The organism is Streptomyces beigongshangae (assembly GCF_019710745.1).
Lineage (GTDB): Bacteria > Actinomycetota > Actinomycetes > Streptomycetales > Streptomycetaceae > Streptomyces > Streptomyces beigongshangae.
The window spans coordinates 1-57,671 of the sequence record NZ_JAHKJW010000051.1 but is presented as its reverse complement, the minus strand read 5'-3'; the positions used below and the strand labels follow the sequence as shown (position 1 = coordinate 57,671).

At 72.8% G+C, this 57,671-nt stretch carries 51 protein-coding genes (1 of these 51 running past the window's edge); 28 read left to right on the top strand and 23 right to left on the bottom strand.

Annotation, left to right across the window (positions count from 1 at the left end):
• The 17 genes from KM933_RS30415 to KM933_RS30335 form a co-directional block, all read left to right on the top strand.
• Window positions 1-149: the final stretch of a TauD/TfdA family dioxygenase gene (locus KM933_RS30415; RefSeq protein WP_221358150.1), read on the top strand. The gene continues 892 nt to the left of window position 1, outside the view; only the last 149 of its 1,041 coding nucleotides appear in the window; its start codon lies off the left edge, out of view; its stop codon occupies window positions 147-149.
• The gene (sbnB, locus tag KM933_RS30410; RefSeq protein WP_221358146.1) at window positions 146-1,210 is read left to right on the top strand and encodes a 2,3-diaminopropionate biosynthesis protein SbnB; all 1,065 of its coding nucleotides are present in this window, start codon (window positions 146-148) and stop codon (window positions 1,208-1,210) included. Before KM933_RS30415 ends, sbnB begins: the two co-directional genes overlap by 4 nt.
• A 71-nt stretch (window positions 1,211-1,281) precedes the next feature.
• Entirely contained in the window at window positions 1,282-2,271 is a 990-nt protein-coding gene (gene sbnA / locus KM933_RS30405; protein ID WP_221358145.1) for a 2,3-diaminopropionate biosynthesis protein SbnA, read from the top strand.
• 88 nt (window positions 2,272-2,359) lie between these two features.
• Window positions 2,360-4,006, top strand: coding sequence for an acyl-CoA dehydrogenase family protein (locus tag KM933_RS30400; RefSeq protein WP_221358142.1), 1,647 nt, complete (start codon window positions 2,360-2,362; stop codon window positions 4,004-4,006).
• 487 nt (window positions 4,007-4,493) lie between these two features.
• The gene (locus KM933_RS30395; RefSeq protein ID WP_308013594.1) at window positions 4,494-5,666 is read left to right on the top strand and encodes a hypothetical protein; all 1,173 of its coding nucleotides are present in this window, start codon (window positions 4,494-4,496) and stop codon (window positions 5,664-5,666) included.
• 61 nt (window positions 5,667-5,727) lie between these two features.
• Window positions 5,728-6,297: a GNAT family N-acetyltransferase gene (locus KM933_RS30390; protein ID WP_221358140.1), complete on the top strand. Its 570-nt coding sequence runs from the start codon at window positions 5,728-5,730 to the stop codon at window positions 6,295-6,297.
• 133 nt (window positions 6,298-6,430) lie between these two features.
• Complete coding sequence (locus tag KM933_RS40730; protein WP_349817346.1) at window positions 6,431-6,514, top strand: putative leader peptide; 84 nt, start codon at window positions 6,431-6,433, stop codon at window positions 6,512-6,514.
• A 144-nt stretch (window positions 6,515-6,658) separates the two neighbouring features.
• Entirely contained in the window at window positions 6,659-8,356 is a 1,698-nt protein-coding gene (locus KM933_RS30385; RefSeq protein ID WP_221358131.1) for a nitrite/sulfite reductase, read from the top strand.
• Entirely contained in the window at window positions 8,353-8,532 is a 180-nt protein-coding gene (locus KM933_RS30380; protein ID WP_221358129.1) for a hypothetical protein, read from the top strand. Before KM933_RS30385 ends, KM933_RS30380 begins: the two co-directional genes overlap by 4 nt.
• On the top strand, window positions 8,529-9,242 hold the full coding sequence (locus KM933_RS30375; RefSeq protein ID WP_221358123.1) for a phosphoadenylyl-sulfate reductase: 714 nt from the start codon (window positions 8,529-8,531) through the stop codon (window positions 9,240-9,242). Before KM933_RS30380 ends, KM933_RS30375 begins: the two co-directional genes overlap by 4 nt.
• 2 nt (window positions 9,243-9,244) lie before the next feature.
• Window positions 9,245-9,865, top strand: coding sequence for an adenylyl-sulfate kinase (cysC, locus tag KM933_RS30370; RefSeq protein ID WP_221358115.1), 621 nt, complete (start codon window positions 9,245-9,247; stop codon window positions 9,863-9,865).
• On the top strand, window positions 9,862-10,803 hold the full coding sequence (gene cysD / locus KM933_RS30365) for a sulfate adenylyltransferase subunit CysD (RefSeq protein ID WP_221358114.1): 942 nt from the start codon (window positions 9,862-9,864) through the stop codon (window positions 10,801-10,803). The genes cysC and cysD overlap by 4 nt, the downstream gene beginning before the upstream one ends.
• A 2-nt stretch (window positions 10,804-10,805) precedes the next feature.
• On the top strand, window positions 10,806-12,170 hold the full coding sequence (locus KM933_RS30360; RefSeq protein WP_221358113.1) for a sulfate adenylyltransferase subunit 1: 1,365 nt from the start codon (window positions 10,806-10,808) through the stop codon (window positions 12,168-12,170).
• A gap of 233 nt (window positions 12,171-12,403) precedes the next feature.
• Complete coding sequence (locus KM933_RS30350; protein ID WP_221358110.1) at window positions 12,404-13,510, top strand: ABC transporter substrate-binding protein; 1,107 nt, start codon at window positions 12,404-12,406, stop codon at window positions 13,508-13,510.
• Window positions 13,511-13,576: 66 nt separating this feature from the next.
• On the top strand, window positions 13,577-14,371 hold the full coding sequence (locus tag KM933_RS30345) for an ABC transporter ATP-binding protein (protein ID WP_221358109.1): 795 nt from the start codon (window positions 13,577-13,579) through the stop codon (window positions 14,369-14,371).
• Entirely contained in the window at window positions 14,358-15,278 is a 921-nt protein-coding gene (locus KM933_RS30340; protein WP_221358108.1) for an ABC transporter permease, read from the top strand. The genes KM933_RS30345 and KM933_RS30340 overlap by 14 nt, the downstream gene beginning before the upstream one ends.
• A 23-nt stretch (window positions 15,279-15,301) precedes the next feature.
• The gene (locus KM933_RS30335; RefSeq protein ID WP_221358107.1) at window positions 15,302-16,039 is read left to right on the top strand and encodes a sirohydrochlorin chelatase; all 738 of its coding nucleotides are present in this window, start codon (window positions 15,302-15,304) and stop codon (window positions 16,037-16,039) included.
• A gap of 103 nt (window positions 16,040-16,142) precedes the next feature.
• Here KM933_RS30335 and KM933_RS30330 read toward each other — a convergent pair whose 3' ends face one another.
• From KM933_RS30330 to KM933_RS30320, 3 genes are read right to left on the bottom strand one after another with little or no spacing between them, the layout of a single operon-like run.
• The gene (locus tag KM933_RS30330) at window positions 16,143-17,162 is read right to left on the bottom strand and encodes a ketopantoate reductase family protein (protein WP_221358105.1); all 1,020 of its coding nucleotides are present in this window, start codon (window positions 17,160-17,162) and stop codon (window positions 16,143-16,145) included.
• A gap of 43 nt (window positions 17,163-17,205) precedes the next feature.
• Window positions 17,206-17,583 carry a nuclear transport factor 2 family protein gene (locus KM933_RS30325; protein WP_221358103.1) on the bottom strand — a complete coding sequence of 126 codons (378 nt, stop codon included), beginning with the start codon at window positions 17,581-17,583 and terminating at the stop codon, window positions 17,206-17,208.
• Window positions 17,576-18,127: a DUF1697 domain-containing protein gene (locus KM933_RS30320; protein ID WP_221358101.1), complete on the bottom strand. Its 552-nt coding sequence runs from the start codon at window positions 18,125-18,127 to the stop codon at window positions 17,576-17,578. The genes KM933_RS30325 and KM933_RS30320 overlap by 8 nt, the downstream gene beginning before the upstream one ends.
• A gap of 334 nt (window positions 18,128-18,461) precedes the next feature.
• On the opposite strand from KM933_RS30320, the gene KM933_RS30315 reads away from it, so the two are divergent.
• Window positions 18,462-20,747 (top strand): MMPL family transporter, encoded by a 2,286-nt coding sequence (locus tag KM933_RS30315; RefSeq protein WP_221358100.1) that lies wholly within the window; start codon window positions 18,462-18,464, stop codon window positions 20,745-20,747.
• Window positions 20,748-20,816: 69 nt separating this feature from the next.
• Here the strand turns inward: KM933_RS30315 and KM933_RS30310 are convergent, their stop codons facing one another.
• From KM933_RS30310 to KM933_RS30290, 5 genes are all read right to left on the bottom strand, one after another.
• The gene (locus KM933_RS30310; RefSeq protein WP_221358099.1) at window positions 20,817-21,920 is read right to left on the bottom strand and encodes a CDP-alcohol phosphatidyltransferase family protein; all 1,104 of its coding nucleotides are present in this window, start codon (window positions 21,918-21,920) and stop codon (window positions 20,817-20,819) included.
• 163 nt (window positions 21,921-22,083) lie between these two features.
• On the bottom strand, window positions 22,084-23,307 hold the full coding sequence (gene mgt / locus KM933_RS30305) for a macrolide-inactivating glycosyltransferase (RefSeq protein WP_260334384.1): 1,224 nt from the start codon (window positions 23,305-23,307) through the stop codon (window positions 22,084-22,086).
• Between the two features lie 169 nt (window positions 23,308-23,476).
• On the bottom strand, window positions 23,477-24,796 hold the full coding sequence (locus KM933_RS30300) for an ABC transporter substrate-binding protein (RefSeq protein WP_221358097.1): 1,320 nt from the start codon (window positions 24,794-24,796) through the stop codon (window positions 23,477-23,479).
• Window positions 24,796-25,629 carry a carbohydrate ABC transporter permease gene (locus KM933_RS30295; protein WP_221358096.1) on the bottom strand — a complete coding sequence of 278 codons (834 nt, stop codon included), beginning with the start codon at window positions 25,627-25,629 and terminating at the stop codon, window positions 24,796-24,798. The genes KM933_RS30300 and KM933_RS30295 overlap by 1 nt, the downstream gene beginning before the upstream one ends.
• Window positions 25,626-26,561, bottom strand: coding sequence for a carbohydrate ABC transporter permease (locus KM933_RS30290; protein WP_221358095.1), 936 nt, complete (start codon window positions 26,559-26,561; stop codon window positions 25,626-25,628). Before KM933_RS30290 ends, KM933_RS30295 begins: the two co-directional genes overlap by 4 nt.
• A 256-nt stretch (window positions 26,562-26,817) precedes the next feature.
• Here KM933_RS30290 and KM933_RS30285 point away from each other — a divergent pair, with 256 nt between their 5' ends.
• Window positions 26,818-27,687 (top strand): phosphotransferase enzyme family protein, encoded by an 870-nt coding sequence (locus tag KM933_RS30285; protein WP_221358094.1) that lies wholly within the window; start codon window positions 26,818-26,820, stop codon window positions 27,685-27,687.
• Window positions 27,688-27,895: 208 nt separating this feature from the next.
• Here the strand turns inward: KM933_RS30285 and KM933_RS30280 are convergent, their stop codons facing one another.
• The gene (locus tag KM933_RS30280; RefSeq protein WP_221358093.1) at window positions 27,896-28,792 is read right to left on the bottom strand and encodes a LysR family transcriptional regulator; all 897 of its coding nucleotides are present in this window, start codon (window positions 28,790-28,792) and stop codon (window positions 27,896-27,898) included.
• 92 nt (window positions 28,793-28,884) lie between these two features.
• Here KM933_RS30280 and KM933_RS30275 point away from each other — a divergent pair, with 92 nt between their 5' ends.
• Window positions 28,885-29,856, top strand: a complete 972-nt coding sequence (locus KM933_RS30275) for a DMT family transporter (protein ID WP_221358092.1) — start codon at window positions 28,885-28,887, stop codon at window positions 29,854-29,856.
• A gap of 7 nt (window positions 29,857-29,863) precedes the next feature.
• Here KM933_RS30275 and KM933_RS30270 read toward each other — a convergent pair whose 3' ends face one another.
• From KM933_RS30270 to KM933_RS30255, 4 genes are all read right to left on the bottom strand, one after another.
• On the bottom strand, window positions 29,864-30,586 hold the full coding sequence (locus KM933_RS30270) for a 3'-5' exonuclease (protein ID WP_221358091.1): 723 nt from the start codon (window positions 30,584-30,586) through the stop codon (window positions 29,864-29,866).
• Between the two features lie 181 nt (window positions 30,587-30,767).
• Entirely contained in the window at window positions 30,768-32,000 is a 1,233-nt protein-coding gene (locus KM933_RS30265; protein WP_221358148.1) for a DUF5919 domain-containing protein, read from the bottom strand.
• Window positions 32,001-32,114: 114 nt separating this feature from the next.
• On the bottom strand, window positions 32,115-33,425 hold the full coding sequence (locus KM933_RS30260; protein WP_221358090.1) for a copper amine oxidase: 1,311 nt from the start codon (window positions 33,423-33,425) through the stop codon (window positions 32,115-32,117).
• A 92-nt stretch (window positions 33,426-33,517) separates the two neighbouring features.
• Complete coding sequence (locus tag KM933_RS30255; protein ID WP_221358089.1) at window positions 33,518-34,363, bottom strand: Tat pathway signal sequence domain protein; 846 nt, start codon at window positions 34,361-34,363, stop codon at window positions 33,518-33,520.
• Window positions 34,364-34,543: 180 nt separating this feature from the next.
• On the opposite strand from KM933_RS30255, the gene glgX reads away from it, so the two are divergent.
• Window positions 34,544-36,655, top strand: a complete 2,112-nt coding sequence (gene glgX / locus KM933_RS30250; RefSeq protein ID WP_221358088.1) for a glycogen debranching protein GlgX — start codon at window positions 34,544-34,546, stop codon at window positions 36,653-36,655.
• Window positions 36,656-36,802: 147 nt separating this feature from the next.
• Complete coding sequence (gene treY / locus KM933_RS30245) at window positions 36,803-39,190, top strand: malto-oligosyltrehalose synthase (protein ID WP_221358087.1); 2,388 nt, start codon at window positions 36,803-36,805, stop codon at window positions 39,188-39,190.
• 72 nt (window positions 39,191-39,262) lie between these two features.
• Here the strand turns inward: treY and KM933_RS30240 are convergent, their stop codons facing one another.
• On the bottom strand, window positions 39,263-39,697 hold the full coding sequence (locus KM933_RS30240) for an SSI family serine proteinase inhibitor (protein ID WP_221358086.1): 435 nt from the start codon (window positions 39,695-39,697) through the stop codon (window positions 39,263-39,265).
• 140 nt (window positions 39,698-39,837) lie between these two features.
• Window positions 39,838-40,395 carry a DUF1707 and FHA domain-containing protein gene (locus KM933_RS30235; protein WP_221358085.1) on the bottom strand — a complete coding sequence of 186 codons (558 nt, stop codon included), beginning with the start codon at window positions 40,393-40,395 and terminating at the stop codon, window positions 39,838-39,840.
• Between the two features lie 182 nt (window positions 40,396-40,577).
• Here KM933_RS30235 and treZ point away from each other — a divergent pair, with 182 nt between their 5' ends.
• A complete protein-coding gene (treZ, locus tag KM933_RS30230; RefSeq protein ID WP_221358084.1) occupies window positions 40,578-42,323 on the top strand; it encodes a malto-oligosyltrehalose trehalohydrolase in 1,746 nt (581 codons plus the stop codon).
• 112 nt (window positions 42,324-42,435) lie between these two features.
• On the opposite strand, the gene KM933_RS30225 is transcribed toward treZ, so the two are convergent.
• The 4 genes from KM933_RS30225 to KM933_RS30210 all read right to left on the bottom strand — a co-directional run bounded on the left by KM933_RS30225 (window position 42,436) and on the right by KM933_RS30210 (window position 47,445).
• On the bottom strand, window positions 42,436-43,365 hold the full coding sequence (locus KM933_RS30225; protein ID WP_221358083.1) for an aminoglycoside phosphotransferase family protein: 930 nt from the start codon (window positions 43,363-43,365) through the stop codon (window positions 42,436-42,438).
• A 66-nt stretch (window positions 43,366-43,431) separates the two neighbouring features.
• A complete protein-coding gene (locus tag KM933_RS30220; protein WP_221358082.1) occupies window positions 43,432-44,556 on the bottom strand; it encodes an aminopeptidase P family protein in 1,125 nt (374 codons plus the stop codon).
• 144 nt (window positions 44,557-44,700) lie between these two features.
• Window positions 44,701-46,887 carry a germacradienol/geosmin synthase Cyc2 gene (cyc2, locus tag KM933_RS30215; RefSeq protein ID WP_221358081.1) on the bottom strand — a complete coding sequence of 729 codons (2,187 nt, stop codon included), beginning with the start codon at window positions 46,885-46,887 and terminating at the stop codon, window positions 44,701-44,703.
• 192 nt (window positions 46,888-47,079) lie between these two features.
• Entirely contained in the window at window positions 47,080-47,445 is a 366-nt protein-coding gene (locus KM933_RS30210; protein ID WP_221358080.1) for a hypothetical protein, read from the bottom strand.
• 15 nt (window positions 47,446-47,460) lie between these two features.
• Between KM933_RS30210 and KM933_RS30205 the strand changes: the two genes are divergently transcribed.
• The gene (locus tag KM933_RS30205) at window positions 47,461-47,733 is read left to right on the top strand and encodes a hypothetical protein (protein ID WP_221358079.1); all 273 of its coding nucleotides are present in this window, start codon (window positions 47,461-47,463) and stop codon (window positions 47,731-47,733) included.
• A gap of 83 nt (window positions 47,734-47,816) precedes the next feature.
• Here KM933_RS30205 and KM933_RS30200 read toward each other — a convergent pair whose 3' ends face one another.
• From KM933_RS30200 to KM933_RS39825, 4 genes are all read right to left on the bottom strand, one after another.
• The gene (locus tag KM933_RS30200) at window positions 47,817-48,494 is read right to left on the bottom strand and encodes an AIM24 family protein (RefSeq protein ID WP_221358078.1); all 678 of its coding nucleotides are present in this window, start codon (window positions 48,492-48,494) and stop codon (window positions 47,817-47,819) included.
• Window positions 48,491-50,323 (bottom strand): ABC transporter ATP-binding protein, encoded by a 1,833-nt coding sequence (locus KM933_RS30195; RefSeq protein WP_221358077.1) that lies wholly within the window; start codon window positions 50,321-50,323, stop codon window positions 48,491-48,493. The genes KM933_RS30200 and KM933_RS30195 overlap by 4 nt, the downstream gene beginning before the upstream one ends.
• A 133-nt stretch (window positions 50,324-50,456) precedes the next feature.
• The gene (locus KM933_RS30190; protein ID WP_221358076.1) at window positions 50,457-50,912 is read right to left on the bottom strand and encodes a hypothetical protein; all 456 of its coding nucleotides are present in this window, start codon (window positions 50,910-50,912) and stop codon (window positions 50,457-50,459) included.
• Complete coding sequence (locus tag KM933_RS39825; protein WP_260334379.1) at window positions 50,890-51,615, bottom strand: ATP-binding protein; 726 nt, start codon at window positions 51,613-51,615, stop codon at window positions 50,890-50,892. Before KM933_RS39825 ends, KM933_RS30190 begins: the two co-directional genes overlap by 23 nt.
• 308 nt (window positions 51,616-51,923) lie before the next feature.
• Between KM933_RS39825 and KM933_RS30180 the strand changes: the two genes are divergently transcribed.
• From KM933_RS30180 to KM933_RS30165, 4 genes are all read left to right on the top strand, one after another.
• Window positions 51,924-52,799 (top strand): helix-turn-helix domain-containing protein, encoded by an 876-nt coding sequence (locus tag KM933_RS30180; protein ID WP_221358074.1) that lies wholly within the window; start codon window positions 51,924-51,926, stop codon window positions 52,797-52,799.
• A gap of 101 nt (window positions 52,800-52,900) precedes the next feature.
• On the top strand, window positions 52,901-53,716 hold the full coding sequence (locus KM933_RS30175; protein ID WP_221358073.1) for an SAM-dependent methyltransferase: 816 nt from the start codon (window positions 52,901-52,903) through the stop codon (window positions 53,714-53,716).
• A gap of 529 nt (window positions 53,717-54,245) precedes the next feature.
• Complete coding sequence (locus KM933_RS30170; RefSeq protein ID WP_221358069.1) at window positions 54,246-55,259, top strand: substrate-binding domain-containing protein; 1,014 nt, start codon at window positions 54,246-54,248, stop codon at window positions 55,257-55,259.
• 231 nt (window positions 55,260-55,490) lie between these two features.
• Window positions 55,491-57,671, top strand: a 2,181-nt coding sequence (locus tag KM933_RS30165; RefSeq protein ID WP_221358067.1) for a sensor histidine kinase, incomplete at its 3' end; no start/stop codon positions are given.

The window sequence follows — 57,671 nt, the reverse complement described above, 5'->3', positions numbered from 1 at the left end:
GGCGCTCCGGCGACCTGATGCTCGTCGACAACATCCGCACCGCGCACGGCAGGGAGCCCTTCGAGGGCCCGCGCGAGGTGCTCGCCGCGCTGGCCGACCCGGTCCGGCTCACCGGCAGCGCACAGACGACCGAAGCGAGGACCGCATGACCGGCACGGACCGCACGGCACAGCCGGCGCCGGGGGCTCTCACCCCTCCCCCGTTCACCGTGATCTCCGGGACCCAGGTGCAGCAGGCGCTGGAAGGGCAGGAGGCCCGTATCGCGGACCTCGTCGAGGAGGTGTACCGGCTGCACGGGGCGGGCGACTCGGTGAACCCGCCGTCGTACTTCCTGCGCTTCCCGGACCGCCCCTCGTCCCGGATCATCGCGCTGCCGGCCTCGATCGGCGGCCCGGTCCGGGTGGACGGCCTGAAGTGGATCTCCAGTTTCCCCGGGAACACGGCGGCCGGGCTGCCGCGTGCCTCGGCCGTGCTGATCCTCAACGACCACGACACGGGCTACCCGTTCGCCTGCCTGGAGAGCTCGATCATCAGCGCCACCCGGACGGCGGCCTCCGCCGCCCTCGCGGCCGACCGGCTCAGCCGCGGCCGGGCCCGCCCGGCCCGCGTCGGCTTCGTCGGCACGGGCCTGATCGCCCGCTACGTCCACAGCCATCTGACGGCCACCGGCTGGTCGTTCGAGGAGACCGGGGTGTTCGACCTGTCCGCGGACAGCGCGGCCGGCTTCGGCGGCTATCTGGAACGCTCGGGCGCCAAGGGCCGGATCACCGTGCACGGCGGTGCCGAGTCGCTGATCCGCTCCAGCGACCTGGTGGTCTTCGCCACCGTGGCGGGCGAGCCGCACGTCCACGACCCCGGCTGGTTCCGCCACGCCCCGGTGGTGCTGCACGTGTCGCTGCGCGACCTGGCACCCGAGGTCCTGCTCGCCTCGGCCAACTTCGTGGACGACGTCGAGCACTGCCTGAAGGCGGAGACCTCGCCGCACCTGACCGAACGCCTCACCGGGGGCCGGGACTTCCTCGACGGCACGCTGGACGACGTGCTGTGCGGACGCGTGGACGTACCGGCCGACCGGACGGTGGTCTTCTCGCCCTTCGGCCTCGGGGTCCTGGACCTCGCGGTCGGCAGGTTCGTCCACGACGAGGTGGCCCGGCGGGGCGAGCCGCACGTCGTGGACGGGTTCTTCCACGAACTGCGCCGGTACGGCTGACCGGCGGGGCGCCGTGCCGCACGGGACGCGGGCACGGCGCCGCACGAAGGCCGCATGAGGAGGGGGACATCATGCCCGTCATATCCGATCCTTCGGAGTTCAACGAGGACGAGCTCTACGTCGACCTGCGGGCGACGCTGGGGCTCGCGCTCTTCCTGAAGTGCGAGGGGTTCAACTTCGCCGGGTCGATCAAGATGAAGGCGGCCACCGAGATGGTGGACGCCGCCGAGCGCGGCGGCGTCCTGCGACCGGGGTCCGTCCTGGTCGAGTCGTCGTCCGGGAACCTGGGCGTGGCGCTGAGCGTGCTCGCCGCGAGCCGCGGCTACGGGTTCCTGTGCGTGACCGACGCGCGCTGCAACCCGGCCACCCGGCGGATGATGGAGGCCCTGGGCAGCGCGGTCCACCTCGTGGACGAGCCCGCCCTGCACGGCGGCCTCCTGGGCGCCCGGATCGCGTACGTGCGCGCGCTGTGCGCCGCGGACGACCGGTACGTCTGGCTCAACCAGTACGCCAACCAGGGCAACTGGCGGGCGCACTACCGCACCACGGCGCCCTCGATCGCCCGCCGCTTCCCGGACCTGGACGTGCTGTTCGTCGGGGCCGGCACGACCGGCACCCTGATGGGGTGCGCGCGCTGGTTCTGGCAGTGGCGGCGCCGGGTGCGGATCGTCGCGGTGGACAGCGTCGGCTCGGTGACCTTCGGCGGGCCCGCGCGCCCCCGGGTGATCCCCGGCCTGGGCATGGGCGTCCGTCCGCCGCTGCTCGACAGGTCGTACGTCGACGACGTGGTGCACGTGGAGGAGGCGGACACCGTCCGCGTCTGCCGCCGGCTGGCCGCGCGGGGGTTCCTCTTCGGCGGCTCCACCGGCACGGTGGTGAGCGGGGCGTCCGCCTGGCTGGAGCGGCACGGGGACCGGGACCTCACCTCGGTGGCCATCGCCCCCGACCTCGGCGAGCGCTACCTGGACACGGTCCACAGCCCCACCTGGTCCGCGAGCCCGCACCAGGCCGGGGACACGCTCGGCTCCGGCGACCTGGCCGCCCTCTCGCGCCCGGCCTGAGGCGGACGGCGGCGCACCGGCGTACGGCGCGCGGGGGGTGCGGCGGGAGTTTGGTGACGATCGCCGCACCGCGGGTAGGTTCGCAGACATGGCAGCCAGCACCCACACCGTGACCAACCAGGCTCCGCCGCTGGTCGCGTACGACCTCTACAACGCCGACCGGGCCCTGGTGGAGGCGGTCGAGCGGCACCTCGATCCCGCGCTGCTCGACGGGGCGCGCGACGAACTCACCTCCCTCGGGCACACCTCCGGCTCCGCGCAGGTGCAGAAGTGGGGGGAACTGGCCAACGAGAACCCGCCGAAGCTGCGCACCCACGACCGCTACGGCGAGCGCCTGGACGAGGTCGAGTTCCACCCGTCCTGGCACCGGCTGCTGGGCAAGGGCGTGTCGGCGGGGCTGACGGCCGCCTGGTCGCGGCCCGGCGGGCACGTGCGGCGCGCGGCCGGCTTCCTGGTGTGGAGCCAGGTCGAGGCGGGCAACGGCTGTCCGCTGTCGATGACGCACGCGGCGGTGCCCGCGCTGCGCGCCGACCCGGCGCTGGCGGCCGAGTGGGAGCCCCGGCTGACCTCCACGGTCTACGACCAGGACCCGCGGCCGGCCGCCCGGAAGGCGGGCGTGCTCTTCGGGATGGGCATGACGGAGAAGCAGGGCGGCAGCGACGTCCGCGCGAACACGACGGTCGCGCGGCCGCTCGCCGAGGACGGGACGTACGAGCTGACGGGCCACAAGTGGTTCTGCTCGGCCCCGATGTCGGACGGTTTCCTGGTGCTGGCGCAGGCGGGCCCGGCCGGGCAGGAGGGCCCGACCTGCTTCCTGGTGCCGCGCGTGCTGGCGGACGGCACCCGCAACGTCTTCAGGATCCAGCGGCTCAAGGACAAGCTGGGCAACCGGTCGAACGCCTCCGCGGAGGTCGAGTTCGACGGGACCTGGGCGCGCCGGGTCGGCGACGAGGGGCGCGGGGTGCGCACCATCATCGGGATGGTCGCGGCGACCCGGCTCGACTGCGTGCTCGGCTCGGCGGCGCTGATGCGGCAGGCCGTCGCACAGGCCGTGCACCACTGCACGTACCGCGAGGCGTTCGGCGGCAGGCTGCTCGACAAGCCGCTGATGCGGAACGTGCTGGCGGACCTGGCCCTGGAGTCCGAGGCGGCGACGACCCTCGGACTGCGCCTCGCCGCCGCGTACGACGACGGCGGCGAGCGGGAGCGGGCCTTCCTGCGACTCGCGGTGCCGGCGGCGAAGTACTGGGTGACCAAGCGGTGCACACCGGTCGTGGCGGAGGCGCTGGAGTGCCTGGGCGGCAACGGGTACGTGGAGGAGTCCGGCATGCCGCGGCTGCTGCGCGAGTCGCCGCTCAACTCCATCTGGGAGGGCGCGGGCAACGTCCAGGCCCTCGACGTGCTGCGGGCCCTGCAACGGGAGCCGGCCGCGCTGGACGCGTACCTCCGGGAGGTCGGCCTGGCGCGCGGTGCCGACCACCGGCTGGACGGCGCGATCAAGGACCTGCTGACCGACCTCGCCGACCTGGGCGGCGTCGAGGGGCGCGCCCGGCGGCTGGCCGAGCGGATCGCGGTGGTGCTCCAGGGCTCGCTGCTGGTCCGCTTCGCGCCGCCGGAGGTCGCCGACGCGTTCTGCGCCTCGCGCCTCGGCGGGGACTGGGGGACGTCCCTGGGGACGCTGCCGCACACCCTCGACCTGGCGTCGGTGGTGGAGCGGGCACGGCCGGTGTCCTGACGTCCGCCGGCGCGGGAGGCGGTCGGTGCCGCGGTGGCGCGGCACCGTGCCCCGCGCGCCGGTTCGCGACCTATTACGGGGTTTCGGCCTGGCTCGCCACCCTCTGCCGTACCATCCTTCTCACGGCCCCCCACATCCGTCTCCTCCGGCCCAACCGTCGGATCGAGGGAGGCAGTTGGCCGCCGACGGGAGGACGCATGACGTATCGGGGCAGACACCGCCGCCGGAAGAAGGGGCGTGTCCTGCGGGGCGCCCTGTCCGCAGCCGCCCTCGGCCTCACCGCCGCCGCCACCATCATCACCACCTCGCAGGCCGCGGGCAGCGACAACCCCGGCCCGCTGACACCGCTCACCTCGGCGTCCGAGACGGACAAACTGCGACTGCGCGAGAACCTGGTCGCCGGGTCGACGCTGGACACGCTGGAGAGCGGCATGGGCGGGGCCGTCGGCGTGGACGAGGTCCTCNGCTGGACACGCTGGAGAGCGGCATGGGCGGGGCCGTCGGCGTGGACGAGGTCCTCCGCAGCGCCGACCACCCGATGCGCAACAGGGCCGACTGCGCCGCCACCGAGTCGGCCGCCCTGCCCGTCGAGCCGGCCGCCACGCGCGCGTACTGCTGGGACGCCGAGGACGCCACGACGCAGAAGTGGCTGCCGCGGTCCGTCACCACCTCCGGGGACGCCGACGCCGACGGCAGATGGGGCTCCGACCGGGTGATCCTGGCCGGCTGGACCCACAACGACCGGCGGGCCGGCGGGCCGGCGGGCGACAAGGGGCTGGCCAAGGTCGCCTTCATCGACGCGAACGACCCGGAGAACCTGAAGTACCGCTGGGTCCTGCTGGTCGCCCCGCTCGCCGGCGGCAAGGACTTCGGCGCCGTCCGCTCCCACGTCGGCGGCATGGTCTGGTACCAGGACAAGCTGATCGTGACCGCGAGGAACGGCGCCGCCCACAACAGCGCCCTGTTCGTCTTCGACATGAACCGCATCCTGCGGGCCGACGTGGACGGCGCCGAGGTGGGGAAGGTCGACGGCGGCTGGTCGGCGCGCGGCCACCGGTACGTGCTGCCGGCCGTCGGCTCGTACCACCTCGCCGGCGGGGCGTGCAGCGCGGGCGACGACAACGGCCGGCCCTGTTTCGCCTCGGTCTCCCTGGACCGCACCTCGACCCCGGACAGCCTGGTCGCGAACGAGTGGTTCAGCCCCGGCGGCTCCGAACCGGCCCGGGTCTGGCGCTACCACTACAGCACCGCGAGCGACCGCACGGGCCTGCTCGCCGGGGACGCCCGGGGGGTCGTGGACGCGGACGAGGCGTACGAGACCGAGGCCGTCGGGCTCCGGGGCGTCCTCTCCCACAAGCCGGACGGGGCGGACGAGGCCGACTGGTACACGGGCCACGCCCCGGGCGGCCGCGACCGGCACGGCACGCTCTGGCGCCAGGACGGGAGCGCCGCCAAGGCCGCGCAGTGCGGATCGGGCGGAACGTCGTACGCCTGCTGGGGGCGGCGCACCGAGTCGCTGTCGTACTGGCGGGAGACCGGCGAGCTGTGGACGCTCACCGACGGGGCGGCGGACAAGGACGGCGCGTGGAAGCCGCCGGCGGCCCCGGAGCGGGTGCTGTACGCGGTCCCGCTGTCGGCGGTCGACGACTCGGTGCAGTGACCGCCGTCCGGGGGCCGGCCCGCTTTGGGTGAAGGCCCGCCCCCGTGGTTCGCTGAGCCGTATGAGCATCGCTGTGACCACCTGGTCCCTGGAGCAGACCTCCCCGGACGACCTGCTGCCGGCCGCCGCGCCCGACGGCGACGTCCGGATCATCCGCGCCGAGGTGCCGTCCCCCGAGTTCAGCCGCTTCCTGTACGCCTCCGTCGGCGGGGACATCCGCTGGACGGACCGGCTCGGCTGGACGTACGCGCGGTGGCAGGAGGACCTGCTGCGGCCGGGCGTGGAGACCTGGGTGGCCTACGACCGCGGGACCCCCGCCGGGTACGTCCAGCTGGAGGCGCAGGACGAGGGCGTCGTGGAGATCGTCTACTTCGGGCTGGTCCCGGCCTTCCGCGGCCGCCGCATCGGCGGTCACCTCCTCTCGTACGGTGCCGCGCGGGCCTGGGACCTGGCCGGGCGGTGGCCGGGCCGGGTGCCGACGAAGCGCGTCTGGCTGCACACGTGCAGCAAGGACGGGGAGCACGCGATGGACAACTACCTGCGCCGGGGCTTCAAGCTCTTCGGCACCGAGGTGCGGGAGGAGCCGGAGGTGGCCGCGCCCGGACCGTGGCCCGGAGCACTGGCCGGCTGAGCCGGACCGCGTGCCCCTCCACCTCCTCCCCATCTCCTTACCTCTCCACCTCCTTGTCCACACTTCGGGACAATGATGTCCGTATCGTGGATGATGCTGGACTGCGTCCAGAACGCCGTGACACGCTTCCGCCATGTCCGGAACCGGGATCGCCTTGGTGAGTCGACGCCACGTCGACCTCGGCCGCATGTCCAGCGCCATCTGTCCGGTCCGCTGACCCGTCGCGCCGGAGGCCCCGCCCCGCGCCCGGCACCGCCGACATTTCCCTGTCTCGACCTGCGCAATGACGCGCACGTATGCCCGTATGCGCCCACAGGCGCAGGTCAGAGCCGCATCCGCCGGTCCCGAAGGACGTAGAACCATGGCCGCCACGCCTCAAGATCCCGCTGCCGCCGCGCCCCGCCGCAAGGTGAGCCGTCACCGCGGCGAGGGTCAGTGGGCCGTGGGTCACTTCACCCCGCTCAACGGGAACGAGCAGTTCAAGAAGGACGACGACGGTCTCAACGTGCGGACACGCATTGAGACGATCTACTCCAAGCGGGGCTTCGACTCGATCGACCCCAACGACCTGCGCGGCCGTATGCGCTGGTGGGGCCTCTACACCCAGCGCAAGCCCGGGATCGACGGCGGCAAGACCGCGGTCCTGGAGCCGGAGGAGCTGGACGACAGGTACTTCATGCTGCGGGTGCGGATCGACGGCGGACGCCTCACCACCCGGCAGCTGCGCGTCATCGGCGAGGTCTCGCAGGAGTTCGCGCGCGGCACCGCCGACATCACGGACCGCCAGAACATCCAGCTGCACTGGATCCGCATCGAGGACGTGCCGGAGATCTGGAACCGGCTGGAGGCCGTCGGGCTGTCCACGACCGAGGCGTGCGGTGACACGCCCCGTGTCATCCTCGGCTCGCCCGTCGCCGGCATCGCCGAGGACGAGATCATCGACGGCACCCCCGCCGTCGACGAGATCCAGCGCCGGTACATCGGCAGCAAGGAATTCTCCAACCTGCCCCGCAAGTTCAAGACGGCGATCTCCGGCTCGCCGCTCCTGGACGTCGCGCACGAGATCAACGACGTCGCGTTCGTCGGGGTCGAGCACCCCGAGCACGGTCCCGGCTTCGACCTGTGGGTCGGCGGCGGGCTGTCCACCAACCCGAAGATCGGCGTCCGCCTCGGCGCCTGGGTGCCGCTGGACGAGGTGCCCGAGGTCTGGGCGGGTGTGATCGGCATCTTCCGCGACTACGGCTACCGGCGGCTGCGCAACAGGGCCCGTCTGAAGTTCCTGGTCGCCGACTGGGGTCCGGAGAAGTTCCGCCAGGTCCTCCAGGACGAGTACCTCGAGCGGGGACTGGTCGACGGACCGGCGCCGGCCCAGCCCTCGCAGCGCTGGCGCGACCACATCGGTGTGCACCGGCAGCGGGACGGCCTCCACTACGTCGGCTTCGCCCCGCGCGTGGGCCGCGTGGACGGCACCACGCTCACGAAGGTCGCCGAACTCGCCGAGGCGCACGGCTCGGGCCGGATCCGTACCACCGTCGAGCAGAAGATGATCGTGCTCGACGTGGCGGGGGAGCGGATCGACTCCCTGGTCGAGGGCCTTGAGGCGCTCGGTCTGCAGGCCAGGCCGTCCGCCTTCCGGCGCGGCACGATGGCCTGCACCGGCATCGAGTACTGCAAGCTCGCCATCGTCGAGACCAAGGCGCGCGGCGCCGCACTGATCGACGAACTGGAGCGCCGCATCCCCGGCTTCGACGAGCCGATCACCATCAACATCAACGGCTGCCCGAACGCCTGCGCCCGTATCCAGGTCGCGGACATCGGTCTCAAGGGCCAGCTGATGCTGGACGACAAGGGCGAACAGGTCGAGGGCTACCAGGTGCACCTGGGCGGCGCGCTCGGCCTCGAAGCCGGGTTCGGCCGCAAGGTCCGCGGCCTGAAGGTCACCGCGGAGGAGCTGCCCGACTACGTCGAGCGGGTCCTCAAGCGCTTCGAGGAGCAGCGCGAGGACGGCGAGCGCTTCGCGGCCTGGGCGACCCGCGCCTCCGAGGAGTCCCTGACATGAGTGAGCGTGCGGCGCCCTTCCACTGCCCCTACTGCGGTGACGAGGATCTCCGTCCGGGGGAGCAGGGGCACGGGGCGTGGGAATGCGCGGCGTGCAATCGGGCCTTCCAGCTGAAGTTCCTCGGGCTGCTGGCCCGGGGGGTTCAGCGCAACGACGGCGGAGGGGACGAGATATGACGACCGTTCAGGCCGGTACCGGTACGGACGCACAGCTCCGGGCGCTCGCCGAGCAGGCGGGCCGCGACCTGGAGGACGCCTCCGCCCTGGAGATCCTGCGGTGGGCCGCCGACACCTTCGGCAGGCGGTTCTGCGTGACGTCCTCGATGGAGGACGCGGTGGTCGCCCACCTCGCGTCCCGCGCCCTGCCCGGCGTGGACGTCGTGTTCCTCGACACGGGCTACCACTTCCCCGAGACCATCGGCACCCGGGACGCGGTCGAGGCCGTGATGGACGTCAACGTCATCACGCTCACCCCGCGGCAGACCGTGGCCGAACAGGACGCGGAGCACGGGCCCGGGCTGCACGACCGCAACCCCGACCTGTGCTGCGCGCTGCGCAAGGTCGCCCCGCTGGAACAGGGACTCACCCGGTACCGCGCCTGGGCCACGGGCCTGCGCCGCGACGAGTCGCCGACCCGGGCGAACACCCCGGTCGTCGGCTGGGACGAGAAGCGCCGCAAGGTCAAGATCTCGCCGATCGCCCGCTGGACGCAGGACGACGTGGACGCGTACGTCGCCGAGCACGGTGTCCTCACCAACCCGCTGCTGACGGACGGCTACCCGTCCGTCGGCTGCGCCCCCTGCACCCGCCGCGTGCTGGAGGGCGAGGACGCCCGCGCCGGCCGCTGGGCGGGCAGCGCGAAGACCGAGTGCGGACTGCACGGCTGACCATGACCGCGACGACCACGACGACCACGACGACTGCGACGACCGCGCCGCCCGCGACCGCTCCGACTTCGACGAACCAGGAGAACCACGTGACCGGAGCCACCGTCTGGCTCACGGGTCTGCCGAGCGCCGGCAAGACCACCATCGCGTACGAGCTGGCCGGCCGGCTGCGCGAGGAGGGCCACCGCGTCGAGGTGCTCGACGGCGACGAGATCCGTACGTTCCTGACGGCGGACCTCGGCTTCAGCCGCGAGGACCGGCACACCAACGTCCAGCGCGTCGGCTTCCTCGCCGACCTGCTCTCCCGCAACGGCGTCAAGACGCTGGTACCGGTCATCGCCCCGTACGCCGACAGCCGCGAGGCCGTGCGCAAGCGCCACCGGGCGAGCGGCGCCGCGTATCTGGAGGTGCACGTCGCGACACCGGTCGAGGTGTGCAGCGAGCGGGACGTGAAGGGCCTGTACGCCAAGCAGGCGGCGGGCGAGATCTCCGGGCTCACCGGGGTCGACGACCCGTACGAGGAGCCCGAGTCGCCGGACCTGCGCATCGAGTCGCACACCCAGTCCGTGCAGGAGTCCGCGGCGGCGCTGTACGCGCTGCTCGCCGAGAGGGGTCTCGCGTGACGACGACCGTCGCCCATGTCTGCGCGGAGGGGACCGGCAGCCCGTACGCGCTGTCGCATCTGGACGCGCTGGAGTCCGAGGCGGTGCACATCTTCCGCGAGGTGGCGGGGGAGTTCGAGCGGCCGGTGGTCCTCTTCTCCGGCGGCAAGGACTCCATCGTCATGCTGCACCTCGCGCTGAAGGCTTTCGCCCCCGCCGCGGTGCCCTTCTCGCTGCTGCACGTGGACACCGGGCACAACTTCCCCGAGGTCCTGGAGTACCGCGACCGCACGGTCGGGAAGCACGGTCTGCGCCTGCACGTGGCCTCGGTGCAGGACTACATCGACCGCGGTGTCCTCAAGGAGCGCCCCGACGGCACCCGCAACCCGCTGCAGACCCTGCCGCTGACGGAGAAGATCCAGGCCGAGCGGTTCGACGCGGTCTTCGGCGGCGGACGCCGCGACGAGGAGAAGGCCCGCGCCAAGGAGCGCGTGTTCTCCCTGCGCGACGAGTTCTCCCAGTGGGACCCACGGCGCCAGCGTCCCGAGCTGTGGAACCTCTACAACGGCCGCCACGCCCCCGGCGAGCACGTACGCGTCTTCCCGCTGTCCAACTGGACCGAGCTGGACGTGTGGCAGTACATCGCCCGCGAGGGCATCGAGCTGCCGCAGATCTACTTCGCCCACCGGCGCGAGGTCTTCAAGCGCGCCGGCATGTGGCTCACCGCCGGTGAGTGGGGCGGGCCCAAGGACGGCGAGAGCACCGAGACCCGCCTGGTGCGCTACCGGACGGTCGGCGACATGTCCTGCACGGGTGCCGTGGACTCCGACGCCACCACCCTGGACGCCGTGATCGCCGAGATCGCCGCCTCCCGGCTCACCGAGCGGGGCGCCACCCGCGCCGACGACAAGATGTCCGAGGCCGCGATGGAAGACCGCAAGCGCGAGGGGTACTTCTGACCATGACCAGCACCATCGAGCCCGCCGGGCCCACCGAGCCGCTGTCGGTCGAGCAGCTGTCCGAAACGACACTGCTGCGCTTCGCGACCGCCGGGTCGGTCGACGACGGCAAGTCCACCCTCGTCGGCCGCCTCCTGCACGACTCCAAGTCGGTCCTCACCGACCAGCTCGAAGCCGTCGAGCACGCCTCGCGCAACCGCGGCCAGGAGACCCCCGACCTGGCCCTGCTCACCGACGGCCTGCGCGCCGAACGCGAACAGGGCATCACCATCGACGTGGCCTACCGCTACTTCGCCACGGCCAGGCGGCGGTTCATCCTCGCCGACACCCCGGGGCACGTGCAGTACACCCGCAACATGGTCACCGGCGCCTCCACCGCCGACCTGACCGTGGTCCTCGTCGACGCCCGCAACGGCGTCGTCGAGCAGACCCGCCGCCACGCCGCGATCGCCGCCCTCCTGCGCGTCCCCCACGTCGTCCTCGCCGTCAACAAGATGGACCTCGTCGACCACCGGGAGCCCGTCTTCGCCGCCATCGCCGAGGAGTTCACGGCGTACGCGTCCGAACTGGGCGTTCCCGAGATCACCGCGATCCCCATCTCCGCGCTGGCCGGGGACAACGTGGTGGAGCCCTCCGCGAACATGGACTGGTACGGCGGGCCCACCTTCCTGGAGCACCTGGAGACCCTCCCGGTCAGCCACGACCTGGCGACCTGCCACGCGCGGCTGCCCGTGCAGTACGTGATCCGCCCGCAGACCGCCGAGCACCCGGACTACCGCGGGTACGCGGGCCAGATCGCGGCCGGCGCGTTCCGGGTGGGCGAGCGGGTCACCGTACTGCCCTCGGGGCGTACCTCGCGGATCGCCTCCATCGACCTGCTGGGCGAGCCGGTCGACGTGGCCTGGACGACGCAGTCGGTGACGGTCCTCCTGGAGGACGACATCGACGTCTCGCGCGGCGACCTGATCGTGCCGGCCCAGGACGCGCCCGCGATCACGCAGGACGTCGAGGCGACGGTCTGCCACGTGGCCGACGCGCCGCTGACCGTCGGCCACCGCGTGCTGCTCAAGCACGGCACCCGCACGGTCAAGGCGATCGTCAAGGACATCCCGTCGCGGCTGACCCTCGACGACCTCTCCCTGCACCCGCACCCGGGCCGGCTGGTCGCCAACGACATCGGCCGCGTCAAGATCCGCACCGCCGAGCCGCTGCCGGTGGACTCCTACGCCGACTCCCGGCGCACCGGTTCGTTCATCCTGATCGACCCCGCCGACGGCACCACGCTCACCGCGGGCATGGTCGGCGAGTCCTTCGCCTCGCCGGAGCCGGTCAGGGCCGGGGCGGACGACGACGGGTGGGACTTCTGACCATGAACACCACCGATGTCTACTCCACGTTCGCGAAGGAGGGCGGCCGCGTCGGCAGCGGTGCCCTCGGCGCCGGGCAGGGCGGAGTCGCGCGATGTGCGTGAAGACGTACGCGCACCGCCTGCGCGCCCTGTCCCCCCGCCCGCCGTCGCGGATACGACGAAGACCTGCCGACCTCCCGGCCACGACCTGAAGAACCGTGACCGCCGGGCCGACGAGAGGACACCCCTCCCGTGCCTGCCAAGGGCTCCACACTGCTTCGCCGCGGCCTCGCCGTGGCCGCCGCGCTCCCCCTCCTCACCCTCGCCGCCTGCGGTTACGGTTCCGACTCGGAGGACGACGACACCTCGAAGGTCGCCGCCGAGGGCGAGAAGCTCTCCGCAGACACCGTCCGGATCGGCTACTTCCCCAACCTGACCCACTCCACCGCGCTCGTGGGTGACCAGGAAGGGCTGCTGCAGAAGGAGCTCGGGGGTACGAAGGTCTCGTACTCGCAGTTCAACGCGGGTCCCTCCGAGATCGAGGCGCTCAACTCCGGTTCGATCGACATCGGCTGGATCGGCCCCTCCCCCGCCATCAACGGCTACAGCACGACGGACGGCAAGGGCCTGCGGATCATCGGCGGCTCCGCGTCGGGCGGGGTGAAGCTCGTCGTGAACCCGAAGAAGGTCACGTCCCTGAAGGACGTCGAGGGCAAGAAGATCGCGACCCCGCAGCTGGGCAACACGCAGGACGTGGCGTTCCTCAACTGGATCGCCGAGCAGGGCTGGAAGGTCGACGCCCAGAGCGGCAAGGGTGACGTCTCCGTGGTCCGCACGGACAACAAGATCACGCCGGACGCCTACAGGGCGGGCTCCGTCGACGGCGCGTGGGTGCCGGAGCCGACCGCGTCCAAGCTGGTCGCCGAGGGCGCGAAGGTGCTGCTCGACGAGGCCGACCTGTGGCCGGACAAGAAGTTCGTGATCACGAACATCATCGTGTCGCAGAAGTTCCTCGAGGCGCACCCGGACGTCGTGGAGGCCGTGCTGCGCGGTTCGGTGAAGACCAACAAGTGGATCAACGCCAACCCGGACGAGGCGAAGGCCGCCGCCAACGCCAAGCTCAAGGAGCTGTCCGGCAAGGAGCTGCCCGCCGAGGTCATCGACCCGGCGTGGAAGTCGATCCGCTTCACCGACGACCCGCTGGCCTCGACCCTCGACGCCCAGGCCGAGCACGCGGTGAAGGCCGGTCTGCTGGAGAAGCCGAAGCTCGACGGCATCTACGACCTCGCCCCGCTGAACAAGGTGCTGAAGGCCGAGGGCGCGGAAGCGGTCGACGACGCCGGTCTCGGCGTCGAGTAGCCCCGCAGAGCCCCGGAAACGCACGAGCAGACCCGTACACCCATGAGTTCCCAGGAGGTGACGACCATGGCAACCGCCCTCGCCGGGACCGCCGGTGCCGGCACCGGTACGTCGGTGGAGCACGCCGCCCGTATCGAGCACGTCTCGAAGTCCTTCGCCGGCCCCGCCGGGCAGCAGCTCGTCCTGGACGACATCACGCTCGATGTCGCGCCCGGCGAGTTCGTCACCCTCCTGGGAGCCTCCGGGTGCGGCAAGTCGACGCTGCTGAACCTGGTCGCCGGGCTCGACGAGCCGTCCGCGGGCTCCATCGGCACCGACGGCCGTCCGGCCCTGATGTTCCAGGAGCACGCCCTCTTCCCGTGGCTGACCGCGGGCAGGAACATCGAACTGGCCCTGAGGCTGCGGGGCCTGCCCAAGGCGGAGCGCCGCGACAGGACGGAGGAGCTCCTGGAGCTCGTCCGGCTGAAGGGCGCGTACGGCAAGCGGGTGCACGAGCTGTCGGGCGGTATGCGCCAGCGGGTCGCGCTGGCCCGCGCGCTCGCCCAGGACAGCCGGCTGCTGCTGATGGACGAGCCGTTCGCGGCCCTCGACGCCATCACCCGGGACGTGCTGCACGACGAGCTGACCCGTATCTGGCGCGAGACGAACCTGTCGGTGCTGTTCGTCACGCACAACGTGCGCGAGGCGGTGCGGCTCGCCGAGCGCGTGGTGCTGCTGTCCTCGCGCCCGGGGCGGATCGCCCGGGAGTGGACGGTCGACATCCCGCAGCCGCGCCGTATCGAGGACCCCCAGGTCGCGGAACTGTCCGTCGAGATCACCGAACAACTGCGTGGGGAGATCCGGCGTCATGGCCAGCACTGAGACGGGCACCGTCAAGGACGGCGGCGCCCCCGCGGAGCAGGACGGCGCGGGTGACCTCGCCGGCCTCGAAGCGGGTCTCGACGCGCTGGAGACGACGGCCCGGACCGGACGGGCCTCCTTCCGCAAGACCTTCGTGGAGAAGGTGTTCCCCCCGCTCGTCGCCGTGGCCCTGGTCCTGGTGGTCTGGCAGGTCCTGGTGTGGGCGGAGGTCACCGACAGCTACAAGCTGCCGGCGCCGTCCGCGGTCTGGGACGAGGTCCGGGAGGCATGGCTCCAGGGCACCCTCCTCGAATACATCTGGACCAGCGTCTCCCGCGGCCTGCTGGGCTTCCTGATGGCGCTCGCGATCGGCACCCCTCTGGGGCTGCTGGTGGCGCGGGTGAAGTTCGTGCGCGCCGCGATCGGCCCGATCCTGTCCGGGCTCCAGTCGCTGCCGTCGGTGGCGTGGGTGCCGCCGGCCGTCCTGTGGCTCGGCCTCAACGACTCGATGATGTACGCGGTCATCCTGCTCGGCGCGGTCCCCTCGATCGCCAACGGGCTCGTCTCCGGTGTCGACCAGGTGCCGCCGCTGTTCCTGCGGGCGGGCCGCACGATGGGCGCGACGGGCCTGCGCGGCACCTGGCACATCGTGATACCGGCCGCGCTGCCCGGCTACCTCGCGGGCCTCAAGCAGGGCTGGGCGTTCTCCTGGCGGTCCCTGATGGCCGCCGAGATCATCGCGTCCTCCCCCGACCTGGGCGTCGGCCTCGGCCAGCTGCTGGAGAACGGCCGTACGGCCAACAGCATGCCCATGGTGTTCCTCGCCATCCTCCTCATCCTGATCGTCGGTATCGCCATCGACCTGCTGATCTTCAGTCCGCTGGAGCGGTGGGTCCTGCGCAGCCGCGGTCTCCTCGTGAAGAGCTGACCTCCCGTGAAGAGCTGACGCCCGTGCCCGAGCCCGTCCTCCTCGTCGTCGCCCACGGCAGCCGCGACCCGCGCCATGCCGCGACCGTGCACGCCCTGGTGCGCCGGGTGCGGGCACGGCGGCCCGGGCTGCGCGTGGAGACCGGCTTCCTGGACTTCAACGTCCCGTCGGTGGCGGGGATGCTGGAGTCACTGGCGGCGGAGGGCGTACGGGACGTGGTGGCGCTGCCCCTGCTCCTCACCCGCGCCTTCCACGCGAAGTCGGACATCCCGGCGGTGCTGGGCGAGGCGCCGGCCCGGCTGCGGATCCGGCAGGCCGAGGTGCTCGGCCCGTCGCCGCTGCTGACGGCCGCGCTCGAACGGCGGCTGTACGAAGCAGGGCTGTCCCCCGCCGACAGGTCCTCGACCGGGATCGTGCTGGCCTCGGCGGGGTCCAGCGACCCGGAGGCGATCGCGGTGATCGCGGACATCGCGCGGGAGTGGCGGCGGGCCGGCTGGTGCGCCGTGCGGCCCGCCTTCGCCTCCGCGGCGCTCCCCCGCACGGAGGAGGCGGTGCGGGACCTGCGTGCGCTGGGGTGCGCGCGGGTGGCTGTGGCGCCGTACGTGCTCGCGCCCGGCTTCCTGCCGGACCGGATCGCCCGGGGCGCCGCGGACGCGGACGTCCTGGCGTCCGTCCTGGGTCCGGCACCGGAGGTCTGCCGGCTCCTCCTGACCCGCTACGACGAGGCGTGCCGGCCCGCACTGGCGGAGCTGGGCGCCTGACCTGTTCCCGGCCCCGCCGGACGGACCGGATTTCCGGCCCGTCCGGCACTTGAGGACCGGGGGTTCGGGGGTTCGGGGGTGGAGCCCCCGGGAACGAAACCCGCTACGGTCGCGCCACGGCCTCGTCGGCGAGCCGCACCAGCTCGGCCACCGGCATCGACCCGGCCGCCCGCCGCTCGCGCGCGAAGTCGTTGGCGAGCCGTTGCAGCAGGCCGTTGAGCGGGGTCGGCACCCCGTGCAGCCGTCCCAGCAGAACGATCTCCCCGTTCAGGTAGTCGGCCTCGATCGTCCCGGTCCCCCGGTCGAGCGACTGCCAGGACGAGCCGCCGCCCCGCTCCGGCCCCCCGCCGCCGAGGGGCACGAGGCGCATCTTGTCGGCGCGGGCCTCCTTCTGTTCCGCGGCGGAGGCGTACGGGATGCCCGCGGCGGCCAGCACGGCCTCGCCCTCCGCGCGTACGCGGTCCTGGAAGGCGGTGGCCTCCTCCCCGTCGACGACCCCGCTGACCGCCTCGGTGGCGTTGACGAGGTTGGCGAGCAGCTTGGCGTACTGCCAGCGCGTCACGTCGGCGACGACCGGCGCCTCGAAGCGAGCGGCGGACAGATCCGCGGCGACGGCCCGCGCGGTGTCGTCCGTGCCGTGCGGAAAGCGTCCCAGGTGCAGGATGCCGGTGAGGGGCGAGCCGGCCGCCGACACCACGCCCGGTTCGACGAAGGTGGCGGGCAGCCACACGCACACGCCGTACACCCGCCGGAAGCGGCGCAGCGCGAGCCGCTGGCTCTCCACCCCGTTCTGCGCGCAGAACAGCGGCAGCCGCTCGGCCGCCGTACCGCCGCCCGCGACCGGAGCGGGTGCCCAGGCATCCAGCGCCGCCACGCTGTCCTGCGTCTTGACCGCGAGCACGAGGACGTCGTCGGCGCGCAGTTCCCCGAGGGCCCGCGGTCCGTCGACCGTGGGCGGGCGGTGGGTGCGCGGCCCGTCGGGCGTCACGAGGCGCAGTCCCCGCTCGCGCAGCGCCGCGTACTGCGCGCCGCGCGCGACGAGCACCACGTCGTGCCCCGACTCGGCGAGGCGTCCGCCCACGGCCCCGCCCACGGCCCCTGCTCCGATGATGATGTAGCGCATGCGTCCGAGCCTGCCACAGTCGCGCGCGGGCCCCCGGGGCGGTTCACGGTCCGAACGGCGTCCCCTGGTGGAAGTACAGGAGCCACCGCTCGCCCGACTCCGGCCGCGACCGCCGCCAGAGGGAACTCCGGTGCGCGCGGCGCCCGTCGTCGTCCGTGTCGAAGGTGAGGTGGACGAGGTCCGGTGCGAGCCGGACGCCTCGCATCCGGGAGACGACGGCGGGAGCCGCTCCCGGTCCGGTCGTGGTGGCCAGCGCCTCGATGATCGCCGCGCGGTCCCAGTGCCGGCCCGAGGAGCCGAACTCGTGGAAGTCGGGGTGCAGCAGCGCGCCGACGCGTTCGGGCGAGCGGCGGACCGCGGGGTCCAGGAGGCGCAGTTCGCCCGCGACGGCCGCCGCCACCGCGGCGTCGTGCTCATCCACCGGTCAGCTCCACGAGTTTGGCGGCGGTGTTCCAGTTGCGCGTGGTGGCGACGACGCCCTTCGTGAGCCGGGGCTTCGACAGGACCTCCGCCAGCCTGGAGCGGCCGAGCCCGTCGGGGGCGTACAGGTACAGCACGCGGTCGCCGAGGCGGAACTCCTCGGGCAGGAAGGCGGACCGGTCGACCGACGCGAAGCGGTCGGGGCCGACCGGCGCCGAGAAGTACGTGGCGTGCAGCTGCCTGCCCTCCAGTTCGCCGGCCGGGAACGGGCAGGCGTCGAGGACGGCCCGCAGATACGCGTGGTCGCGCACGAGCACGTCGACCGTGAGGCCGAAGCGCTCCGCCAGGGCCGCCGACAGCTCCCCGGCGAGGGACTCCTCGTCGCCGCGGTCGCTGGAGAACACGGCGTTCCCGCTCTGCAGATACGTACGCACGCCCCCGTGCCCGAGTCCTTCGAGCAGGGTGCGCAGGTCGGCCATCGGCACCTTGCGGCCGCCGCCCACGTTGATGCCGCGCAGCAGTGCCGCGTACGTCGTCGTAGCCACTGTCGTCCCCACCGTCGTTCCCGGTCCGTCCGCACGTCACAGGGGGCTGGTCGGCCGTCGTGCCCCGTGGGGGTGGGCACGACGGCCGCCGTTCCCGGCGCCCCGCCACCGCAGGTTACCGACCGGTCGGCCCGTCCGCGACCCCCGAGAGACGGCTTTACGTGTAAGGGGCTGCCGTCCTTCTCAGTGCGGAGGCCCCGGGGTCCGAGGGGAGGAGGCGGGAGCGGCGCACTTCGGCAGAGAGCACGAGGAGAGCCCTTTATCCGCGCCATACGTTCGTAGCGGAGGGTGCCGGCAGGGGGCCGGCGCCCGGGACATGGGGGGCGGACCCGGCATGGGGAACGGAAACACGCGGGTACGGGGCTTGGCGGCCCGGGCCGGCGGCTGGAGCGCCCGGCACCGCTGGGCGGCCGTCGGGATCTGGGTGCTGTTCGTCGTCCTGGCGATGGGGCTGGGCTCGGCGGCGGGCACGGTCGAGCTCAAGGACAGCGAGCAGCTCGGGGGCGAGACGGGCCGGGCCTCGGCCATCGTGGAGCGGGCGGGGATCGAGGAGCCGGCCGGGGAGACCGTGCTCCTCCAGAGCAGGGACGCGGGGCTCAGGGCGACCGACGGCGAGTTCCGCGCCGCCGTGGACGCCGTGCTGGAGGCCGTCGAGGGCACCGGCGAGGTGACCGCCGTGACCTCGCCGTACGAGACGGACACGATCTCGAAGGACGGCCGCAGCGCGCTGGTGCAGTTCGACATGCGCGGCGAGGCGGACACGGCGGGCGAGCGGGTGGAGCCCGTGCTGAAGGCCGTCGAGCGGGTCCAGGAGGACCACGAGGCGCTGCGGATCGAGGAGATCGGCGGCGCCAGCATGAACAAGACGTTCGACGACGCGTTCGGCGACGACTTCCGGCAGGCCGAGTTCTCCGCCGTGCCGGTGGCCCTCGGCATCCTGCTCGTCGCGTTCGGCGCGCTCGTGGCGGCGCTGGTGCCGGTCCTGCTGGCGATCACCGCGATCATGGCCACGATGGGCCTGATGATGATCGTCAGCCATGTCCAGCCGACGGACGAGACCTCCAGCTCGGTGATGCTGCTCGTCGGACTGGCGGTCGGCGTCGACTACTGCCTCTTCTACCTGCGGCGCGAGCGCGAGGAACGCGCGGCGGGCCGGGACCCCGAGACCGCCCTGCGCATCGCCGCGGCGACCAGCGGCCGGGCCATCATCGTCTCCGGCGTCACGGTGTGCGTGGCGATGGCGGGCATGCTGTTCACCGGGATCGCCACCTTCAAGGCGATGGGTCTGGCCTCGCTGATGGTCGTGGCCGTCGCCATGGTCGGCTCGGTGACGGTGCTGCCCGCGGTGCTCTCGCTGCTCGGCTCGCGGGTCGAGAAGGGCCGTATCCCGTTCCTGCACCCGGACAAGCGACGCAAGGCCGGCGGCCGGTCGGGCAAGGGCGGTTCCGGCGACGGCAGCCGCTTCTGGACGGGCGTGCTGCGCGCGGTGCTGGCCAGGCCCGCGGTCTCGCTGGTCGTCGCGACGGGCGCCCTGCTGGCCGTCGCGGCCCCCGCGCTCGGGATGAAGACCCAGAACCTCACGCTGGACCAGGAGTTCGGCGACTCGCTGCCGATCGTGGCGACGTACGACCGGGTGAACGAGGCGTTCCCCGGCGGTTCCGACCCGGCCGAGGTCGTCGTCGAGGCGGACGACATCAACTCCGCCGAGGTGAGGACCGCGCTCGCCGACTTCCGGGAGCGGGCCGTCAGCTCGGGCGCCTCACGCGGTCCGGTCGAGGTCAAGGTGCACGACGCGCAGAACATCGCCTTCGTGTACGTACCGCTGGTGGGCGGCTCGGACCTCGACAAGGCCGAGAAGAGCCTGGAGACCCTCCGCGACGAGGTGCGTCCCGCGACGCTCGGCAGGGTCGACGGGGTCGAGGCCCCGGTGTCCGGCCAGGTGGCGGGCTCGAAGGACTTCAACGACCAGCTCGGCAGCGCGGTGGCTCCGGTCTTCGCCTTCGTCGTGGTCTTCGCCTTCCTGCTGATGCTCCTGTCGTTCCGCTCGCTGACGATCGCGGTCACCTCGATCGTCCTCAATCTCCTGTCGGTCGGCGCGGCGTACGGCATCCTGGTCGCCGTCTTCCAGCACGGCTGGGGCGCGTCGCTGGTGGGCGCCGAGGGGGTGGGCGCCATCATCACCTGGCTGCCGCTGTTCCTCTTCGTGATCCTCTTCGGGCTCTCGATGGACTACCACGTGTTCGTGGTCTCGCGGATCCGCGAGGCGCGGCTGCGGGGCCTGACGACACGGGAGGCCATCCAGCACGGGGTGGTCACGACGGCCGGTGTCATCACCAGCGCCGCCGTCATCATGGTCGCCGTCTTCGCGATCTTCGGCACCCTGTCCATGCAGTCCATGAAGCAGATGGGGGTGGGCCTCGCGGCGGCGGTCCTCATCGACGCCACGATCATCCGCGGTGTGCTGCTCCCGGCGGTCATGGCCCTGCTCGGCGAACGCAACTGGTACTTCCCGAAGTGGCTGCACCGCCTGCCGGACCTCAGCCACGACGAGGTGTCCGGCGCTCCGTCCACGACGCCGCCCCCGCCTCCGGCGGTGGCGGGGGAGAAGGTCGGCGTCTGAGCGGCAGGGCGACGGCAGGGCGGCGGCGGTGCCGGGGGGACGCCCCGGCACCACCGCCGTTCGTGCCGTTCAGGCCGCGGTGGTCACCTCGCCGGGCGTGCGGTCGCGCTCGAAGGAGTCGATCGTGCGCGTGAAGTCGCGGGTCGAGAGCAGCAGCTTGTAGACGATGGCGAGTTCGAAGACGAGCAGCAGGGCCCCGGAGACGACTGTCGCCTCGATGACCGAGTCGAACAGCGGACCCAGGATGAAGACACCCATCTGGAATTCGATGCCGCTCACCAGATGCGTACGGATCCGGTGGCGCAGGAAGAAGGAACGCGCGCGGAGATAGAGCGGAAAACGGTGCCGGAACTCCTGGTGCAGATCGATGACCCGGGCCGGGGATTCGCGCCGGGATCGGGCCTGGGATTGCGGCTCGGCTTTGCTCTCGCCGTTCTTCCCGTCGTCCCCGTTCTTTTCGTTCCCTCTGTTCTTCCCGTTCTTCCCGTTCTTCCCGTTCCTCTCGTTCTCCGCGGCTTCTTCCGTCCGTGCGGGAACGGTCCCGGGTGCCGTCGCCGCCCTGCGGAGGTCCTGTTCGATGTCCGCCTCGGGATTGCCGCGCAGCAGGTCCTCCATGAAGGCCAGTTCCGCGGCGTTCTCCGCGCGCCGGGCCTCCCGTACCCGCGCCTTGATCTGCTTCCGCATGGTGTGGCGGATCTTGAAGATCTCCAGGCCGTTGATGTAACGCAGCGTGTCGAGACCGACGACGGCGGCGGCGAGCCAGATGTAGATCGTCTCGCCGGTGCGGTCGTACTGCCCGGCCATCAGCGCGACCCCGCACACCGCCACCCGGATGCGGTCGAAGACGAAGTCCAGCCAGGCGCCGAAGACCGACCCCTGGCCGGTGAGGCGGGCCACCTTCCCGTCCATGCAGTCGAGGACGAAGCTCAGGTGGTAGACGAACGCCCCGGCGATCAGCCACCGCCAGTCACCGAACGCGAAACACGCCGCCGAGACCAGGCCGAGCAGGAACGCCCCCCAGGTGATCTGGTTCGGCGTGACCCTCGTGTACTTGGCGGTCAGCCGCACCAGCGGGGTGGCGACCGGGTCCACGAGGAGCACGGTCCACCACGCGTCCCGCTTCTTCTCGGTGATGCGGCGCACCTCGGCGAGGGGCGGTATGTCACGGCGCATAGGTCAGCTTCCCTGAGTTCGTAACGAGTTCACCTCACGCTAAGAAGCCGTTGGGGGAAAGAACAAGAAGAGGCCCGTGCAACCTTCCACAGGGGTCGCTGGTCGTACTCAGTAACCCGGTCGATGACCCGAAAAGGCACATGGCGCGTGGCGCGTGGCGCGGTCAGGCTTTTCCGGTCCCACCGGCGCCCTTCGGGATTTCCGCCTCGATCAGATCCGCCGCGCGCCGGGTACCGCCCTCGGCCGCCATCTCCGCCTGGACGCGCTGGAGCCTGCGGGCCACCTCGGGGTCGTCGGCGAGCGTGAGGACGGCCTCGCGCAGGGCGTCGGGGGTCGCCTCCGCCATGGGCAGATGACGGGCGATGCCCAGCGCCTGGAGCATGTCCGCGTTGCCGAACTGGTCGACGGCCTGGGGGACGCAGACCATCGGTGTGGCGGTCGCCATGCCCTCCTGGCTGCCGCCCGCCCCGGCGTGCGTGACGAACGCGTCGGCCTGCCGGAGGACCGCCAGCTGCGGTACCCAGCTGTGCACCTCCACGTTCGCGGGGAGTTCGCCGAGCTCGGCGGGGTCGACGTGCCTGCCGATCTGGAGCACCAGGTGCCAGCCCGGCAGACCGCCGAACGCCTCCACGCACGCGCGGTAGAAGGCGGGCTGCTTGGTGAAGGAGGACCCCAGCGACACGAGGACGACGCGCCCGGCGCCGTCGGGCCGGTGCCACTCCCCCTGGGCGGAGCGGTCGCCCTGGCAGGCGCCGACGAACGTGTACACGGACTCGTCGACCCGGTCGGCGTGGGGCTGCAGGGCCTTGGGGATGAGGACCAGGGAGCGGTCGGGACGGCCGCCGAAGGAGTCGGGGTCCGTGTCCATCCCGTTCTCGTCCAGCCATGCCTGGAAGCGGGCGTAGTACGCCCGGCCCCGCTCGGTCTGCTTCGGCTCCGCCCACATGGGTGCGGCGACCTCCTCCTCGTAGCCCTCCCAGGCGACGAGGTTCGGGGAGAGCGAGACGGCCGGGACGCCCCAGCGGCGGGCGAGGACGGGGGCCGGGTACGAGGTGATGTCGTGCAGGACCAGGTCGGGCTCATCGCCCTCGTACGCCTCGACGAGCTGCGGGAGCGCCTGGACGGCGTCGGCGAGGAAGGGTTCCACGTTGTCCAGGAGGGTGGTCCCCCATGCCTCGGGGTCGTCGTCGGCCGACGGCAGGATCGACTTCCACACCTTCGGCTCGGCCCCCGTCTCGGCGACCTTGTCGGCGAAGGCCGGCGGAATGGCGTACGTGACGCGGTGCCCCCGGGCGACGAGCTCCCGGATCACCTCAAGACTCGGATTGACGTGCCCGTGGGCGGCGATGGAGAACATGGCGATGTGCGCGGAACGCGATGCGGTCATGCCCCGACCGTAGACAAGACGATACGTCTCGTACAACCTAATTACCTCAGCGGCCTGTTGTCGGGGCCGCGGGCGGCTGCCTCCAAGGGGCGCGGGGAACTGCGCGACCGGCCGCATCCGACCCGCGCCCGGAAAACGACCCACGTCCGCCGAGCCGCCGCGGGCACCGTCACCGCTGGTAGCGCGCCAGCACCAGATTCCCGTCCTCCACCAGCCGCCGCCGCAGCTCCCCCGTCCCGATCGCCCCGCTGTAGTACTCCTGGAGCGCGGGCGTCGCCACCTTGTCCTTCCACTCCGGGTACCCCCGCACCGTCTGCGCCGGAGCCGGCCGCAGTTCCCCGGCGAGCGCCGCACCGGTCGCCCAGCCGTGCTCGGCGGTCCGCAGCGCCGGGTCCCGCAGCGCCTCGGTCCCGGTGGGCAGCATCCAGTCCCCCAGCGCGAGCCGCACCATGTTCCGCGGCCGGAGCAGGAAGTCGATGAACGCGACGGCCTCCTCCTTGTGCGGACTGTCCTCGGCGACGGACAGCGTCTGCGGGCTCACCCCCTGGGCGAGCCCCGCCGCCCCCGCGGGCGCGGGCAGCACCTGCCACTCGAACCCCTCCGGCGCCTGCTGCACGATCTGCTGACGGTAGGAGAACCCGAGCGGAACCATCGCGTACCTGCCGCCGAAGAAGCCGGGAAGCGTGTCCGACCCGGCGCTGCCGAGCGTCGAGCCCGAGGCGCTCCCGTCGGTGTTGACCTGGTCGCGGATGGTCCGCGGCACCACCTCGTCCCCCTCTTCGAACCGGATCCGCACCTTGCCGTCGGCCCCGCGGTGGAACAGTCGTCCGCCGGCCGAGAGCGACAGGTTGAGCGTGGCCGAGACGGGCTCCTTGAGCGGCCAGGCCACCCCGTACGTCCCGTCCCCGCCGCTCAGCTCGTCGGTGACGGCCCTGAACTCCTTCCAGCTCCACGGCCGCTCAGGCGTCGGAACGCGTACGCCGGACTCCCTGAGCCACTTCGCGTTGGCGATCAGGACGCGCGGCTCCTGGAGGAACGGCACCCCGTAGACCCCGTCCCCGAAGGTCGCCGTCTCCCAGCTCCGCCGCGGGATGTCGGAGGTGAGCCGGTCGGGCAGCAGCCCGCGCAGATCCGCGAGGTACCCGCCGTGGGCGAAGTCCGCGAGGTCGTCCGAGGCGTCGTGGATGATGTCCGGCGCCCCGCCGCCCTCGAAGGAGGTGAGCAGCTGGTCGTGGACGCTGTCCCAGGACCCCTGCACGTACTCGACCCCGACGTCCGGATGCGCGGCGTTCCACTCCCGCACCAGCTCCTTGTTGACGTCGACGGACTCCTTCTGCCAGGCCAGCGACTGGAACCGGAGCGTGATCCGGCCGTCCTCGGAGCCGTCCCCGTCGCCGGAGCAGCCGGACCCCGCGGCGAGCAGCAGCAGGCCCACGGCCAGCACGGCGAGCCGTCCCGTCCGCGTCCGCGTCAGTGTTCGCGTGCGCATCAGCTCTTCACCGCCCCGGCGAGCATGCCGCCCGTGATCCGTCTCTGGACGATCGCGAAGACGACCAGCGACGGGAGGGTGGCCAGGAACGCGGCGGCGGCGAGCGGTCCGAGGTCCGCCACGCCCTCCGCGCCGAGGAAGTGGGTCAGGACGACGGGCAGGGTCTGCTTCTCCGGGGTCTTGAGCAGCACCAGCGCGAAGAAGAACTCGTTCCACGCGCTGATGAACGCGAACAGCGCCGTGGCCACGATGCCCGGCGCGAGGAGCGGCGCGGTCACCGAGACGAGGGTGCGCAGCCTGCCGGCGCCGTCCACCGCCGCGGCCTCCTCCAGCTCGGCCGGCACCGCCCGTACGTACCCGACGAGCATCCACAGCGCGAACGGCAGGGCCCACACCACGTACACCATGACCAGACCGGGTACGGAATCGATCAGCCGCAGGTTCTTCAGGACCAGGAACAGCGGAATGATCACCAGCACGAACGGGAACGCCTGGCTGACCACCACCCAGCCGGTCGCCGCCTTCGCGAGCCGGGTGCGGTGGCGCGCCATGACGTACGCCATCGGGGTGGCGACCAGCACGGCGACCACCGCCGCCCCGAGCGCCGCCACGAGCGAGTTCGCCGCCGCCTCGAACAGCGGCTGTTCGCCGAAGGCCTGCCGGAAGTTGTCGAGGGTCGGGTTCCGGGGCAGCCAGGTCGGATGCAGGCTCCCCAGCTCGCGCGCCGGCTTGAAGGCGGTGGAGACCAGCCACACGAACGGGAAGGCGAGGAAGACCAGGTAGGCGAGGAGCGCCGCGTACTGGCCCGCGCGGGCCCCTCTGCTCGTCCTCACGCGTCCTCGCCGCCCCTCAGCCGGCCGACCAGGTGGAGGGCGAGGAGCACCGAGATCACCGCGACCATCACACATCCCATCGCCGCCGCGTAGCCGAACTGCCCGTAGCGGAACGCCTCCTCGTAGGCGAACAGCATCGGCAGCCGGGTACGGCCGCCCGGACCGCCGCTGGTCAGCACGTAGACCAGGGCGAACGAGTTGAAGTTCCAGATGAGGTTGAGCGCGGTGACGGCGAGCGCCACCGGTTTCAGGGCGGGCCAGGTGACCGTGCGGAAGCGCCGCCAGGCGCCGGCGCCGTCCATGGCGGCCGCCTCGTGCAGTTCGCGCGGGGTGTTCTGCAACCCGGCGAGCAGGACGACCGTCGTCTGGGGCATGCCCGCCCAGACGCCGACCACGATCACCGCGGGCAGCGCGGTCGCGAGGCCCGACAGCCAGTCCCGCCCGTCGCCCAGGCCCAGGTCGCGGACCGTCTCGTTGAGGATGCCCGCGTCCGGGTTGTAGACGAGCCGCCACATGATGCCGACGACGACCTCGGGCATCGCCCACGGGACGATCGCCAGCGCCCGGGCCAGCCAGCGCAGCCGCAGCTCCTGGTCGAGCAGCAGGGCGAGCCCCAGCGCGAGCAGGAACTGCGGGACGGTCACCCCCACCGCCCACAGCAGACCGATCCGGAACGAGTCCCAGAAGAGCGTGTCGTGCAGCAGGTCCTGGAAGTTGAGGGTCCCGATCCACTGCGTGGGCTCGGTCCGCCCGGACTGCGCGTCGGTGAACGCCAGGGCGATCCCGTACAGGAGCGGGCCGACGCTGAGGAGCAGGATCGGGACGAGGGCGGGCAGCACCAGGAACCAGGCGCCGTGATCGACCGCGCTGTCCGGCCGGCCCGCTCCCGGCGCGGGCTTCGCCGACCGCTTCCCCGCGGTCGCCCCTGTCACGGATCCGGCTCCTTCGCGTGGTTCGTGCCGGTCCGGCCGTCCCGGCGGCCCCGTCATCGTGCTGACCCGTCGCCGGCACGTCAAGACAGCACGCGCGCCCCGGCGCCGTCTCTCCCGCACCGCCACCGGTACGGACGCGGCACCGGGCGGTGCGGGGCGTGATCCGGCCGTCCGGCGCCGGGGGAGAATGACGGGCGACGCCGTGCGGACGAACGGCGGGAACTGCGGGAGCCGAGGGCTTCACGGAAGGCGAGTGATGGACGAGGCACAGGCGCGGAACGTACTCGCCGAGGCGGAGATCGGCCCGGGCGGCCGGGCCGCCCCGGACGCGGTGCTGCTCGCTCTCGGCGAGAACGCCGTCTTCGCCGTCGGTGACCTGGTGGTCAAGGTGGGCCGCGGCACCGAGCTCCTGGAGCGGGCGCGGCGTGAGGTGACCGTCGCGCTCTGGCTCGCCGAGGAGGGCGTCCCCGCGGTGCGGCCCGCGGAGCCCGAGGCCCGGTTCGTCGCCGGTCACCCCGTGACGCTGTGGCACCGGCTGTCCGCGCCCGTACGCCCGGCGCACCCCCGTGACCTGGCCGAACTGCTGAGGGTGGTGCACGCCCTGCCCTCCCCCGCCTTCGCGCTGCCGCGCCGTGAGCTGCTGGACGGGGTGGAGCGGTGGCTGCGGCTCGCGGGGGACGTGATCGACCCGGCGGACGCGGCGTTCCTGCGGGACCGGCGGGACGGCTTCGCCGCGGCGGCCGCCTCGCTCACGCCGCGGCTGGCGCCGGGCCCGATCCACGGCGACGCGCTGCCCCGCAACGTGCACGTCGGCCCCGACGGACCCGTCCTGGTCGACCTGGAGACCTTCTCCGCCGACCTGCGCGAGCACGACCTGGTGGTGATGGCCCTGTCCCGCGACCGGTACGGGCTGCCCGCCGAGGCGTACGACACGTTCACCGGGACGTACGGCTGGGACGTGCGCGAGTGGGACGGCTGCGCGGTGCTGCGCGGGGCGCGCGAGACGGCCAGTTGCGCCTGGGTCGCTCAGCACGCTCCGAGCAACCCCGGGGCGCTGGCGGAGTTCGAGCGCCGGGTGGCCTCCCTGCGGGACGGCGACGAATCGGTTCGCTGGTACCCGTTCTGAGCGGTCCGCCGCGCGGCCGGTCCGACCGTTCCCCCGCGGGTACGGTGTGCTGCCCGCGGGTACGGTGTGCTGCCCGCGGGTACGGTGTGCTGCCCGCGGGTACGGTGGGTCGCCCGCGGGTACGTCGTGGCTGCTCGCGCCCACGCGGCGGAGCCGCACACCGGCACGGTCCCGCGCCGCCCCTCCGGGGCACTCCTCCCCGGGGCCTTCAGCCGCGGATCGTCCCGGCCGCGCGGTGCAGTTCCGCCAGCACGGTGCGTACGGCTCCGCGCGCCGTGCGCTCGGGGCGGTGCAGCACGTCGATGTGGCGCCGGGCCCGGACACCGCTGAGCGGTCTGAGGACCAGCGCGGGGTGCGGGCGCGTCGTCCAGCGGGGCATCAGGGCGATGCCCCCGCCGGCGGCGACGGCCTCGGCGACCACCGAGAACTCGTTGATGCGGTGGACCAGGCGCAGCGGCCGGCCCGCGGCCGTGGCGACGGCGTCGAGGGTGGCCACGACCGGGAAGCCGTCGTGCGCGGTGATCCAGGGCTGGTCGGCCACGTCGCGCGGACTGAGCCGCCGTCTGGCGGCGAGCGGGTGGCCGGCGGGCACGGCCACGTCGAGCGGTTCGCGCAGCAGGGTCGTGGCGGTGACGGTCCGCGGCCAGCCCGGGGTGTGTTCGAGGCGGTGGGCGAGCACCAGGTCGTACTCCCGGGTCAGCGGCGGAAAGCGGTCCTGCGTCACGTCCGCGTCGGCGAGGGACAGGCGGGGCCCGTCAGGTGCGGCGAGCGCCCGCAGCAGCAGCGGGAAGAACGCCGTCGCCGCGCTGTGGAAGGCCGCCACGGACACCTCCCCGTCCGGCCGGCCGACGAACTCCTCGACGGTGTGCCGCGCGCGCTCCAGCGCCGTCTCCACCTCGATCGCCGCGCCGGCCAGGGCCTGGCCGGCATCCGTCAGGGCCAGCCGCCGCCCCTGCCGCTCGGTGAGCGGCACCGGGATCGCGCGCTGCAGCAGCCGCAGCTGCTGGGAGATCGCCGAGGGCGTGACCAGCAGCGCCTCGGCGACCGCCGTGACACTGCCCAGTTCGCCCAGCTCGCGCAGGATCCTCAGCTGCCGTTCGTCCATGCCTCCGGCCCTCCTGCCGATGTAGTGATGCTAAAGGATCATTTAAGAAGTTGGCCCTGTGCTTCAGCGTCGTGGCGGGGCAGGGTGAGCGCGTGCCCGATGCCCGCCGTACCGATGCGGTACTCCTCCTCGTCGCCCTCGTCTGGGGCTCCAGCTACCTCTCCGCCCAGACGGCGACCGCCGTGCTGCCCGTCCTGGTGGTGCTGTTCGCGCGGTACGCCCTGTCCGCCGCCGCCTGTCTCGCCCTGGTCGCCGCCGACCGGAGGTCCGCCCCGTGGACCCGTGACGAGATCCGGATCGGTCTGCCGCTGGGGGTCACGCAGGCGGCCATCCTGGTCGTGGAGACGTACGGCGTCGCCCACACCAGCGCCGCCAACGCGGGACTCATCATCAGCCTGACCATCGTGATCACCCCCCTGCTGGACCGCACCGGCCGCGGCGGCGGCCTCCCCCCGGCCTTCTACGCGGCCGCGGGCGTCTGCCTGCTGGCCGTCGGCCTCCTCATGTCGGGCAACGGCTTCCACGCCCCCCGGTCCGGCGACCTGCTGATGCTCGGTGCCGCGGTGATCCGCGCGGGCCATGTCGCGCTCGTCGGCCGGCTCACCGCGGGCCGCGCGATCCGGCCGCTGCGGCTGACCACCGTGCAGACCCTCGTCGGCACGGCCCTGTTCCTGGCGCCGGCCTCCGGCGACCTGCCCGCCCTCGTCCACGTGGGCGCGGCGGGCTGGGCGCAGCTGCTCTACCTCGCCCTGTTCTGCAGTGTGTTCGCGTTCCTCGCGCAGACCTGGGCCGTCCAGCGCACCTCGGCGAGCCGCGCCAGCCTCCTCCTCGGGACCGAGCCGATCTGGGCCGCGGCCGTGGGGATCACCCTGGCGGGCGACCACTTCACCCCGCTCACGGGCCTGGGCGCCGTCCTGATGCTCACCGGAACGTACTGGGGCCAGGCGGTGGAACGCGCCCACCGCACCGCCACCGGCCTCCCGCCGGCTCCCCCGGAGGGCCCCGCAGGTCCGACCGCACCGCCCACGGCACCGGCACCACCCACGACGCCTACGGCCGTCTGATCCCGGTTCAGACCCGTTCGTCCGCCAGGTCCCGTACCGGCCAGGTCCCGTCCACCACGGCCTCGGCGTTCCCCTTGCGGCGCAGGAAGTCCTGGAAGTCGGCCGCCCACCGCGCGTACCACTCGATCTGGCGGTGGTGGAGGTCCACCGGGTCGAGCGCGGCCACCTCGGGGTGGCGGACGGCTATCGCGGTGGCCAGCCGGGCCGCGGCCAGCGCGTCCGCCGAGGCGTCGTGGGCGGCGTCGAGCCGTACGCCGTACTCCGCGCAGACCGCCTCCAGGTTCCGCTTGCCGCGGCGGTAGCGGTCCACGGAGCGATCGATGGTGTACGGGTCGATGACCGGCGCGGGGTCGGCGCCGCCGAGCCGTTCGCGCAGGGACGGCAGTCCGTACCTGCGCAGTTCCGCGGTGAGCAGGGTCAGGTCGAAGGCCGCGTTGTACGCCACGACCGGGACGCCCGCCCGCCAGTACGCGACGAGCGCCGAGGCGACCGCGTCGGCCACCCGGTCGGCGGGCCCGCCCTCGGCCGCCGCTCTCTCGTTGCTGATCCCGTGCACCGCGACCGCGTCCGCCGGGATCTCGACCCCGGGGTCCGCGAGCCATTCGCGGTGCCCGGCCGGCTCCCCGTCCCGGACCTCCGTCACCGCCGCGGTGACGATGCGCGCCTCGCGCGGATCGGTCCCGGTCGTCTCCAGGTCGAACCCGATCAGCAGCTCCCCGTGCCACCCCATGCGGCCCCCTTCTTCGTGGTGCGTTCCCCCGATGACCACCACGATCGCACGGGCCACTGACAATCCGAGGAACGCGTTCCGCTCGGCGGCGACGGGCCGGGCGGGGGAGCCCGCGGCACCCGGCCGCGGAAAGAACCTGGTCACCGGCCGCCGGGGGGCCGGAACACGGGTCGCCGGAGGGTCAGGACACCGGTCGTGAATCCGCCCAGGCCACCTCGAACTCCTCACGGTACGTCCCGAAGAGGCCGTCCTCGCCCGCCTCGTCCGGCTTGAGCACCCGGCCGCCGCCCCGCAGCACGAGCACGGGCGCCTCCATGCCGCGCGTGCGGCGCAGGTACGACTGCACGACCGCCACACCGTCCGAGCCGTCCCCGTCGACGAGGTACGCCGTGAACCGCGGTGTCTCGTCGTAGACCTGGACCTCGAAGGCTCCGGGGTCGCGCAGCCGGGCCCTGACCCGGCGCATGTGCATGATGTTCATCTCCACGGAGCGGCTCAGTTCGCCCCGTTTGATGCCCAGTTCGCGCTCGCGGCGCTTGACCGCGCTGGACGCGGGGTTCAGGAAGAGCAGCCGGACCCGGCAGCCGGACTCGGCGAGGCGCACCAGCCGCCGCCCCGAGAAGTTCTGCACGAGGAGGTTGAGGCCGATGCCGATCGCGTCGAGGCGGCGGGCCCCGCCGAACAGGTCCTCGGCGGGGAAACGCCGCAGCAGCCGCACCCGGTCCGAGTGCACGGCCACCACGTCCGCGTAGCGGTCGCCGACCAGGTTCTCGACCGCGTCGACGGGCAGCCGGCGGGCGGACGGCACGTCGCTGCCCGCGCCGAGTATCTCCAGGAGCTTCGCGGAGGCGCGCTCGGCCTGGGCCAGCACGGCCTCGGACAGGGCCCTGTTGCGGGAGACGACGTTGCGGGTGACCTCCAGCTCGTCCAGGGCGAGTTCGACGTCCCGGCGCTCGTCGAAGTACGGCTCGAAGCACGGCCAGTGCTGCACCATCAGCTCGCGCAGCTGCGGCAGCGTGAGGAAGCTCAGGACGTTGTCGTCGGCCGGGTCGAGCAGATATCCCTTGCGGCGGCTGACCTCGCGGACGGCGACGGCACGCTGGACCCACTCCTGGCCGGCGGGTCCCGCGGCGGCGACCACCCAGTCGTCCTCGCCGTGCACGGGTTCGTAGATCGGGCGCAGAACGGCGGCCACGACCGCGCGCAGCCGCTGTTCGACGAGGTTCAGCCAGATGTAGGCGCGCCCGGCCCGCTGGGCGCGCGTGCGCACCTCGCGCCAGGCGTCGGCGCCCCAGTCCAGCTCCGCCCCGATCTCCATCGGGCGGGCGAGGGAGACCGCTCCGGGCGGGGCGTTCGCGGAGCTCCCCTCGTGACCGCCGTCACCAGGGGGCAGCTCCAGCCCTCCGGACCCCACCCGCACACCGCCTTCCGCTCCCCCGAGCACTTCCCCGGCCAACGATCAAGGAAGGGTACTCCGGGAGCGGCGGACGGTGCAGCCGGATGGACAGGTCGTTTCTCAACTACCGTTCTACGGGCGACCGTTCTGGTCGGCCAGCTCCGGCGGAGTGAGCGGATTCATAGCGGTGACGTCGCGCGGGGCCAGCGAGAAGCCCTGCCAGTGGACCGGCATGGGCTGCTGGTCCTCGTCCCGGGCGACGTGGTGGAAACCGATGTTGACCCAGCCCACGGGGTGGGTGAGGGCCTGTCCGTCGACCCACTTGTCGACGGACTTGCCGGCGCCGGTACCGCAGTTGCGGAGGTTGTGGCTGGCGAACTGTTCGCACTTCTTGTACTGGGTGAAGTAGATGTCGTGCTTGGTGAAGCTGCGACCGGGGTACTTGGCGGTGGCGCCCGGGACGACCTCGTACGAACGGGCGTGCTCGTCCTTGTTCTTGCCGGTCGTGCTGACCACGCGCCACCAGCGCATGTTCTTGGCGTCGCCGGCGAGTTCCTTGGTGATCTTCGTGCGGGTGGTCTTGTTGCGCGGGGCCTCGCCGTCCCGGGCCGGCGGGCTGACCACGGAGTCGTACTGCTCGACCTTGTTCTTGGAGTTGCCGTCGAGACCGAAGTTGAGGCGCCAGAAGACGTTGTGGCTGTGGCTGGTGGCGTACCCCTTGGCGCCCTTGCCGATCGGCCAGCCGCGGCCGTCGCCGGCGTCGTAGTCAGCGGGCGAGAGGCTGCCGGTGGCGCCGACGTTCATGTTGATGGTGCCGTCGTCCTGGAAGCGCCACTCGGTGATGTACTCGTACCAGCCGACCTGGTTGACGGTGTAGACGAGCAGGTCCTTGCCCTGCTGCTGGAAGACCTTGCCCGCCGGGTCGCCCTGCATGCGGTAGGCGTGGCCGCGCGAGCGGGTGGTCGTGCACAGGCCCTTGACGTTCGGGTGCTCCGGGTCCCAGGCGTCCGGGACCTTGACGGTCTTGATGGTGCCGCCCGGGCACTCGCCGGGGGCCATGTCCATCAGGCCCTGTCCGAAGCCGGCGCCCGTGAGGTCGTCGTACTCGACCGATCCGTCGTCGTAGGGGACGTGGATCTGGGCGAGCTTCGCGCTCGTCAGGACCCGTATCGGCCTGGCCTCCCCCTTGGGCCGGTACGAGACGTTCTCCAGGACGAGCCCGGCCTCGCTCTCGTAGTGCCAGCACATCGTCCAGGTGGTGCCGGTGGCGAGCTTCTGCTCGATCCTGTACGCCGCGCTGCAGTCGGCGGCGGCGGGCGCGGGCGCGGCCGCGGTCTGTGCGACGGCCGGTCCTGCGGCGGTCGTGGCGCCGACGGTCAGGGCGGCCACCGAGAGGCTGACCGCCGTGCGCCTGCGGGCACGGCCGGCTCTGTTTTCGCGCATGAAGAAATGACTCCCTTGCACAAGCGGGAAAGTGGGAAAGGTGAAGTGGTGCCGACGGAGCCGACGGGAGGAGGCAGGTGAACCGGACGGACTCAGCCGACCTCGGCGACCCTGCGGGCGCTGAGGTCGACCACCAGGTCACGGCTGTCGATCCAGGGCCCGTTCTTCGCCTTGACGAAGAGGCGCAGGCAGCGGTGCTCGCCGCAGTCGGCGAGGGCGGCCGGCGCGCCCGGGTGCGCGCGGAAGACCATGCTGTTGAGCAGCAGCTGGCCGGGAGTGGTCAGCTCCTCGCCGGTCGCGTCCTCGTAGTCGGCCTTCAGTCCGGCGCCCAGCGGGTCGGCGATCAGCAGCCGTGCGGCCTCGGCGGTCTCGGCGCGGCTGAGCGGCGGCTGGACGCCGTGCTGGGTGTCGGTGGCCTCGACCTTCCCGGTGTCGAGGTTCACGGTCCTGGTGACGAGCGAGTCGTCCTTGTAGTCGTAGAACGACACCTCGGCGCGGCGTGGCGCGTCCGGGTCGTCCAGTTCGTCCACCTCGGGCTCGGCGAGGTCGACGGTGATCCGCTGAGGTCCCCTGTCGCCCTCGACGTCCCGGCCGCCGCGCAGGAGCGCGCGGTCCAGCGCGAGCCTCTCGACCCGCTCGGTCTCGTCGTCGGTGAGCGGGTCGCGTCCTTCTCCCCTGTCGCCCTCGGCCGGGACGTCCTCGACGACGCCCGGCTGCACGGCGTCCGCCCGGCCGCCCGCCGTCCGCTCGCCGGCCCCCTGCCCGCCGTCCTGGGCCGCCCCCGCCGGCTGGGCGGTGCGGCCGGCGCTCCGGCCGCCGGAGTCGTCGGCGCCCGCCGCGCCCGGCAGGGTGATGCCGACCATCACGGCGGTCCCGGCGACCGCCAGGGCCGCGCCCGCCACCACCTTGCCCAGATGGCGGTGCACTGTCGTGCGCACATTTACCCCTATTCCCCCGGTATGCCCAGGGGACGGTCGAGTCCCACTGGTTCGGCATACCGCGTATGCACTGGTCGAGCGGTAAGAGGGAGGTAAGTCATAGGTGGTTCCATGAATTTCGGGGACACTCGGGCAGGAGTCACCCCACCGCGGCGCAGCACAACTGGAAGAGTTGCATCCATGCAGGTCTGGCCTGGACAGGCGTACCCACTCGGTGCCACGTACGACGGCGCCGGAACGAATTTCGCGGTCTTCTCGGAAGCCGCGGACCGGATCGAACTGTGTCTTCTCCATGACGACGGTTCGGAGACAGCGATAGAGCTGCGCGAGACCGACGCGTTCGTACGGCACGCGTACCTGCCCGGCATCATGCCGGGCCAGCGGTACGGCTTCCGCGTGCACGGCCCTTACGAACCGGAACGGGGACAGCGCTGCAACTCCGCGAAGCTGCTCCTCGACCCCTACGCGAAGGCCATAAGCGGCAGCATCGAATGGGGCGAGGAGGTGTACGGCTACCACTTCGGGGAGCCCGACCGGCGCAACGACCTCGACTCGGCCCCCCACACGATGAGCTCCGTGGTCATCAACCCCTACTTCGACTGGGGCGACGACCGGCTGCCGCGCACCGAGTACCACCACACGGTGCTCTACGAGGCCCATGTGAAGGGCCTCACGATGATGCACCCGGGGCTGCCCGACGAGCTGCGCGGTACGTACGCGGCGCTCGCCCACCCCGCCATCATCGAACATCTGACCGAATTGGGGGTCACCGCCCTCGAACTGATGCCCGTCCACCAGTTCGTGAACGACCACCGTCTGGTCGACATGGGCCTCAACAACTACTGGGGCTACAACACGATCGGTTTCTTCGCCCCGCACAACGCGTACGCGTCCTGGGGCGACCGCGGACAGCAGGTCCTGGAGTTCAAGTCGGCCGTCCGGGCCCTGCACGAGGCGGGCATCGAGGTCATCCTCGACGTGGTCTACAACCACACCGCCGAGGGCAACCACCTGGGCCCGACGCTGTCCTTCAAGGGGCTCGACAACGCCTCGTACTACCGGCTGACGGACGACCCCACCTATTACATGGACACCACGGGGACGGGCAACTCCCTCCTCATGCGTTCCCCGCACGTGCTCCAGCTGATCATGGACTCGCTGCGGTACTGGGTCACGGAGATGCACGTCGACGGGTTCCGCTTCGACCTGGCGGCGACCCTGGCCCGGCAGTTCCACGAGGTGGACCGGCTGTCGTCGTTCTTCGACCTGGTGCAGCAGGACCCGGTCGTCTCCCAGGTGAAGCTGATCGCCGAACCCTGGGACGTCGGCGAGGGCGGCTACCAGGTGGGCAACTTCCCGCCGCTGTGGACCGAGTGGAACGGGAAGTACCGCGACACCGTACGGGACGTGTGGCGGGGCGAGCCGCAGACGCTCGCGGAGTTCGCGTCCCGGCTGACGGGGTCCTCGGACCTCTACCAGGACGACGGGCGGCGCCCGCTGGCCTCCATCAACTTCGTCACCTGCCACGACGGCTTCACGATGCACGACCTGGTGTCGTACAACGAGAAGCACAACGACGCGAACGGCGAGGACAACCGCGACGGCGAGAGCCACAACCGGTCGTGGAACTGCGGGGCGGAGGGCGAGACCGACGATCCGGAGGTCCTGGCGCTGCGGGCCCGGCAGATGCGGAACTTCACCGCGACGCTGCTGCTGTCCCAGGGCGTGCCGATGCTCAGCCACGGCGACGAGTTCGCCCGGACGCAGGGCGGCAACAACAACGCCTACTGCCAGGACACGGAGCTGGCCTGGGTGCCGTGGCCGGAGGACGGCAGCGAGCTGCTGGAGTTCACCCGCGCGATGGTGTGGCTGCGCCGGGAGCACCCGGTGTTCCGGCGCCGGCGGTTCTTCCACGGGCGGCCCGTGGAGGGCGGCGCCCAGGACGAGCTGTCGGACATCGCCTGGTTCACACCGGCCGGCAAGGAGATGACCCAGGACGACTGGGACTCCACGCAGTCGCGGGCGCTGTCGGTGTTCCTCAACGGCAACGCCATCTCGGAGCCGGGTCCGCGCGGTGAGCGCATCACCGACGACTCGTTCCTGCTGCTGTTCAACGCGTCACCGAAGACGCTGGACTTCACGGTACCGGTCGACCACGGCCGCCAGTGGCAGGTGATCGTCGACACCGCCCGTCCCGAGGGGGTGGCCCCCGGCACCGGGGAGAAGATCGACGCGGGCGACAGCCTCACCCTGCTCGACAGGAGCATGGTGGTGCTGCAGCGGCCCGCCTGATCACGGGCGAAGGATCGCGCGGTTCCCCGCGCCCCCCGAAGGGGCGCGGGGAACCGCGCGACCAGCCACAGTGCGCCCGCAGACCGAAACGGCACCCCGCGGAGCGTCACCCGCACGAAACGCCCCATGCCGGGTACGTAGGTCCCCATGACACCTGCGCACCCCGGCCCCACCGCCACCTACCGCCTCCAGCTCCAGCCGGAGTTCCCCTTCGGCTCGGCCGAGCAGGCGATCCCGTACCTGGCCGAGCTCGGCGTCTCCCATCTGCACCTCTCCCCCGTCCTGGAGGCCGTCCCCGGCTCGGGACACGGCTACGACGTCGTGGACCCGGCGCGCGTACGCGAGGAGCTCGGCGGCGAGGAGGGCCTGCGCTCCCTGTCGCGCACCGCCCGCGAGCACGGCCTCGGACTCGTCGTGGACATCGTGCCGAACCACATGGCGATGTCCCCCCGCCACAACCGCCCCCTGTGGGAGGTGCTGCGCGAGGGCCCCGACTCGCCGTACGCGCGCTGGTTCGACATCGACTGGGAGGCCCAGGGCGGCCGCGTCCTGCTGCCCGTGCTCGGCGGGCCGGTGGGCGCCGAGACGGACTCCCTGGTGGTGGACGGGGACGTCCTGCGCTACCACGACCACGCGTTCCCGCTGCGGGCCGGCACCGGGGAGCTGCCGCTGCCCGAGCTGCTCGACGCGCAGTGGTACCGCCTGGCGTGGTGGCGGCTGGCCCGCACCGACCTCAACTACCGGCGCTTCTTCAGCATCTCGGAACTGATCGGCGTACGCGTCGAGGACCCGGAGGTGTTCACGGCCACCCATGCCAAGATCCTCCAGCTGCTGGACGAGGGGGTGGTGGACGGCCTGCGGATCGACCACCCGGACGGCCTCGCCGACCCGGACGCGTACCTGCGCCGCCTCCACGAGGCGACCGGCGGGCGCTGGACGGTGGTGGAGAAGATCCTCGCCGACGGCGAACCGCTGCCCGCCGCCTGGCCGGTCGCGGGCACCACCGGCTACGACGCGCTGCGGCAGGTGGACGGCGTCCTCACCGATCCGGCGGGCGCCGGGGAGCTCCTCGGCCACTACCGGCGGTTCGCGGACCCCGGGGCCGACCTCGGGGGCGTCTGGGAGGCCACCGTGCGGCGGGCGGCGTACACGGTGGTCGACCACGAGCTGGCCGCCGAGACCGACCGGCTCACCCGTGAGGCGGACCGGCTGTGCCGCACGTCCGCGGACCCCGTGCTGCGCGACCGGGCCCCCTGGGCCCTGCGCACCGCGCTGCGCGAGCTGCTGGTGCGCCTGGAGGTCTACCGGCCGTACAGCTCCGGGGACGCCGCGTCCGTCCTCACCGAGGAGGCCGCGGAGGAGGCGAAGCGGGCTTTCAAGGTGCCCGAGGAGGCCCAGGCCGTCGACCTCGTACGGGACCTGGTGCTGGGCCGCCTCGGGGAGGGCCCCGAGCACGCGGCGTTCCGGGCCCGGTTCGCCCAGCTCGCGTCGGCGCTGCGGGCCAAGTCCGTGGAGGACACCGCGTTCTACCGGTACGTGCCGCTGCTGTCGGCGACCGAGGTGGGCGGTGAGCCGGGCGCGCCCGCGGTGTCCCCGGAGGACTTCCACGCGTACTGCGCGCGCGTGCAGCGCGACTGGCCCGCGACCGGCACCGTGCTGTCCACGCACGACACGAAGCGCAGCGCCGACGTGCGGGCCGTGATCTCCGTGCTCACGCAGGTCCCCGAACGCTGGGCCGACCTGGTCGCCGAGGCGACCGCGCGGACGGCCGCCGAGGGGGCGGACGCGCCGGATCCGCAGGTGGCGTGGGCCGCCTGGCAGGCCGCGCTCGGACTCGGCCCCGCCGCCGGGGAGCGGCTCCTGGACGCCATGCTGAAGCACGTCCGGGAGGCGGGCCTCGCCACGTCCTGGACCGAGCAGGACCCCGCGTACGAGGAGGCCGTGGCGGCGTTCCTGAAGGCGGGCCCGTGCGGGGCGCCCGGGCAGCTCGTCGACGGGTTCAGGCGGTCGCTGGAGCCGTACGTGCGGGCGAACGTCCTCGGGGCCGCCCTGGTCCAGCTGACGATGCCGGGCGTGCCGGACCTCTACCAGGGCACGGAGGGCGAGTACCGGGCCCTGGTGGACCCGGACAACCGGCGGCCCGTGTCCTTCCCGCCGCGGGACCTCGGCGTCCTGTCGGCGGAGAAGGCCGCGCTCACGACGGCGGCCCTGCGGCTGCGGCGGCGCCGTCCGGCGGTCTTCGGCGGGTCGGCCGGGTACGAGGCGCTGCCCGCCCGGGGGGAGGCGGCGGCGCACTGCCTGGCGTTCGCGCGCTCCGGAGAGGTGGTCACGGCCGTCACACGGCTGTCGCGGCGCCTGGAGGAGGAGGGCGGCTGGCGCGGCACCGAGCTGGCGCTGCCCCCGGGCCGGTGGATCGATCTGCTCGTGCCGGGACGGGAGTACACGGGACACGCGCGCGTGGCGGAACTCTTCGCGGAGGCGCCCGTGGCGCTGCTGGAGCGGGTGGGGGACGGCTCCGCCGCGCAGGACGGCTGAGCGGCGGGCGCCGGGGCGCCTCCGTACGGGGGCCGGCGGGCCGGGAGGGATCGCCGTCCCGGCCCGCCGGGGTCAGCGCGGCAGCTCGAAGACCGCCCCGGTCCGCGCCGCCAGCACACAGGTGTTGGCGAACGTCGCCTCGTAGGTGATGCTGCGGCCGTCCCACTCACCGCGCGCCGCGGCGGACACCGGCGCGTGGATCAGCGGGCAGTGGGCCTCCTTGAGCGGGAGCCGGTCGACCTCGCCGCTCACGGCACGCAGTTCCCCGCAGGCGCGCACGGCGTGCTCGTGCCCCTGCTGCGGGTCGCAGAGCAGGAGCGAGCCGCGGACGTCACCGGAGGTGATGTCGCCGCGGGTGACCTCCACGTAGAGCCAGTCGGCCCGGAACGGGTCCGGGGCGGCCGCGGCCTGGGGCGGCACCGTCAGAAGGAGTGCGCAGGCGGCCAGCAGACAGGCCCGTACCGCCGTGGTCGCTTTGGTCTTCCGGTTCTTTCGCTGGTTCGTCATTGTCTGTATATCGGCACAACGGGCCCTTCGGCCCAGCCCTCTCACTCGAAAGGTGTTCCCTCCGTACCGGCGTGCGAGGAAAGAGTGTGCGAGGAAAGAGTGTGCGAGGAAAAGGTGTGCGGGTCCGCGGGACCACGGGACTAGTCGGCCGCGAGGCGGAACGTCATCCGGCCGAAGCCGACCTGGTCTCCGACCTGGACGACGGCGGCGCCGATGACCCGCCGCCCGTTCACGCAGGTGCCGTTGGTCGAGCCGAGGTCGCGCAGCACCCACAGGCCGCCCTGGCGGGAGAGTTCGGCGTGCACCCGGGACACCGTCTCGTGGCTGAGCCGCAGACCGCTGGCCGGGTCGCGCCCTATGCGCAGCGGGTACGGGGTCTCGGGCCGGGGCAGCAGCAGCTTGGGAAGCCGCTCGGCGTACCAGGCCCTCCGCAGCCGCACGGTGAATCCGGAGACCGCCCCGACCGTGCCGAACAGCATCCGGGACAGGCGGCCCTCGCCGTGCAGGTCGGCGGTGAGCGCGGCGAGTTCGTCCGGGGTGCGCGCGGCGAACGCGAGCTCCATCCGCGAGACGAACGTGTCGTGCGAGAGCCTGCCCTGGGCGGCGCCCTCCCGCAGGGCCTTCAGCGTCCTGTCCCGCTCGGCGTCCGACAGCCGCGCGGGAGCGGGATACGGGTGGAACTCGGAGGACGACGTCACGGAGCGATTGTCCGGCAGCGCGGCCGGGGTGTCCAGAAAGCACGGCGCTCCGAAGGGGCCCGCGGGGCCGGGTCCGGCCGTTTCAGGGGGCCCGATCGAGGGGAGTCGAAGGTGAATTGATCTCGTTCCGGCACACCGGTGCGCCGGCGGGGTCACGGTGAGCAGACCAGGGAGAACCGTCCGTGCAGTTCGAGGTGTGGGCACCCGAGGCCGACCGCATGACGCTCCACTGCGCGGACAGCACGCGCGCGCTGGAGCCCGACCCCGAGCGCCCGGGGTGGTGGAGGGGGGAGGCCGAGGCGCGGGACGGCACGCGGTACGGGTTCGCGGTGGACGACGGCCCGGTGCTGCCCGACCCGCGCTCGGCGCGGCAGCCGGACGGGCCCGACGGCCTGAGCGCGGTCGTCGACCACGGACGGTACGCCTGGCGCGCGGACTGGGCCGGGCGCGGACTGCCGGGCGCCGTGCTGTACGAGCTGCACGTGGGCACGTACACCCGCGAGGGCACCCTGGACGCGGCCGCCGAGCGGCTCGGGCACCTGGTGGACCTGGGGATCACGCACGTCGAGCTGATGCCGCTGTGCCCGTTCCCGGGGCGGCACGGCTGGGGGTACGAGGGGGTGTCGCTGTGGGCGGTGCACGAGCCGTACGGCGGCCCCGAGGCGCTCAAGCGCTTCGTCGACCGGGCGCACGAGCTGGGTCTCGGCGTCGTCCTGGACGTCGTGCACAACCACCTGGGCCCGTCCGGCAACTACCTGCCCGCCTTCGGGCCCTACTTCACGGACACGCACCACACCCCGTGGGGTTCGGCCGTGAACCTGGACGCGCCCGGCTCGGACGAGGTGCGCGCGTTCCTGATCGGCAGCGCGCTGGCGTGGCTGCGCGACTACCGGATGGACGGGCTGCGCCTGGACGCGGTGCACGCGCTGTACGACACGCGCGCGTACCACTTCCTGGAGGAGCTGTCGGCCGCCGTGGACGGGCTCTCCGCCGAGGTGGGCCGGCCGCTGTTCCTCGTCGCGGAGTCGGACCTGGGCGACCCGCGGCTGATCACGCCCCGCAAGGAGAACGGCCTCGGGCTGCACGCGCAGTGGAACGACGACTTCCACCACGCCCTGCACACCGCGCTGACCGGGGAGGCGCAGGGCTACTACGCGGACTTCGGCCGCGCCCCGCTCGCGGCGGTGGCCAAGACGCTGACGGCGGGTTACTTCCACGACGGCACGTACTCCAGCTTCCGCGGCCGGCGGCACGGCCGTCCGCTGGACGTCACACGGGTCGCCGGGCACCGGCTGCTCGGCTACACCCAGACCCACGACCAGATCGGCAACCGCGCCCTGGGCGACCGGCTCGCGGCCTCCCTCTCCCCCGGCCTGCTGGCCTGCGGGGCGGCGCTGACGCTCACCGCGCCGTTCACGCCGATGCTGTTCATGGGTGAGGAGTGGGCGGCGGGCACGCCCTGGCAGTTCTTCACCGACCACACGGACCCCGAACTCGCGGAGGCCGTGCGGCAGGGCAGGCGGCGGGAGTTCGCCGCGCACGGGTGGGCCGAGGAGGACATCCCGGACCCGCAGGACCCGGCCACCCGGGACCGCTCCTGCCTGGACTGGTCCGAGCCGGAGGGGGGCGGCCACGCGCGCATGCTCGCCTGGTACCGCGAGCTGATCGCCCTGCGGCACGACCGGCCCGACCTGACGGACCCCGATCTCGCGGACGTCAAGGTCGCGTTCGACGAGAACGCCCGCTGGCTGGCCTTCCGCCGCGGTGACGTCCTGGTGGCCGTGAACCTCGGCGAGGAGCGCGCGGCGATCCCCCTGGGCGTCCGGCGGGCGCAGGTGCTGGCCGCGTGGGAGCCGGTCGGGCTCCCGGGCGCGGACGGGCTGCTGGACCTGCCGGGCGAGTCGTGCGTGGTGCTCGCACAGGGGTGAGGCACTCCCGGACGGGGGGACGGGCGCTCGGGCGGGACGACGGGCCGCTCGGGCGGGGTGACGGGCCGCTCGGGCGGGACGACGGGTCCTTCGCCGTGCCTCGGGACCCGGTCTAGAGCGGCTCGTCGGTGCCGTCGCGGAACTCCGTGACCCGCTCCAGCAGGATCGGCTCCCACGCGCGCCGCAGAGGGGCGCGCGGGAGTGGCGGGGAGCCGTCGCCGGGCCCGCGCAGCCGGTCGGCGAGGCGGGTCAGGCCGTCGCAGCGGGCGAGCCACAGGCCGCGCAGGCAGGGGCGGGCGCCGTAGCCGGCGAGGGTGGCCGCGCGGACGGCCGCGGGGGCGCCGACGGCCAGGGCGAGGCCCGCGATGTCCTCCGTGGGGTCGCCGACCACCGCGTCGGCCCAGCCGAGGACACCGCGTACGCGTCCCTCGCCGCCGACCACGAGGTGCCCGGCCGTGAGGCCGTGGTGGACGAGGAAGGCGGCGCCCGGCTGCGGGGCCAGCCGGGCGGCGGCGGACGCGGTGAGCCGGTGGAGCCGGGCGGGGTCGAACTCGTCGGCGGCGGCGAGCAGCTCGGCGGCGCGGCCGGCCGCGGTCCGCAGCGCTTCGAGGGACCGGGGGGCGGCGCGGGGCACGCCGAGCGCCTCGGCCCGGTCCGCCGGCACCTCGCGCAGTCCGGCCAGCAGACCCGCCAGGTCCGCCTCGCCGACGGCGGAGACGTCCCGCCGCCCGCCCGGCCCGCCGGGGACCAGCGTGTCGAGCGTGTAGGTCAGTCCGCTCGCCCACTCGCCGTGCGCGATGCTCACCGGGACGGCGACGCCGAGGTGGGGGCGTACCAGGTCGCGCAGCAGCAGTTCGCGCCGCTGGCGCCGGGCGGCCTCGCGGTCCGGCGCCAGCCGCAGCACATGGCGGGCGCCCACGAACCAGGCGGGGTGCCCGGCGTCCCCGCCCGCGGGCGTGATCCGGGCCCCGCCGCCGTCCGGGAGCAGGGAGCGGACGAGGTGTCGTACGGTGTCCGCGGTGGGTGTCGCTGTCCGGGTCATGGTCGCGCCGTCCGCCGTGGGGAGTCCGGGGTGGGGAGTCCGGGGTGCGGGTCCTGCCGGGAGGGCTCAGTCCACGACGGCCATCTCCCGGGGGGTCCTGTTGAGACGGCGTCCGCCGTCCCCGGTGACCGTCACGATGTCCTCGATGCGCACCCCGAAGCGGCCCGGCAGGTAGATGCCGGGTTCCACGGAGAAGCACATCCCGGGCACCAGGGGCTGTTCCTCGCCCTCGATCATGTACGGGGGCTCATGGGTGGTGACGCCGATGCCGTGCCCGGTGCGGTGGATGAAGCGGTCGCCGTAGCCGGCCCCGGTGATGTACGCGCGGGCCACCCGGTCTATCTCCTGACAGGCGACACCGGGCCGCACGGCCTCGCAGGCCGCCTGCTGCGCGGCGCGCACGATGTCGTGGACCCGCTGCTCCTCGGCGGTCGGCTCGCCGACGTGCACCGTGCGGGAGGTGTCGGAGCCGTAGCCGTGCTTCAGCCCGCCGAAGTCGAGGACGACCGTGTCGCCGTGCTCGATGACGCGCTCCCCCGCCTCGTGGTGCGGGTCGGCGCCGTTGGGGCCCGAGCCGACGACCGTGAAGTCCACCTGCTCGTGTCCGGACCGGCGCAGCAGCCCGGCGAGGTCGCGGGCGACGTCCGACTCGCGCCGGCCCGCGAAGGCGACCTCCAGGATCTCCCCGTACGCCTCGTCGGCGGCGGCGCCGGCCGCCGCCAGCCGCTCCAGTTCGGCCGCGTCCTTGACCGCCCGGAGCATCGGCAGTGCCTCGGTGAGGGAGACGTACGAGGTGCCGGGCAGCTGTTTCTGCAGGCCCAGCAGGTGCAGCGCCCAGGCGTTGTCGCTGACGCCGAAGCGCCCCGAGGCCTGAAGGAGCGGGGCTGTCGCGGCGTACGGGTCCGTGCCGTCGGTCCAGTCGCGCAGGGTCAGCGCGGGCGCGCCGACGGCCTTCTCGGCGTCCGGGGCCTCCAGGGTGGGCACGACGAGCACGGGGTCCCGGCCGGCGGCGAGCACCAGGAGGGTGAGCCGCTCGGTGGCCGCGGGGGGCGCGTAGCCGGTGAGCCACACGAGGTCGGGGCCGGGCGCCACCAGCACTCCGGCGAGTCCCGCCCCGTCGGCGGCCTGCGCGGCGCGCTCCATCCGTGCGGTGTAGTCGTCGGCGGTGAAGGGCGTGGGGATGCCGGTCATCCGTTCCTCCGTGGTCGTCGGGGGGTACGGGCAGCATCCTGCCCGTACGACGGAGGTGACGCGAGCCGGTCGGCGCTTCCTCCGGGACCCGGCGGGCCGTGGGGCGCGCCGGGCCCCGCCCCACGGGGCCCGGCGGGTCCGGGCTCAGCGGGCCGCGGTGGCGGAGGTCCGCCGGGTCGCGCCGAACGGCGGCTCGGGGAGCCGTCCCGGGACGAAGCCGTGGGCGCGGCGGGCCAGGTCGGCGGCTCCGTAACGGCGGCAGTCGTAGTGCCACTTCAGGATGCCGGCCAGCCAGTTCTGCAGCTGGACCACATAGCCCTCCATGGTCGCGCGGGCCTCCTGCGAGAGCTGGAAGTCCTCGTACAGGATCGGCAGCTCATGGGCGGCGACGTGCTCGAACTGCCGCATGCGCTGGGTCATGAGGTCGTGGACGACGCCGAGGGCAGCCGGGTAGTCGCAGCCGAAGAAGTTCTGCACGACGAGGATCAGGTTGTGCACCTCGCCCTCGTACTCGATCTCCTTCTGGTAGGAGAAGACGTCGTTGACGAGCATCCCGTAGTCGGTCGCGGCGTTCTCCAGCGACCGGACGGGACCGCTGCGGTAGACCTCGGGCGGCACCTGGGGGCCGTGGCCGAGACGGCACATGCTCATCGTGAGCTCGGAGCCGAAGGTGGCGCGGCGCATCTCCAGGTAGTCCACCGGGTCGGGGATGCGGTTCTGCAGCTGGTTGGACAGCTCCCACACCCAGCTCTCCGTCATGACCTCCACGGCGGCCCGCAGGGTGCGGCGCGCGTCCGCCGGCATCGTGGCCGTCGTGCGCCGCCAGAGATCGGCGAGGCCGCGCTCCATCGCGTTGGCCGGGGGCGGGATCTCCTCGCCCCCGACGGGCATGCAGGCGGACAGCCGCGCGGTGCACACCTTCGCGGCGGCCAGGTCCCTGCGGTGCCCGAACACCAGCGGGTAGTAGTCGTCGCCGTACGTCCCCCAGGCGAGCCAGTGCGCGCTGAGGTCCAGGGCCTGCGGGGTACCGTCCGGGTCGAGGCCCGCCGAGCACAGCGGCAGGTCGTAGGCGGCGAGCTTGTCCTCGTCCCAGACGCCCTCGCTCAGGATGCCCATGCTGTGCGCCCACGGGGTGATGCGACGCCGCGCCCCGTCCAGGTCGGCGTTCAGCCGGACCCGGAACGGCATGTGGAAGTCGGGGAGCAGGGAGGGGCCCACCTTCTGGTACGGCACGTACGTGTGGGCGCGCAGCCGGTCGGTGCCCGCGGCCGCGAGCAGCCCCGCGACGTCGGCGGCCGAGGTGCCGGGACCGGTGGGGCCGTCCAGGGGGGAGGTCTTCAGCGCCCCTTCGTTCATGTACCGGCTGGACCGCAGGTGCCACTCGTGGCCGCCCGACTGCCAGTCCTGCAGCCCCCGGGTGTACGCGGCGACGGCGCGGACCTCGTCCGGGGTGAGGCCCTGCTCCAGGGCCAGCGCGGGTACCTCGGTGAGCGCCGTGTGGTCGAACTGGCGCAGGCGCGAGGAGAGGATGTCGTTCACGGTGTCGGCGGCCTGCTGGGTCGTGCAGCCGAAGAACGTCTCCAGGACGAGCACCCCGTTGGACAGCTCGCCCTCCTCCTCGACCTCCCGCTGGTACGAGAAGAGGTCGTTGCGCAGGTGGACCCCGTCGGAGAAGGTCTCCTTCAGCACGCGCAGCGGCCGGGAGCGGGCGATCCGCTCGGGGACCTCCGCGGTCGCGTACTCCACGAGCCCCGCCGACCAGGGGGCGCCGCCGACCTTGCGGCGCATCTCGATGTACTCGACGGGGTTCGCGATCCGCCCCTCGCCGATGTTGGACAGCTCCCACATCGACTCGTTGAGCAGGTGCTCGGTGGACTCGGCGAAGCGCCTGCGCCATCCCGCCGACATCGAGGGGACCGTACGGGCCCACAGGTCGGCGAGGCCGGCCTCGACCGGGTTCCGCGGCTCCGGCACGGGGGTCGAGAGGTCGAGCGGCATGAAGAGCGGGAGCCGGTCCAGGTGGGCCTTGCCGCCGGAGCGGTCCCGGGTGCGCTTGAAGGTCTCCAGGAAGTGGTCGTCGAAGAAGAAGACCCACACGTACCAGTCGGTGACGAGGGAGAGGGCGGGGCCGTCGCACTCGGGGTGGGTGTACGCGCACAGCAGTCCGTAGTCGTGCGCGTCGAGGTCGGACCGCTCCCAGATGCCCGAGCCCTCCAGCATGCCCATCTCGCGGGCCCACCCGGTCGTGTGGGCCCGCGCCTCGTCGACGTGCGGGTTCAGCCGCGCGGGATACGGCAGGTAGAAGTGCGGGAGTTCGAACGGCTGCGTCATGGGGCGGGCCCTACCCGTGGTCGCGGACGCGCATCCACGGAGGCGGACATGATCGCACCATCGCGTGAACGGACGAGCAGGTGTACGTCGGCGCGAGGACGGGTTGACGAGGGACTCGCCCGGCAGCACGGGCGCGCCCGCCCAGCTGCCGGGCAAACGGCTCGCCGGGCCGCTCGCGGGCGACGGTGTGCACTACCTGGTCGGACTGCGCGGCGTCGCGGCCGCGAAGGACGGGGACGCGGCGGGCGGCGGGGGCCGGCTCACCGGTACGGCGATCACCCGTGCCAAGACCGGCACGAGCCCCGGCACGGCCGTGGTCGTACGCGGGACGAGGCTGGAGGAGGTGGCCGTCGGCGGGACGTCGGTGACCGTGGAGCGGTCCCTGACCCTGCCGGCCGCGGGCGGTCCGCTCGCCGTGGACACCGGCGCCGGGCAGATCCGGGTCGCCGACAACGCGGGCGGTGTGCTGCGCAGGATCGGTTCGGCCGACTTCGCGCCGGACGGTGCGCAGATCGCGCTCGGCGCCGGGGCCGCGGTGTCCTTCCTGGAGTGGGACACGGACGGCGGAGTGCTGTGGGCGGGGCGGGGCGCGGCACCGTGCCGGAGGCGTACGACATCGCCTCCGGCAGGAAGACCGCCTCCTTCGACGCGGAACCGGGCGGCACGATCGCCGGCGTCGCCGTGGACCCGCGCTCCGACCGGGCGTTCGCGGTGTGGCAGGACTGGGGCGACCCGCCTCGGGAGGGGGACGGCGTGGGGCGGCTGACGGTGTACGGCACCGCGACGCTGAAGGACCTCGGCACCGCCGCGGTGCTGTGGCGCCGGCGGACGAGCGGCAGGCCGTGACCCGGCGGACGCGACCGCGACCGCGAATACGAACACGGACGCGGAAGGTCCAGCGCCGCGAGAAGGCCCGGTACGGGCCCGGATCAGTGCTGCTGGGTCTTCTGCGGGGTGACCTCGCTCGGCCGTACCACCACGTACCCCTCCCCCTGGAGCATCAGCTGCACCGCCTCGCCCGAGCCGCCGCGGATCATCGAGCCGATGGACTGCGAACGGTGCAGCGAGGTCTGCAGGTCGGCCGTCCAGCCGACGACCGCGTCCGTGTCGACGTAGACCGGCCACTGCGGTGAGACCGGGATGACCAGCGGGTTGCCGTCGCAGACCAGACCGAGCCGGCCCTGTCCGGTGAAGACGCTGTTGAACAGTCCGCCGCCGGTGACGCCTGCGCCCTTCACCGTCTTGATCTCGTACTGCAACGAGGCGTCGAAGCACAGGACGTTGCGGCCGTTGACGGTGAAGACGTCACCGGGGTCGATGTCGATGATGAAGCAGTTCTGCGCCTCGTGCGCGAACCATGCCTCCCCCTGTCCGCGCACCGCCATGAGCGGCAGTCCCTCACCCGTGACGGCCCGCTTGAGCATGCCGCCGACGCCCTGGCCCTTGCGCTCGAACTGCAGGTTGCCGCGGTAGGCGATCATCGCGCCCTGCCGGGCGAGCATCTCGCCGTTGACGGCGTACCTGATCGACTTGGCGTTCTGCACGCTCATGCCCGCCGTGGCGGCCGGCTGCACCATGTACTCGCTGGAAAACAGATCACCCTTCATCCGGGCATCCTGTCCCGGGAAGCACCGGTTGCACCACCCATGGCGGGAGAATACGACGGCACCGTGACGTCTTCGGTGGACGCGAGGAACTGCGTCGCGGCGAGTTCGGCGTACAGCGGGTCGCCCGTGACGAGTTCGCGGTGGGTGCCCACGGCCCGTACCCGCCCGGCGTCCATGACGACGATGCGGTCCGCCATGGTGACGGTGGACAGCCGGTGGGCGACGACCAGCACCGTGGTGGTGCGGGCGACGTCGGCGACCGTGTCGCGCAGCGCGGCCTCGTTGACGGCGTCGAGCTGACTGGTGGCCTCGTCGAGCAGCAGCAGCCGGGGCCGCCGCAGCAGGGCGCGGGCGATGGCCACGCGCTGCCGCTCGCCGCCGGAGAGCTTGGTGCCGCGGTGGCCCACGAGCGTGTCCACGCCCTTCGGCAGCCGTTCGACGAGGGAGTCGAGCCGGGTGGTCCGCAGCGCGCGCAGGACCTCCTCCTCGCCGGCGTCGGGGTTGCCGAGCAGGAGGTTGTCGCGCAGGCTCCCGGAGAGGACGGGCGCGTCCTGCTCCACGTAGCCGATGGCCGACCGGAGCGCGGACACGTCCCAGTCGGTGAGGTCGCGGCCGTCCAGCGCGATGGTCCCCTCGTCGGGGTCGTAGAACCGCTCGACGAGCGAGAACACGGTCGTCTTGCCGGCGCCGGACGGTCCCACGAAGGCGGTCATGCCGCGCGGGGGGACGGCGAACGTCACGCCGTGGTGGATGTACGGCAGGTCCTCGGCGTACCGGAAGCGGACGCCCTCGAAGGCGACCGAGGCCGGTTCGGCGCCGGGGCCCGGCAGCGGCGCGGGCTCGGCGGCCGGTTCGGCGGGCAGCCCGCGCGCCTCCTCGATGCGGGCCAGGGCGGCCGAGCCGGTCTGGTACTGGGCGACCGCCCCGACGACCTGCTGGATCGGCGACATCAGGTAGAAGACGTACAGCAGGAAGGCGACCAGTGTGCCGATGTCGACGGCCCCCGTCGCGACCCGCGCGCCGCCCACGGCGAGGACGGTGATGAAGGCGACCTGCATGGAGAGGCCGGCCGTGTTCCCGGCGAGCGCCGACCACTTGGCGGCCCGTACGCTCTGCCGCCAGGACTCCTCGGCCGCGGCGTGCACGGCCTGCTCCTCGCGGTGCTCGGCGCCGGACGCCTTGATGGTCCGCAGGGCGCCCAGGGTCCGCTCCAGCGAGGCGCCCATCGCGCCGACCGCGTCCTGGGCCCGCCGGCTGGCCCGGTTGATGCGCGGCACGATCACGCCGATGACCGTGCCCGCGGCCAGGACCACGCCCAGGGTGACGGCGGTGAGCACCGGGTCGACGAAACCCATCAGCGCGAGCGTGGCCACCAGGGTGAGCCCGCCCGTGCCGAGGCCCACCAGCGAGTCGGTGGTGACCTCCCGCAGCAGGGTGGTGTCGGAGGTGATCCGGGCCATCAGGTCGCCGGGCTCGCTGCGGTCCACGGCGGCTATCCGCAGCCGCAGCAGATGGGAGACCAGCCCTCGCCGCGCACCCAGCACGACGGACTCCGCGGTGTACCGCAGCACGTACGAGCCGAGCGCGCCGATCGCGGCGTTGGCGACGACGAGACCCGACATGGCCAGCAGGGCACCGGTGATCGCCCGGTCGTGCCCCAGGTCGTCGATCAGCGTCCTGGCCACCAGCGGCAGCGCGAGCCCCGCGGCCCCGGTGAGCAGCGAGAGCACGGCCCCGAGCAGCAGGGTCCAGCGGTACGGGCGGACGTACCCGAGGAGCAGCCGCCACGGTGGGGCGGCCGCGGGCTCGGGCGGCTGGGACTTCGGCACGGTGCTCCCCCTCGGGCGGTCGGCTTCCCTCCCGCGCCCGGCCGGTGTCCTGTCGTCCCCGTCCGGGCGGAGGGAGTGGTCGAAGTATCGCGGACGGCGCCGACGGGGCCGTAGGGGTTTCCCGCCGGGCGGGTCAGCCGCCGGCCGGCGACCAGCGCGGGACGCTGCCCGCGAGACGGCACGCCAGGAAGTAGAGGGGGATCGGCGGGGTGTAGGGCGAGTCGCCCTCGGGGCCGTGGATCATGCGGGGCCGTGCGGGGAGGAAGCCGCGGCGGACCCGGGTCCAGGACGGATCGGCCCGGCGGGCGCCGACGGTGTAGGTGACGGAGGACGGCCAGCTCACACCGATGTGGGAGCCGCCGGGGACGATCCACCACCAGCGCTCGTCACCCGCGGAGCCGTCCGCGAAGACACAGCCGACGCGCGGCAGACAGTCCAGGATGCGTTCGCCGTGTTCTCTGGACGTGCCCACCACGTCGCATCCCAGACCGGTGCGCAGCCCGGCGGGTATCACGAGGCGGACCGGACGCCCGGACGGGGACGTCGCGGGGGTGCGTGACCACGGGTCAGGGACGTACTGCAGTTCCATGGGGCAGGGATCCTTCGGCCGAGTGGGGGGCGGGCCGGGTGGGGTGGGGGAGGGACACGGCGAGTCCGGAGGAGGCGGTTTCCCACGGCTCCGACGACGCCGACGGTCTCGGTCCCGATGCCGAGGACGAGGGCGAGGGCGAGGGCGAGGTCGATCTCGATGCCGGTCTCGGGGCCGGTTCCGACGGCGGTCTCGGGGCCGGTATCCGTGCCGGTACCGGTGTCTGCGCCGGTACCGGCACGGCGGGTGTCACCGCCGGCCGCATCGGCAGGACGGCCCAGACGACGCGGCCGGAGCCGTGCGCGCTGTCCCGCACCCCCCAGTCGCTGCTGACCACGCCGACCAGCAGGAGTCCGCGGCCGCCCTGGTCGTCGGGACCGGCGGTGCGCTGCGCGGGGACCGCCGGACCGAGGTTCTGGTCCTCGACCTCCAGGTGGAGCCGGTGCCCGTCGGTGCGCAGTCTGCACACGACACGCTCGCTGACGGTGTGGGTGAGCGCGTTGGTGACGAGCTCCGAGGTCACCAGGACAGCGTTGTCACATGCCTCGGGGTCCGCGCCCCACGCGCCGAGCAGTTCGCGTACGTTGCGGCGGGCCAGGCCCGCCGAGGCGGGAGTCGGGGGCAGTCCGAACGATCCGGTCCTGTGCGCGGGTCCGTCCGCGGGCAGCGGGCCCGGTGGCTTGGGGAGAGAGGGCGGAGCCATCGCCGTTCGCCTTTCGTCTGCCTTCGCACCGGGGGTCAGGCCGGTGCCGGTACCGCACGGATCGGCTGTGCGACGAGGCGCACACGCCTCGTCGCGCACAGTGACGACCCACGGGCCGTTCTCCCCCAACAGGGCCGCGTCGCCACGTCGTTCACCGGGCCGGGACGGTACGTCCCACTGTGGCACCTGCCAACATCAGCTCGCAACCGGCAAGTTGAAAATTGCAATTCGGCGGGGGCATGCTTCCCTCGTCGAACGGGTGATCGTGACAGACTGCGACCTGGAAACCCGCTGCGAGGGGACAAGGCGTGACCGCGGAGACAGACTGGGGCGGCGCACCCTCCGTACTGCGCATGATCCTCGGCAGGCAGCTGGAGGAGCTGCGCACCCGTGCCGGACTGACGTTCGAGCAGGCGGGTGCCGCGCTCGGGGTCAGCCACTCCACCATCCGCCGCATGGAGGCGGCCAAGGTGTCCCGGCTCAGGCTCGCCGACGCGGAGAAACTGCTCCAGATCTACGGTGTGACCGACCAGCAGGAGATCGACACCTTCCTGAAGTCGGTCCGCGAGGCGAACAAGCGCGGCTGGTGGCACACGTACCGTGATGTGCTGCCCGACTGGTTCGCCGCGTATCTGAGCCTGGAGCAGGCGGCGCTGCAGATCCGCGCGTACGAGTCGCAGTTCGTGCACGGGCTGCTGCAGACCGAGGACTACGCGCGCGCCCTGCTCGGCGCCGGCAACCCGCACGGCTCGGCCGACGCGGCGGACCGCCGCGTGGCGCTGCGCATGCGGCGCCAGGAGCTGCTCTCGCGGCCCTCGCCGCCGCGCGTGTGGATCGTGATGGACGAGACGGTGCTGCGGTGGCCGGTCGGTGGCCCCTCGGTGATGCGCGCCCAGATCGACCATCTGCTGGAAGTCAACTCGCTGCCCCAGGTGACCCTCCAGATCATGCCGTTCGAGAACGGCCCGCACCCGGCCATGCGGGCCGGCGCGTTCCACCTCTTCCGGTTCCGGGCGCGCGAGCTGCCCGACATCGTCTACCTCAGCGGTCTGGTGGGCGCCGTGTACCTGGACAAGCACGACGACGTCGTGGTCTACCGCGAGGCCCTGGACCGGCTGGGCGCCCAGGCGGCGCCCGCCAGGAAGACCGAGGCCGTCCTCGGTGCGATCCGCAAGGAGTTCTGACGAGGAGTTCCGACGTTCGCCGTGTCACGGCGCGCGGTTGCGAAACTCTGGGCTCCGCCGGAGCGTTCACCGTGGACCGACGACACGAGGGGAGATCGGCGTTGCCCGACAACGGATGGCCTGCCGACCGGATCGACACCGAGAACGCACACTCGGCGCGCATCTACGACTACATCCTCGGAGGCAAGGACTACTACCCCGCCGACAAGGAGGCGGGCGACGCCATGGCACGGGAGTGGCCCGCCCTGCCCGTGCACATGCGCGCCAACCGCGACTGGATGAACCGCGCGGTGCGCTGGCTCGCCGAGAGCGCGGGGATACGCCAGTTCCTGGACATCGGGACCGGCATCCCCACCTCCCCCAACCTCCATGAGATCGCCCAGTCGGTGGCCCCCGCGTCGCGGGTGGTCTACGTGGACAACGACCCCATCGTCCTCACCCTGTCCCAGGGGCTGCTCGCCAGCGCCCCCGAGGGCCGGACCGCGTACGTCGAGGCCGACTTCCAGCATCCGGAGGCCGTTCTCGGTTCCGCCGAGTTCCGGGAGACCCTGGACCTGGCCGAGCCGGTCGCGCTGACCGTCATCGCGATCGTCCACTTCGTGCTGGACGAGGACGACGCGGTCGGTATCGTCCGCCGTCTGCTGGACCCCCTGCCCTCGGGCAGCTACCTGGCGATGACCATCGGCACGGCCGAGTTCGCGCCGCAGGAGGTCGGGCGGGTCGCCCGTGAGTACGCGGCGCGCGGCATGCCGATGCGGCTGCGGACCATCGACGAGGCGCGGGAGTTCTTCGAAGGGCTGGAGCTGGTCGAGCCCGGCATCGTCCAGGTGCACAAGTGGCGCCCGGACGGCCGGGGCGAGGAGGGCGTCCGGGACGAGGACATCGCCATGTACGGGGCCATCGCCCGCAAGCCGTAGACCGCGCCCGCGGGCGCGGTTCGACTGCCGCGGGGCGGACGACCGTCGCGGGGCGGGCGGCGCCCTCGGGCCGAACGACGTCCGCGGGACGGTGGGGGCTCGTCGCGCAGTTCCCCGCGCCCCTGCCGGGGCGTGGGGAACCCGTCGTCGGGCGCCGCGCCCCTCGTGGGGCGTCGGGGGTCACCCCGTCCGGGTGGTCCGCGGGCGGCTCGGGGGTGCGGGCCGCGTCCGTGCCGGGGGCGCGGCGGGCCGCGCGCGCGGGCGCCTTCCGCCGGGTCCCCGCCACGTCAGGGGCACCGGGACGACCGCCGGCGGGGCCGTTTGGCAACCCCGATCCACCCTCATCCCCACCTCAAATCAAAGGCGGACAACTCCGGCCACTCGGACACTCACTTGACGATCGGGTGTTACACACGGTTGGCTCCGGCCAGCAAAGAGTCGGGCAGTCGGCACACTCGTCCCGCCGGCCGCCACAGCGACTTCACGCGTCCATCCGCTTGTCGGCCGCACAGCGAGGTGCCGTTTCCCCATGAACCCCACACCCCTCCGTCCCGTTCCCGCCAGATCCGCGCGGGGCACGGCGCTGGCCGCCTGCGCCGCCGTCTCCCTCCTCGCGTCCGGCTGCACCGGCTCGGACGGGGCGGACCCGGACCCCACCACGGCGGGCAAGGCGGCCGCCGCCGGGATCAAGGTCGCCATGATCACCCACAGCGCCCCGGACGACGCGTTCTGGGAGCGGGTGCGCAAGGGCGCCGAGGCCGCGGCGGCCAAGGACGGCATAGAGCTCTCGTACAAGAGCGATCCCGACGCGGCGGCGCAGGCGAAGCTGGTGCGGGAGGCCATCGCCGACAAGGTCGACGGCATCGCGGTCACCCTGGCCAAGCCGGAGGCGATGAAGGGGGCGGTCGCCGCGGCGAAGGCGGCCGGCATCCCGGTCGTCGGCCTCAACTCCGGGATCGACTCCTGGAAGCCGAGCGGGCTCATGCAGTACTTCGGCCAGGACGAGAGCGTGGCGGGGCGGGCCGTCGGCGACAAGCTGGACTCCCTGCGCTCGAAGCACGCCCTGTGCGTCATCCACGAGCGGGGCAACGTCGCCGTGGAGGCGCGCTGCGCCGGTGTGAAGAAGACCTTCGGCGGCCGGACCGACCTGCTCTACGTGGACGGCACCGACTCCGAGGCCCTGGTCGACTCCCTCGCCGCCGCGCTGCGGCAGGACCCGACCATCGACGAGGTCGTGATGAACGGCGCCCAGTTCGCCCTCGAAGCCGTCGAGGCGGTCGGGGAGGCGGGCAGCGAGGCCGAGATCGCCACCTTCGACCTCAACAACGACATCGTCGAGGCCGTGCAGGGCGGGGATGTGCAGTTCGCCGTCGACCAGCAGCCCTACCTGCAGGGTTACCTCGCCGTGGACGCGTTCTGGCTGTACGAGACCAACGGGAACGTCAGCGGCGGCGGGGAGGAACCCGTGCTCACCGGACCGGCGTTCGTCACCAAGGAGAACGTCGCCTCGGTGGCCGAGTACGCGGCCAAGGGGACCCGCTGAGGCGACCGTCGGTACCACCGGACCCGGGTCGTCTTATAACGGCGATGACAAGGTTTGGGGTACTCACGGTGCGTACGGTCAGTTGTACGGATAGCATCCTGCGAGCCCCCTGTGTGTACCGGACACGCGCTCATCCGCCGTGCCCGTCCGCCACCGCCACCGCCACCGCCCCCGACCACCCGGCCCCGCCGCGACTCCCCCCTGCTCACCGCTGAACGCCCTAGGAAGACGATGTCTCCACGGACAGGCGCCCGCCGCCGTCTCGGCTCCATACGGCTCTCGCTGATCCTGCTGGCCCTGGTTCCCAGCGTCACCCTGGCCGCCATGTGGGGTGTGACGACGATCCAGATGTTCTCCGAGGGACTGAGGCTGCGGGACCAGACCGGGCTGAGCAGGTCGACCGGGGCCATGGGCACCGACGCCGCGCTCGCCCTGCAGCGGGAGCGCAGTCTGTCCGCCGTGCTGCTGGCCTCGCCCGGCGGTTCGCGTACGGCGCTGGACCAGCAGCGGGAGCGTACCGACAAGGCGATCGCCACACTGGTCGGACAGTCGGACAGGATCCGCGAGGCCCCCGCGCGCATCCGTGACCGGATGTACTCGGTCATCGCCTCGGTGGGGAGCCTGGAGTACTACCGGGGCCAGGTGGACGACCCCACCGACATCACCCCCGAACAGGCGCTCGACCAGTACACGTCGATCATCGACGACCAGATCCACGCCTTCCAGGAGATCTCCCAGGTCGACGACGGGGACCTCACCTCGCAGGCCGGACCGCTCGTCGCCCTCGCGCACTCGGCGGAGCTCGTCTCCCAGGAGGACGCCCAGCTCCACCTGGTCCGGCCCGCGGGCGAACTCGACGCGCAGTCCTGGGCCCACTTCACCCAGCTGGTCAACGCCCGGCGCTTCCTCGTCGAGGACCAGCTCGTCCCCTCGCTGCGCGGCTCGGTGAAGGAGCAGACCGAGCGGATCCTGCAGGGCCGGGAGTGGAAGTCCCTGGAGAGCGTGGAGGACCGGGTCCTCGCGGCCCGGGCGGGGGACGGCGACGGCGGGAAGGTCGCCCTGCCGGACATGCAGGAACGTTGGGACACGGCGTACGGCAAGCTCAGGAACCAGTACGCCGCCCTGATCGACCAGGAGACCTCGGCACTGCTGGAGCGCAGCGACGACCAGGCGCAGGGGCTACTGATCAAGGCGGCCGCGCTGAGCGCCGCCGGACTCGTCGCCCTGCTGCTCTGCGTCTTCATGTCGTGGCGCATCACCCGCTCCCTCTCGATGCGGCTGCGCGGGCTGCGGATCGCCACGCTCGGCCTGGCGCAGGAGCGGCTGCCCGACGTGGTCGCGCGGCTCGACCGCGGCGAGACGGTCGACGTGGAGTCCGCCACGCCCGAGCTGGACTACGGGCAGGACGAACTGGGGCAGGTGGCACAGGCGTTCAACACCGCCCAGCGCACGGCGGTCAACACCGCGGTGGAGCTCGCCGACACCCGGCGCGGCTTCCAGAAGGTCATCCTGGGCATCGCCCGGCAGAGCCAGAACCTGGTCAACCTCCAGCTCACCAAGCTCGACGCGCTGGAACGCGAGCACCAGGACCCGAACATCCTCAAGGGCCTGTACGAACTGGACTCCACGGCGAGCCAGCTGCGGCGCTACGAGGAGAACCTCGTGATCATCAGCGGTGAGCGGCCGGGCCGCAGCTGGAGCGAGCCGGTCGCCCTGATCGACATCCTGCGCAGCGCGGTCGGCGAGGTCGCCGAGTACCAGCGGGTGGAGGTGCAGGCCGACGAGGAGGTGTTCCTCGCCCCGCCCGCGGTGGCCGACGTCATCCACCTGCTGGCCGAGCTCATCGACAACGCGACCACCTACTCCCCCGCACCCAGCCCCGTCGGGGTGCGGGCCGGGCTGGTGGCCAAGGGCCTGGCCGTGGAGATCGAGGACCGCGGTCTGGGCATGTCCGAGGAGGACTACGCCTCGTTCAACACCCAGTTGGCGGAGTCCCCGCAGTTCGACGTGGTGGCGCTCGCCGACGACCTGCGGCTCGGCATGTTCGTGATCGCCCGGCTCGCCACCCGGCACGGCATCGGCGTCACGCTGCGCCCCTCCCCGTACGGGGGGACGACCGCGATCGTGCTGATCCCGTACGAGATCGTGGTGCGCGAGTCGGCGGGGTCCGCCGCCGGGGACGCATGGGGTGCCGGGGAGGCACAGCCGGCGGCCGCAGAGGCACGACCCGCGGCCGGGGAGGTGCGGCCCGCGGTCCGGGAGCCGGTGCGGGAGCCGGTCCGGGCCGCCGTGCCGGACACGACGGCCCCGGGCCCCGAGCCGGACGGCCCCGTGCACGAGCGCTCGCGCGAGATCCGGCCCGTCGCCCGCGCCCGGACGGCCGAGGTGCCCGCGCCTCGGACCGCCGTCGCC

Bases quoted from the DNA above. Each gene is read 5' to 3' on its own strand.
- sbnB (WP_221358146.1), top strand. From the start codon at position 146: ATGACCGGCACGGACCGCACGGCACAGCCGGCGCCGGGGGCTCTCACC.
- sbnA (WP_221358145.1), top strand. From the start codon at position 1,282: ATGCCCGTCATATCCGATCCTTCGGAGTTCAACGAGGACGAGCTCTAC.
- KM933_RS30400 (WP_221358142.1), top strand. From the start codon at position 2,360: ATGGCAGCCAGCACCCACACCGTGACCAACCAGGCTCCGCCGCTGGTC.
- KM933_RS30395 (WP_308013594.1), top strand. From the start codon at position 4,494: ATGGGCGGGGCCGTCGGCGTGGACGAGGTCCTCCGCAGCGCCGACCAC.
- KM933_RS30390 (WP_221358140.1), top strand. From the start codon at position 5,728: ATGAGCATCGCTGTGACCACCTGGTCCCTGGAGCAGACCTCCCCGGAC.
- KM933_RS40730 (WP_349817346.1), top strand. From the start codon at position 6,431: ATGTCCGGAACCGGGATCGCCTTGGTGAGTCGACGCCACGTCGACCTC.
- KM933_RS30385 (WP_221358131.1), top strand. From the start codon at position 6,659: ATGGCCGCCACGCCTCAAGATCCCGCTGCCGCCGCGCCCCGCCGCAAG.
- KM933_RS30380 (WP_221358129.1), top strand. From the start codon at position 8,353: ATGAGTGAGCGTGCGGCGCCCTTCCACTGCCCCTACTGCGGTGACGAG.
- KM933_RS30375 (WP_221358123.1), top strand. From the start codon at position 8,529: ATGACGACCGTTCAGGCCGGTACCGGTACGGACGCACAGCTCCGGGCG.
- cysC (WP_221358115.1), top strand. From the start codon at position 9,245: ATGACCGCGACGACCACGACGACCACGACGACTGCGACGACCGCGCCG.
- KM933_RS30360 (WP_221358113.1), top strand. From the start codon at position 10,806: ATGACCAGCACCATCGAGCCCGCCGGGCCCACCGAGCCGCTGTCGGTC.
- KM933_RS30345 (WP_221358109.1), top strand. From the start codon at position 13,577: ATGGCAACCGCCCTCGCCGGGACCGCCGGTGCCGGCACCGGTACGTCG.
- KM933_RS30340 (WP_221358108.1), top strand. From the start codon at position 14,358: ATGGCCAGCACTGAGACGGGCACCGTCAAGGACGGCGGCGCCCCCGCG.
- KM933_RS30330 (WP_221358105.1), bottom strand. From the start codon at position 17,162: ATGCGCTACATCATCATCGGAGCAGGGGCCGTGGGCGGGGCCGTGGGC.
- KM933_RS30315 (WP_221358100.1), top strand. From the start codon at position 18,462: ATGGGGAACGGAAACACGCGGGTACGGGGCTTGGCGGCCCGGGCCGGC.
- KM933_RS30310 (WP_221358099.1), bottom strand. From the start codon at position 21,920: ATGCGCCGTGACATACCGCCCCTCGCCGAGGTGCGCCGCATCACCGAG.
- mgt (WP_260334384.1), bottom strand. From the start codon at position 23,307: ATGACCGCATCGCGTTCCGCGCACATCGCCATGTTCTCCATCGCCGCC.
- KM933_RS30300 (WP_221358097.1), bottom strand. From the start codon at position 24,796: ATGCGCACGCGAACACTGACGCGGACGCGGACGGGACGGCTCGCCGTG.
- KM933_RS30285 (WP_221358094.1), top strand. From the start codon at position 26,818: ATGGACGAGGCACAGGCGCGGAACGTACTCGCCGAGGCGGAGATCGGC.
- KM933_RS30280 (WP_221358093.1), bottom strand. From the start codon at position 28,792: ATGGACGAACGGCAGCTGAGGATCCTGCGCGAGCTGGGCGAACTGGGC.
- KM933_RS30270 (WP_221358091.1), bottom strand. From the start codon at position 30,586: ATGGGGTGGCACGGGGAGCTGCTGATCGGGTTCGACCTGGAGACGACC.
- KM933_RS30260 (WP_221358090.1), bottom strand. From the start codon at position 33,425: ATGCGCGAAAACAGAGCCGGCCGTGCCCGCAGGCGCACGGCGGTCAGC.
- glgX (WP_221358088.1), top strand. From the start codon at position 34,544: ATGCAGGTCTGGCCTGGACAGGCGTACCCACTCGGTGCCACGTACGAC.
- treY (WP_221358087.1), top strand. From the start codon at position 36,803: ATGACACCTGCGCACCCCGGCCCCACCGCCACCTACCGCCTCCAGCTC.
- KM933_RS30240 (WP_221358086.1), bottom strand. From the start codon at position 39,697: ATGACGAACCAGCGAAAGAACCGGAAGACCAAAGCGACCACGGCGGTA.
- KM933_RS30225 (WP_221358083.1), bottom strand. From the start codon at position 43,365: ATGACCCGGACAGCGACACCCACCGCGGACACCGTACGACACCTCGTC.
- KM933_RS30220 (WP_221358082.1), bottom strand. From the start codon at position 44,556: ATGACCGGCATCCCCACGCCCTTCACCGCCGACGACTACACCGCACGG.
- cyc2 (WP_221358081.1), bottom strand. From the start codon at position 46,887: ATGACGCAGCCGTTCGAACTCCCGCACTTCTACCTGCCGTATCCCGCG.
- KM933_RS30200 (WP_221358078.1), bottom strand. From the start codon at position 48,494: ATGAAGGGTGATCTGTTTTCCAGCGAGTACATGGTGCAGCCGGCCGCC.
- KM933_RS30190 (WP_221358076.1), bottom strand. From the start codon at position 50,912: ATGGAACTGCAGTACGTCCCTGACCCGTGGTCACGCACCCCCGCGACG.
- KM933_RS39825 (WP_260334379.1), bottom strand. From the start codon at position 51,615: ATGGCTCCGCCCTCTCTCCCCAAGCCACCGGGCCCGCTGCCCGCGGAC.
- KM933_RS30170 (WP_221358069.1), top strand. From the start codon at position 54,246: ATGAACCCCACACCCCTCCGTCCCGTTCCCGCCAGATCCGCGCGGGGC.